The following is a 54,462-nucleotide window of genomic DNA, read 5'->3' on the forward strand; positions in this document are numbered from 1 at the left end:
CCTGAGGGCCTGATCATCCGCGCCACCGGCGGCCGCATGATCGTGGCCCCGGCGCTGGTGGCCACGCGCAGCGAACTGGACTAGCTGGTGACCAAAGCCAAGATCGCCCTGGACCGCACGGCTTTTCATGGCCCACATAGTAGGGCGGCCGCGTATGGATAGCCCAAAGCGGGTTGACTTGGATGCTGTCAGCTTGCGCTGTGTGCGGTATCCGACGAAGTAGACTACACCGACAGGCAACCCGTGGCCGTTACACATGCCCTGTCGAGGGCGGGAGGCTATGATGGCCGAAGTCATTACACCGCAACAGAATCACCTGCTGGCGGCCCTCTCCGCAGAGGTGCAGCTACGTCTTCTCCCGCACATGGATAAGGTCTTCTTGCCTTTGGGCAAGGTGCTCTACGAGTCCGGCGACACGTTGCGACATGTCTATTTCCCCACCGACGCCATTGTCTCGCTGCTGTATGTGATGGAGAGCGGCGCATCGGCCGAGATTTCCGTGGTCGGCAACGAAGGGCTGGTGGGCGTCGCGCTGTTCATGGGGGGCGAGAGCACTCCAAGCCGAGCCATAGTGCAGAGCGCGGGGCACGCCTACCGACTGCCGGGGCAGCGCCTCAAGGACGAGTTCAACCGCCATGGTGAATTGCTCACGCTGATGTTGCGCTATACCCAGGCGCTGATAACCCAGATGGCCCAGACCGCCGTGTGCAACCGTCACCACCAGATCGACCAGCAGCTGTGTCGTTGGCTTCTGCTATCGCTGGATCGCCTGCCAAACAACCGCCTGACCATGACCCAGGAGCTGATTGCCAACATGCTCGGTGTGCGCCGCGAGGGGGTTACCGAAGCGGCGGGCAAGCTCCAGCGTGCGGGCGTGATCGAGTACAACCGTGGGCATATCACCGTGCTGGATCGGCAAAAGCTCGAAGAGTTGAGCTGCGAGTGCTACGCCGTGGTCAAGCGCGAAACCGACCGGCTGCTGCCATATAGGCTGGAGGGCTCTGGGCAGTAAGCGCTTCAAGCGGGGCCTGCGTGTTCTAACGAACAGAAGCCGGAGAGGCGATTGGTCAGACTTGGCTAACGGGACTGCCCAGTACCACTCCCCCGCCATCCTTGGCACCCCCAGTGCTGCGGGCACCGAGATGCCAAGCGATCACGCACGCGTCATTTCGAACAGGCTCCTCGCCGCTCTGCCGCAGAAGGAGCGCCAGCGCCTGAGGCGGCATTGTCACAGTGTCTGGCTTAGCGCCGGCGACACCCTCTGCGAGCCGAACCAACCGCTGCAACACCCATACTTTCCACTCGACGCGGTTATTGCATTGGTATTCAGCCTGGGACCGTAGCGGCCTCTGGGGCTAGGCGTGATCGGGAGAGAAGGCATGCTCGGCGCTACCCTGGCGCTGGATATTGCCACTGCCCCCTGTCGTGCGGTGGTGCAGAGTGGCGGCTGGGCCCTGCGCATAAGCCCCCGTCAGTTGCGCCTGGAGTTGAACCACTGTCCGCGCCTGCGGCAAACGCTCAAACGCTATCTCTACCTGCTGCTGACCCAGTGGGCCCAGGCTGCTGTCTGTGGGCGCTTCCATGAGGTCGAACCACGCCTCGCGCGCTGGTTGCTGATGACGGCGGATTGCAGCCATGCCGACAGCTTCTACCTGACCCATGCCTACCTGGCCGACCTGCTCGGCGTGCGCCGCAGTGGCGTGACCATCGCCGCGGGGGCACTGCAAGCGCGCGGGTTGATCCAATACCGTCGCGGCCACATCACCATCCTTGACCACGCGGGTCTGCAGCGGGCTGCCTGCGAGTGTTACGCGGCGATGCGCGAAAGCTATGCCCGCCTGTTCACTGCAGCTACCCAGGGCTGATCCAGGCACACCAGGGGATCGAACCCTGTTGTGCTGCTTAACCCGCAACCAGCCGCCTGGTGAAGGCGAGGGCAGAGAGCGCCTTGCCGAACAGTAGGCCTTGAGCTTCGGCGCAGCGCTCCGCCTTGAGCAGATCCAGCTGCACCTGGGTTTCCACGCCATCGGCGATGACCTGGAGGTTGAGTCGGGCGGCCAGGGCCATCAGGGCGCCCGGGATGGAGCTCTTGCTGTCGCCTTTGCCTATGAGCTGGGTGAGCGACCTGTTGATCCTCAACGCATCGAAAGGCAGCTCCAGCAGCTCGTGCAGACTACAGCCGCCTATGCCGAAGCCGGTCAGTTCCAATCGCACGCCCAGTACCTTGAGTTGCCACAAGGCCATGGCGCAGGTCGCGAAATCGTGCATCAGCTCGGTCTCGCTGATGGCCAGCTGCAGACGCTTCGGGGGCAATCTGGTCGCGTGCAAGCTGGTGCTTACCCCTGGAACGGTGTTGGGGTGGCAGAGTTCGCTGGCAGTCAGGTTGACTGTCACGCTGGCGAGACCTTGCTGCTGCCAGGCTCGGGCCTGCGCGCAGGCTTCGCGTAGGCGCCATTTGCCAATCGGTACGATGAGCCCCGATGCTTCGGCCAGGGATACGAAGCTGTTGGCCATGAGCAGGCCATGATCGGAGTGCCGCCAACCCAGCATGGCTTCCGCGCCGACAGTGCCGCCGGTTGCCAAATCGACCCTGGGCCGGTAGTAGAGCACCCGCTCGTGCCGCTGCTGGGCGGGCTCCAGGTTTTGTTCTGCAGGTTGCTGCTCTAGCGTTTGCTCGTTCATGCCCTCGTGAAAGAACTGATAGTTGTTCCGCCCCGCCTGCTTGGCGTGATACATGGCCAGATCGGCATGCTTTAACAGGCTCTTGGCATCTGTGGCATCAGCCGGATAGACACTGATGCCGATGCTGCTAGTGACCTGAACCTCTTGCTGGCCAATCTGGTGTGGCTGGGCCAGGGCGGCGAGGATCTTCTGCGCGGCAACGCTGGCGTCGTGCTGGCTATGCCCCTCTGCCAGGAGGACGACAAACTCATCGCCGCCATTGCGGCAGACCGTATCCGATCCGCGAACGCAGTCTGAAAGACGCTGCGCCACCGCCTGCAGCAACTGGTCGCCACTGGCATGGCCAAAGGAGTCGTTGATCAGCTTGAAGTTGTCCAGGTCGAGGAACATCAGGGTGGTCGAGTGCCCGTTGCGCTGCGCCAGGCTGATAGCCTGGGAAATACGGTCATTGAGCAGTACCCGGTTGGGCAGACGCGTGAGGAAATCATGTTGGGCCAGATAGGCCAGGTGCACGGATCTTGAACGCGCCTCGGTAACATCGTGGAACACCACTACCGCGCCACTGATGTGGCCGCCAAGGCCGATGATCGGTGCCACGGAATCCTCGATCGCCACTTGCGTGCCATCACGCCGAACCAGCAGCATGCCGACGTCCATGCCCTGGGGACGACCCTGCTGCAGTGCGCGCAAGACCAGGTTAGGTACATCGCCCTCGGTGCTGCTGCCAAGCAGCGGCATGACGCGCTCGATGGGCTGCCCCATGGCCTCTCCGCGCGACCAGCCGGTCATGGCCTCGGCGGCGCAGTTGAGATAGTCGACGGATCCCAGCATATCCGTGGTAATGACGGCATCGCCAATCGATTCGAGCGTGGCCTCCGCCCGTCTCCGTAACTTCTGCTGGTGCCCCAGGCGGATACAGCCACCCAGCACCTGAGCCAACAGATGGTCGGCATTCTGGTCCTTGCGCAGATAGCCCTGCGCATTCCGCTGCAGGGCTTGCCGTGCCAGGTGCTCGCTGTTTGCCGTGCAGAGCAACACCACCGGAAGTCGCGGGGCCGCTGCGCGTACAAGCTGCAGGCCCGCTAAACCCGCGCTGCCGGGCAGCTCCAGATCGAGCAGTATGGCGTCCACCGGCCCTTGTTTAAGCCGCGCAACAGTCGCGCCTAGAGAGCCAACGCGTTCGTCGGATAAAACACGTCCCTCCTCCCGGTCGAGCATTCCATGCAGTCGGCGATAAGTAGGCTCATCCGCCGTGGCAATCAGAATGTGTTCACTCATCGGGCATTCCTCAGTACAACCCGGAAAGACGCATCGAACCGATCACTTGCGGCGAATCAGCTCCCCGTCACTGCTCTGGAGATGCTGCGAGATAACGACCTGCTCCTGGCGTAGGGTTACCTCGGCCTGGTGTGGCAGCGTCAGGGCTGTCATCAGTGTGGTGACTGCAAGCATCGCCATGGCAAGGCCAAAGGCGAGCACTAGCGCTCGGGATGACGCGGCCATTGGCCCGCTGCGGCTGGGTGCGCTCCGTTGTTCTCCATTAAGGTTTGCCAGGCAGATCATGCGCGTTCCCAGAGCACTGGCCCCTGCTTCACCGCCCTTCTCGCCCGATAACGCGAAGTGCTCCTGCGACTGGTCACCGATGCACCGTCCAGCATCCTTCCCGGCCCTTTTCAGGGCCACGGCCTGGCCTCGACTGGGCCTCTTGGCGTTGCCGGTCTGCGGGCGCTGGAGCCTCATGGCGTGGCTCCCGGATCGTCCAGGGCGGGGCGCAGGTCATCGCGCAGAGCGTTCCACGGATTGGCGGTGTCAGGCGCCTCCCGCATATCGTCTTCGGTGTCTGGCGGTGGCAGGTGGGTGACCTTGTCGCCACTCGGCTCGGTGAAATCAGGCTCTGCAGGTTGCGGGTGCACAACTGACTCAGCCGGCCTATCTGTTCTATTGGGCTTGTGCATATGGGCCTCCTCTTGGGGGCGATGGGCAGGCTGGTGGCTTGCCAGTAGACCTGACCATGACAGCGGCGCCCCTTCCTGTCGGTACGCTGCCACGCATAGGCACAGGCACTGTGCCACCCCTTAAGGCAGGTCGTGCATAGCCGGCGTGGATCAGCGTTCGCCTGCGTACAGACCGCACCAACGTCCTGGCGCCAGACTGAAACACACCACAGCGGTAGTTGCCGCAGCAGGCCACCCCATGAATGGCTCAGTCGAATACACCTCCGCCCTGCACATTGATGCGCAATACCAGCCTCTGCGGCTGTACCTGAACAGGCTGAATGGCGTGCACTACGCAAGCCTCTTCGAGTCGACCCGCCGCTGCGAGCTGACCCCGCTGCATGGCAAGTCGCTGCATGTCAGCCTCGAAGAGCTGGACAATGCCGAAATCTGGCAACTGCTTTTCTGAATGCCATGCTCAGCCCGCCAGTTTCCGTGGCAGCGGCCGATGCAGCGCCTGCAGCCAGTGCTTGAGATTGCTGGATACGCGTTGTGGCTGCTCCATCGGCGTCAGATGTCCCGACTCCTCGATTTGCGCCAGTTGCGCTCCCTCGATGGACGCCTGCATCTCCACATGCAGCGCGGGCGGCGTCACCAGGTCTTGGAGCCCACACAGCAATAGGGTAGGGCACGCGATCTTCCCGAGACTCGCGCGGCTGTCCAAACGCCCAAGCATGGCCCGTTGCTGGCGTATGAAGACTGCCGCGCCGAGGTGCTCGGCCATCGCCATGACCTCATTCACCAAAGCCCTGTCCTGAAGATGCCTGGGGTGTAGCAAGCCGAACGGCAGGGCGGCGACCACGGAAGGAAAGTCATGCCCGGCCTGGCTTATCAGCTCTAATCGTGCCTGCTTATCCTCGGCGCTGTCAGCATGCGCACTGGTATCCAGCAGCGCTAGCGCGAACACGCGATGGGGGGCCTGGCGCATGATTTCCAGCGCCACATAGCCGCCCAGGGAAAATCCCGCCAGGGCAAAGCTCTGCTCTGGCGCTTGCGCCAGCACCTGGCTCGCCAATTCGGCAATGGAGTCGGACTTTGTCAGATCGGCGTGCGTGATATGTGCTCGCCCGGCAAGCGCCTCGACCTGGTGCCGCCACAGCCGCCCATCGCAGAGCAGCCCCGGTAGAAACAGTAGATGCGGCGTGTTCATGGAATTGCCTCCTCAGTCGATGACGCATCAACGCACGCCACCTGCGGGCGCTGACCTCCACCTTGGCCCCACAGGGCTGCCACCACCGTTCGCTAGCGCACGCAGCGTTGGCGAGCGCACAGACCGCCAAGCCGGGGCGGCCTAGGCTGGAGCCACCACCGTCTTGTACGGTTATTCGATCGGGAGCGGCACCATGCACAGTTATCAGCACCATGTCTCGGGCTTCTACCTGCGGCGCGCCCGCGCCGAAGCCGGTCTGGCACAATTGTTAAGGAGCGGCCTGCGCCGCGAGCAACTGCAGATCATCGCTGCCAACAGCAACGGCCCGGCGACTTCCCGGCCAGCGGGCAGCGGCCCGGCACGACTGGGCAACATACTCACCTACGGCATCAGCGGAATGGCCATTGGTGCCGTTCTTGGCCTATTGCTGGAGGTAGTGCTGCTTGGCGAAGGCGGCCCGTGGAGTGCCTGGCTGCTGCCGCTCGGCCCTGTCATGCGGCTCGGCGGGCTCATCCTTGCCGGGGCGGTTCTTGGCTGCATGACGGGCGCGGCCACTCTTTGGCAATCCACCTGGGCCAGTGACGAAGATGATGTGCTACTGGTGGCGCAGACCCATAGCGCATCCGAAACGGCCATAGCCCATGAAGTAATGAAAGCCTCGGCGGAGTTGTGCAGCGACACCGATATGCGGAGCGAACGGCACGCATAGAGGCAATGGCCAATATAACTGGGGCGGCCCATGTGCACCGCCGCAGGCTCAGATTAGCCCGAGCAGTAGCAGGATCAGGACGATGACCGTCACCAGCCCCAGGCCGCTGGTGGGCCAGTAACCCCAGCTGCGGCTGTGTGGCCAGGAGGGGTAGGCGCCGACCATCGACAGGATCAGCACGATCAGCAGTAGGGTGCCCAGGCTCATGGCAGTCTCCTTGTGCGCGAGTGAGTGGCGGGTTCGGCAGGGGCGGTCCATGACCGTCGCTCTGCATGCCTCCAGCATGGGCGCACAAGCACAGTTGCTCTGTACGCAGGCGCACATACTTCACCTTTGCGCTGTACACGGGCCGTGGCAGGCAGGTGACCCAAACAGCAGGGTGCTTCGGGCCCTCGCGTATGTGGCGGCCTGCTATGGCTCGCCTGGGCACGCTAAAACCGCACCGCCGCCCATCGGACGACGGCTTGGCTGACATCACAGTTGGTTTCTTTCCAGGAAGCTCTTGACCTGCTTTTCTGCTTCGTCGCGGGTCATGGCATAGCGCTGTTGCAGCAGGCCGGCCAGCTTTTGCGCCTGCCCTTCGGACTGCAACAGTTCATCCTCGGTCAGCTTGCCCCAGGTGATTTTGGCGGCGCCGACCTGCTGCCGCCACAGGCCCTTGAGGGTACCGGTGCTAGGCAGACTCATGACTTGTTGCGCTCCTGCCTGGCGGCCTGGGCTTCACCCTGGGCGAGCTTCTGCTGCGGCTGGCCGTCCTTATTGAGCGCCTGGGCCTCACCCGGCCTCTGCGGATTCGGGGTGGCCTTGCTGAGCGGCGGATTATGGCTGGCCGTGCCTTTGGGGGGCTGCTGGGCCTGCTTGGTCGGCGTCTTGGAGACCTGTGAATCGATAGGCTTGTTCATGGTGACCTCTTGCTGGGTGCGGTGCCGGCGAGATGGCGCGACACCGAGGGCCGACGATGACAGCCCGGCTGCAAGGCGTCTGTGCGCCAGCACGCTTAGGTCCAGGCAAGCGGCGCAGCCCGTCCATGCCTAGGTGGGGTAACGCACCGACAGGGTGAGCTGCAGCCACGAGACTGGTGGCATCCATCCGCACCAGTGGCCGCACCGGCACACAGGACTCCAGCACATGAGCAATACACTGGCTGACATCATCCACCGGAAGTGGCGCCACCTGGCCGGCCTGGCGCTGATTGCCTGGGACGAACTGACCCTGGAGGAGCTGATTCGAACCCAGGGCGATGCCCAGCAGCTGACTGACCTGGTGCAGCAGCGCTACGACATGCCGCGTGAGGATGCGCAGAAGCAGGTCATGAGCTTCTTCGAGCGGCACCGCACCACCTGACCACTCGTGCTGCGCCGGACACGCCGGCCAGGAGGCAGTTCCATGCTCTTCTCCTATTTCGCCGTCTCATGCGAATCAGGCAACATCATCAACATTACCCTGCGCAGCAGTCCGCCAACCGACACCGCCACTGTGCACTACCACTATGCTTCCCTCTTCAACATCAATCGCTACCACGCGCTGCACAACGCCGGCCAGGATCTGATCAATCTCCGACACGTATCCTGAGAGATGCCCAGGCATCAGGTGCAGCTATGGCCGAAAGTGGCGGCCTCCCCAGGATGATCGCCCTTGTGGGTAGTGATCCCGGTGTCAGACGGCGTAGCGGGACTATGAGCACTGGCGGACAGGCGCACGATCAGCAGTTTTCTTCGGCACAGTGGCGCCGGCGCGTTACAAGGAGCCGACCGCCTTCCTACATCTACGCCGGTCTGGGCAGCAAAAGAAACATGCCTAGGCGCTAATCGACATCCTTGCCATGAACGAAGATCGTCAACTCATGCAGCTTCCCAGGGTGCTGACGGACCGGCTGGCCAAGCCATTCGTGCGCTTCCTGCAAGTCGAGACGGCTGTTGCCGGTGTTCTGCTGCTGGCCACGCTGATCGCACTGGTAGCGTCCAACTCGCCGTGGGCGCCTGCTTACCTGGAACTCTGGGAAATCGAGGGCGGTTTGCGGATCGGCTCGCTGGAATATGCGCGATCCTTGAAAGACTGGATCAACGACGCCGCGATGACGCTGTTCTTCTTCCTGGTCGCCCTGGAGCTGAAGCGCGAGCTGGTGCTCGGTGAGCTGAGCAGTCCGCGCCGGGCCGCCCTGTCGATTGCCGCTGCGCTAGGCGGCATGATGATGCCCGCCATGATCTATTGGACACTGCAGCATGACCAGCCTGGAGCACAGGGCTGGGGAACGGTCATGGCGACTGACACGGCCTTCGTCATAGGTTGCCTGGCTCTTCTCGGATCACGCATTCCACACAGCCTGCGCGTGTTCATGCTGTCGCTGGCGATCATCGATGATATCGGCGCCATTCTTGTCGTCGCCATCGGCTACAACGCCCATATCTCCTGGGCCATGCTGGCGCTGGCGGCGTTCGGCCTGGCCACGGTGCGCGGTATGTCCCTGGCGGGCTTCCGGAGTTTTCCGCTGTACTTCCTGATGGGGGGACTGATCTGGGTCGTGATAGATGCGTCTGGAGTACACGCAACCATCACTGGCGTGATCCTCGGCCTGATGACGCCGGCGCGCCGCTGGGTCAGCGATAAGCGCCTCTATGCCATCCTCAGTCAGGTCATTGCCCACCCCGGCGCCCAAGGCAGTGGGGTCACCCAGGATCGCAAGTCATTACTGGCCGCCGAGATTGCCACGCGGGAATCGCTGTCACCGGTGGAGCGCTTGGAGCTTGGCCTGCACCCCTGGGTCGGCTTCGTCATCATGCCCCTGTTTGCCCTGGCTAACGCGGGGCTGCCGCTGTCCCTAGTGGGTATCGGCAACTCCATCACCCTCGCGGTGTTTTCCGGTTTCGTCCTGGGCAAACCCCTCGGTGTTCTGGCCTTGAGTTGGCTGGCGCTGCGCTTGGGCATCGCCACTCGTCCTCCCGAGCTCCACTGGGGGCTGCTGACCGGCGGTGGGCTGCTGGCGGGTATCGGCTTCACCATGGCGTTGTTCATCGCCAACCTGGCATATCCCGCCAGCCTGATCGACAGCGCCAAACTGGGAATTGTCGGCGCCTCCATCTTCGCCGCCCTGGCCGGCATTTCATTGCTGCTGGTCATTTCCGGGCCAGGCTCTCGGCATCATCGCTGATAGGGTGCGAGCCGCTAGTCTTCAGGCGGCGTACATTACCAAAGCGACGACCGAGGCACCGTCTAAAGCCCCCGCGCATCTAACCGCAGCAGATTTGGTGCCGCAGGTGGAAGCGGGACTGGCGGGATGCTTGGCGGGAAAACATGGGGGTATCGCAGTGCTAGGGGGCCCGGGACCGCTTCTGGCCTGTAGCGACCAGCAGCCAAGGATCGCTCATGCCCCGAGCGGACTATTGCCTAGGCATCCGCCTCAAACCTAAGCACCACCGCCACACTCCCCGCCGCCAGCACCAGCAGCGGCGATGTGGCCACCAGCAGCCCGCCCACTCCGGCACCCGCCGCCAGCAGTTGGCCCGCCATCAGCGGGCCGCTCATCGAGCCCAGCCGGCCGACCGCCACGGCCACGCCGACCCCAGTGGCGCGCACATCGTCCGGGTAGAGGCGCGGGGCCAGCGCGTAGAGGATCAGTTGCCCGCCCACCGCGCAGGCGCCGGCCAGGATGCCGGCGGCATAGAGCAGTTGCACCTGTTCGACGTAGCCCAGCGCCGCAAGCGCCAGCAGCATGCCGGGGTAGACCAGCGCCACCGCCAGCAGCGAGCGCTGCCGATCCATCAGGCGGCCGGCCAGCAGCACGCCGAAGACGCCGCCGAGGTTGAACAGCACCTGGATAAAGGCGCTGTCCAGGCGGCTCAGCCCGCGACCGGCCAGTAGCGTGGGCAGCCAGTTGAGCAGCATGTAGAGGATCATCAGCGTGCAGAAGCAGCTGCACCAGAGCAGCAGGGTGCTGCGGCCACGCGGGCGCCCGAACAGGGCGTTGGCGCTCTGCGCCAGGCTCAGTGGGTGACTGCCCGCCGGGCGCGATTCCGGTAGCCAGAGCACCAGCAGCCCGGCGATCAGCAGCGGTGCCACGCCGCCGACATAGAACACCAGGCGCCACTCGCCCATCACCGAGAACATGCCGATCAGCGCCGCGCAGGCCCCACCCAGGGGCACGCCGCAGTAGGTCAGGCTTACCGCCATGTTGCGCAGCTCGCGGCTGGCCACTTCCGACGACAGGGCGATCAGAATCGGCAGCGCCGCGCCCATGCCCAGGCCGGTAATCAGGCGCGCCGCCAGCAGTTGCGCATAGCTGGCGCTGTGGGCGGTCAGCAGGGAGAACAGGCCGAACAGCCCGACCGCGGCGATCAGCACGCGCTTGCGCCCCAGGCGGTCGGCCAGCCAGCCGCCGGCCACGGCCCCCGGCAGCAGGCCCACCAGGCCGGCGGTGAACACCCAGCCCAGCGCGGCGGGGCTCAGGTCGAACTCACGGATCAGGTGCGGTGCCGCCACACCCGTGGCCTGTAGATCCAGGCCTTCGAGCAGGGCGACGACGAAACAGAGCGCGATGGTGCGCAGGGAACTGCGCGGGGTGATCGCAGAGCTGGACATGTGAACCTCGTTGTTATTCTTGTGCGAGTGCGTGCGGGAGAGTGGCGGCCGTGGCCGTCGATTAGAGGCCGTCGACCTTGTAAACCTCGATCAGCACCTCGTCCTCGCTGACGTCATCGATGGTGCCGACGAAGATGTAGTCGTTCAGCCAGGCGTGCCGCCCTGGCTGGGTCTTGAACTGCGGCGTCGTGCGGGCGTAGTAGTCGTTCTGGGCCAGTTCGAGCCCCTTGGCCTGCTTGACCAGGCCCGTCTCGTTGGGGCGCCAGATGCCGGCGTTGTCGATGATGATGATCTGGCCGTCATCGGTCTTCAGGCGATACAGGGCATGAATCATCGTCACCCCGTCGTCGCGCTCCACGGACATGTCGGCACCGCCCGGCACGACCCGGCCCTTGACTCCCTTGCCGACGAAAGTGCCGCCAACGATCGGGTAATTGATGCGGTGCCCGTCGGGGCCCCGGCCCATGTCCTCGTCCGGCCCCAGCCTGACCCTGATCTGCATGACCAGTTCGTTGCTGATGCGGTTCGGCTTGGTCTCCTCGAGCGCCGCTGCGAGTGCGACATCGGCGCCGCCGAGCAGCAGCATCGCACTCAGGGCGCCCGTCAGACGGAGGCGGCTCGAACGCTTTCGTGGAAGGCGATTACGCGGGTGCATGGCATGTACCTCTTATTGACGTTTCTGGGTCTGGACGGCCGCCGGACAGTGTCGACGGGCGGCCCGCTTTACGGCTCGCGACGACGGGTCGCCCCCTCAGGAGGAGTCGGGGTTCTCCAGCAACAGCGCCATGCCCTGCCCGCCGCCGATGCAGGCGGCGGCGATGCCGTAGCGGGCGCCGCGGGCACGCAGCTGGCGGGCGACGCTATGCGCCAGGCGCAAGCCGGTGGCCGCCAGCGGATGGCCCAGGGCGATGGCGCCGCCATGGCGGTTGAGCCGCGCGGGGTCCAGCTCCAGCTCGCGCTGCACGGCCACTATCTGCGCGCCCTGCGCCTCGTTGATTTCCAGGCTGTCGATGGCCTCCAGCCGCAGGCCCGCGCCATCCAGCAGCAGGCGAATGGCCGGCGCCGGGCCGATGCCCATGATCTCCGGCGGCACGCCGACCACCGCGCTGGCACGCAGCAGCGCCAGGGGCCTGTCGACCTCGCGGGCATCGGCCACCAGCGCGGCGGCGGCGCCGTCGACCAGCGCACAGCTGTTGCCGGCGGTCTGCAGCGAGCCCGGCGAGACGGAGGCCAGGGCGGCCAGCGCCGCCAGGCTGGTCTCGCGCGGATGGCTGTCGCGCTCGAGCCGTGCAACCTGGCGCGGCAGTCGCAGCTCGCGCGGCTGATAACCGGGCAGCTCGAAGCGAGCGCTGACCACCGGCACGATTTCCTCGTCGAACCAGCCGCCAGTCTGAGCCGCCAGCGCCTTGTGGAAGCTGCCGAGGGCGAAGCCATCCACCTCCTCGCGGCGCAGGCCGTAGCGCCGGGCCAGGTTCTGCGCCGTGCCGAGCATGGTCTGGCCGATGGCCGGGTCGAGCAGCGCTTCCCAGAGGAAATCCTTGAAGCCCACCGGCGCGCCGAGGCGAAAACCGCCCCTGTGCTCGTAGCTGGCGATGGGGTTGCGCGACATGGATTCGGCGGCCACGCACAGCGCCAAACGGCTGCTGCCGCGCTGCACCTGGTTGCCGGCCTGGCGCAGCAGCTCCAGGCCGGTGCCGCAGATGCGCTGCACGGCCAATGCCGGCACGTGCAGCGGCACACCGGCATAGAGGCCGATATGGCGCGGCAGCATGTAGGCATCGAAGCTGGCCTGGGCCATGCTGCCGGCCAGCATGCTGTCCACCCCTGCGGCGTCGATGCCGGCGCGCGCCAGCACGCCGCGCGCCGCGTGAATGCCCAAATCGATGGGCGATACCTGCGCCAGCGCCCCGCCATAGTCGATCCAGGGCGTGCGCGCCGCCGCCAGCAGGGCGACCCGCTCGAAAGCCTCGAACTGCCCCTTCATGCCCCCTCCCCGGCCACCACGCAGTAGGCATCGGGGTCGGCGTACAAGGCGTCGATCAGCGCGGCGCGGCGGGTCAGCACGGCGCGCTGGTTGAGCGAGCCCTTGTCGGTGATCTCGCCGGCATCCAGGCTGGGCGCCTCGCTCATCGGGCACAGCCAGGCGATGCGCGAGGCCAGCCCGGTGGCGTCGCGGTTCAGCTCGGCCAGCAGGCTCGCCAGCCATTCGCGCATCGGCACCGCGGCCAACACCCGGTCGACACTGGCATCCTCCGGCAGGCCGGCCAGCGCCCGGCAGGCCGGCAAATAGGGGAACAGCAACAGGCCGAGACGCTGGCGATCCGGCCCGGTGACCACCACGTCCTGCACATAGGGCGCGCCCTGCAGGATCACCCGGGTGCGCAGCGGGCCGACGCTGACGAACACGCCGGTGGACAGCTTGAAGTCCTCGGCGATGCGCCCGTCGAACATCAGCCCCAGCTGCGGCCGCGCGGGGTCGGCGAACCTCAGCGCGTCGCCGGAACGGTAGAAGCCCTCTTCGTCGAAGGCCTCGCGCGTCTGCTGGGGCGAGCGCCAGTAGCCCGGCATGATGTGCGGGCCGCGAAAACGCGCCTCCAGCTTGCCCTCGACCGGCACCAGCTTGACCTCGCAACCCGGCGCCGGCAGGCCGACGTAGCCGGCCATGGCCAGGGGCCCGGTGGTGAAGGTGCAGGACGGCGAGGCCTCGGTCATGCCGAGGCCGGCCATCATGCGGATGCGCTCGCCACAGTGCTGCTCGGCCACCCGGTCGAGACGATCCCAGACGCTCTGCGACAGCCCGGCGGCGGCGAAGAACAGCAGTTTGATGCGCGCGAAGAAGCTGTCGCGCAGCGCGCCGTCGCACTCCAGTGCGCCGACCAGCTCCTCCCAGCCCTTGGGCACGGTGAGGTAGGCGGTGGGCGAAATCTCCTTGAGGTTGCGCAGGGTCTCGGCCATGCCCTGGGGGGTCGGCTTGCCGCCGTCGATATACAGGCTGCCGCCGTTGTACAGCACGATGCCGACGTTGTGGCTGCCGCCGAAGGTGTGGTTCCACGGCAGCCAGTCGACCAGCACCGGCGGTTCGACGGCGAACTCGGGGAGGGTCTGCAGCAGCATCTGCTGGTTGGCGCAGAGCATGCGCTGGGTGGTCGGCACGGCCTTGGGCAGCTTGGTCGAACCGGAGGTGAAGAGGAACTTGGCGATGCTGTCGGGCCCGGTCGCGGCGAACGCCAGGTCTGCCTGGGTGCAATCGTCCTGCTGCAGCAGGCTGGCGAAACTGCGGCAAGCGCGCCCTGGGATATCGCCACGGGTGAAGACAAGCGGCGTTGCCGGCGGGCTCAGCGCCTCGATGGCGCGCTGGAACTGCGCGGCATCGGCGGCGAAGATCAACCCCGGCCGCAGCACCTCGAAGATATGCCGCAGCTTGGCCAGGTCCTGCGACAGCAAGGCGTAGGCCGGCGACACCGGGCAGTAGGGAATCCCCGCATACATCGCGGCGAAGGCCAGTTGCAGGTGCTGCAGATCGTTGCCGGAGAGGATCACCAGCGGCCGCTCGGCGGACAGGCCGTAGCCCAGCAGTGCCTGGGCCAGGGCCCGCACGTTGCCGAGCATCTGCCGGTAGCCGATGCGCTGCCATTGGCCATCGCCGCCGCGCTGGGCCACCAGGGTCGCCTCCGGCTTCAGCTCGGCCCAGTGCAGCAGGCGCTCCAGCAGGCGTTGCGGATAGGGCCCCAGGGGCTCCTCGGCGCGCAGATGAACCTCGCCATTGCCGCCGCTGGCGATGGCCACCGCGGGCTGGCCGATGGCGACCTGGCGATAGCGCACCGGCCCTGGGCCTTGCGCTGCGGATTCGACACTCACTTCGCCTTCCTCTATTGCGGCGCCTGCGGCGAACCTCGCCGGGCGCACGGATTGTTCTTGTTCTCGCACGCGGGGCGGCACCGGCCGGCGCGCCCCTCGACAGCCGCGGAATCAGATCGGGTAGTGGCGCGGCCCGTTCTGCACCGTCACCCAGCGCAACTGGGTGAAGTGATCGATCGAGGCGCGGCTGCCGAAGCTGCCGTAGCCGCTGGACTTCACCCCGCCGAAGGGCATCTGCGCCTCGTCGTGCACGGTCGGCCCGTTGATATGGCAGATGCCCGATTCGAGCCGCTGCGCCAGCGCCAGGGCCCGCGACACATCGCGGCTGAAGATCGCCGCCGACAGGCCGAACTCGGAATCGTTGGCCAGGCGCAGCAGCGCCTCGTCACCCTCGCCGCGCAGCACCACGGCCACCGGGCCGAAGGACTCCTCGCGATACAGGCGCATGTCCGCCGTGACCTCATCGAGCAGCACCGGCTGCATGATGCTGCCCTGCACGCCGCCACCGGCGACCAGGCAGGCGCCCTTGGCCACGGCGTCGTCGACGAGCGCCTGGATGCGCTGGCCGGCGGCCGCATCGATCAGCGAACCCAGTACCGCCTCATCGTCCGCGGGACTGCCGGCGCGCAACTTGGCGACCCGGAACGCCAGCTTGAGCACGAAGGCATCGGCCACCTTGGCATCGACGATCAGCCGTTCGGTGGACATGCAGATCTGCCCCTGGTTGAAGTAGGCTCCGAACACCGCCGCATCCACTGCCGCGTCCAGGTCGGCGTCGTCCAGCACCAGCAGCGGCGCCTTGCCGCCCAGTTCCAGCAGCGCCGGTTTCAGATGGCGTGCCGACAGCTCGCCAACGATGCGCCCGACATGGGTGGAACCGGTGAAGTTGACCCGCCGCACCGCCGGATTGGCGATCAGCCGCTCGACGATGGCCGGCGCGTCTTCCGGCGCGTTGCTGATGACATTGACCACGCCCTCGCCCAGCCCGGCCTCGTGCAGCACCTGGCCGATCAGCCGGTGGGTGGTCGGGCTCAGCTCGGAGGCCTTGAGCACCACCGTATTGCCGCAGGCCAGCGGCATGGCCAGGGCGCGCACGCCGAGGATCACCGGAGCGTTCCACGGCGCGATGCCCAACACCACGCCGCACGGCTGGCGCAGCCCCATGGCGAAGCTGCCGGGCACATTGGACGGGATGACCTCGCCGAGAATCTGCGTGGTCATCGCCGCCGCCTCGCGCAGCATGCCGGCCGCCAGCTGCACGTTGAAGCCGTACCAGTTGGCCGCCGCGCCAGTCTCACTGGCCACGGCCATGAACTCGGGCGCACGGGCCTCCATCAGTTCGGCGGCCTTCGACAGGCGCGCCCGGCGCTCGCCGGGTGGCAGCGCGGCCCAGGCGGGAAACGCCGCCTGCGCGGCCGCCACGGCGGCATCGGCATCTTCCAGGGTGGCGGCGGCCACTCGCGCCAGCACCTCGCCGGTCAGCGGGCTGCGGCGTTCGAAGGTACGGCCATTGGCGGCCGGGCGCGCCTGGCCGGCGATCAGCAGGGACACATCGTTCATGGGCAATCTCTAGTTCGGCAGAGGGTGGAAGCAGGCTCAGCGCTTGTAGGCTTCGAGGCCCGGCTTGATGCTCTTGTCGTCGAGGAACTGCTTCATGCCCTGCTCGCGGCCGCCTTCCGGATCGAGCAGGCGTGACTGGTCGAGCTTGGCGTACAGGTAGTCCTCGTTCTGCTCCCAGGTCAGCTCGCGGCAGCGCTTGAAGCCGATCTTGGCCGCGCGCAGCACCACCGGATTCTTCTCCAGCAGGTTCTCGGCCAGCTCGCGGGTGGTCTCGCGCAGCTGCGCCAGCGGCACGCTCTGGTTGACCAGGCCCATGGCGGCAGCCTTCTGCCCGCCGAAGGTCTTGCCGGTCATGATGTAGTACAGCGCCTCGCGGTGGCCGCAGGTGTCGGCCATGGCCTTGCTCACCAGGTTGCCCGGCGGAATGCCCCAGTTGATTTCCGACAGGCCGAAGGTCGCCTCGTCGGCGCAGATGGCCAGGTCGCAGGCCACCAGCGGGCTGAAGCCGCCACCGAAGCACCAGCCGTTGACCATGGCGATGGTCGGCTTGGCGTACATGCGCAGCAGCTTCCACTGCCATTGCGAGGCCTCGCGGCGAATCTTCTCCTGGAGGATCTCGGGACCTGCGTCGATTTCGCGGAAGTATTCCTTGAGGTCCATGCCGGCGGTCCAGGACTCGCCGGCACCGGTCAGCACCAGCACGCGCGCCTCGGCGTTCTGCTCCAGGGTCTCCAGCACCTCGACCATCTCGCGGTTGAGCGTCGGGCTCATGGCGTTGCGCTTCTCCGGGCGATTGAGGGTCACCCAGGCGATGCCCGACTCCAGTTCGACCTTCACCGTCTGCCAGCGGCCTGCATAGCTGCTCATGTCACACACCTTTTGTTCTGTTTGGGTGGTGCAAAGCTATGCCGGCAAATTAGTTATGTCAATTAACTATTTCTCGGAGAACAAACCGACATTAGCTCCACGAGCATCTGAAAAAAATGCATGAGACAGCTCACTTGCTGGGCATCAAATATGAAAATCATTAAAATGATTAACAAATTCCAGAAACGGAGCGCTCCATGCCGCGCAAGCCCAAGGACTCACCCGCCCCTCTCGCTCAGGAGCCCCTCGATAGCGCGCTCGACAACCTGGTCGGCTACGTGATGCGCCGCGCGCAGATGAAGCTCATGCAGCACCTGACCACCCGCCTGGAAGCCCATGACATTCGCCCGGCCCAGTTCACCGCGCTGAGCATCATCGAGCAGTCACCCGGGCTGATGCAGGCCGACCTGGCCAAGGCCCTGGCCATCGAGCCGCCCCAGGCCGTGCTGATGATCAACAAGCTGGAAAGCCGAGGGCTGGCCATGCGCGTGCGCAGCAATCCGGACAAGCGCTCCTACGGCCTGTTCCTCAGCAAGGCCGGTGAACAGCTGTTGAAACAGCTCAAGGAGGTCGCGGCGCAGAGCGATCTCGACAGCACCGCGGCGCTGAGCGACGCCGAGCGGGAGCAGCTGCTGGGCCTGCTGCACAAGCTGTATCGCGGGTAACCATGGCTCCGCGGCCAGCCACAGGCCGCCGCGCTAGAACAGCTCTACGCCAATTCGCCTGACCAGGAAGGCGAACAGGACAAACGAGGCCGCCGAGAGGGTTACGGACGCCAGCAGCGTCGGCCAGAAACCGATGCGCGGCAACAGGTAGGGGAAGGCGAGGAACATCGGCAGGGTCGGCAGCACATACCAGAAGGTGTACCAGGCGTGGTTGGCGATCTTGCCCTGGGCCTGCCCCTCGACATGCAGCCAGATCAGGGCCAGCACCGTCACCAATGGCAGGGCCGCGATCAGCGCCCCCAGCTTGTCGCTGCGCTTGGCGACCTCGGAGACCAGCACCACGACGGCCGCCGTTATCAGGTACTTGGTGATCAGCCACGCCATCGATGCCCCGACCGTCGTTCGACACATTCTCGACAGTCTAGCCGGCCAAAAAGCAAAAGCCCCCGAAACTCAATGAATTTCAGGGGCTTAGGCTTTGGATATGGCGGGAAGATAGGGATTTGAACCCTAGGTGCCATTGCTGACACAACGGATTTCGAATCCGTCCCGTTCGACCACTCCGGCATCTTCCCAAAGCGGTGCGCATGATACCAGCAGCTGGCCGTTAGTCCAGCGATTTTTCTTTGCGATCAGGCGCTTGCGCCGCGCGCATGAAAAAGGGAGCCGCGACTCCCCTTCTCATGGCCATCGCGAGCCTCACTGAGTCAGCCGGGTCAGCGCCTCGCGGTATTTGTCGGCGGTCTTCTGCGCCACCTCGGCCGGCACGGCCGGGGCCGGCGGCTGCTTGTTCCAGCCGGTGGACTCCAGCCAGTCGCGCACGAACTGCTTGTCGAAGCTCGGCGGGTTGCTGCCCTCGGCGTAGCTGTCGGCCGGCCAGAAGCGGCTGGAGTCGGGAGTCAGCGCCTCGTCCATCAGGGTCAGGGTGCCGTCCTCGTCCAGGCCGAACTCGAACTTGGTATCGGCGATGATGATGCCGCGGGTCGCCGCGTACTCCACCGCCGCGCTGTACAGGGCGATGGCGGTGTCGCGCACCTGGGCCGCCAGCTCGGCGCCGATGATCGCCTCGCACTGCTCGAAGCTGATGTTCTCGTCGTGATCGCCGACGGCGGCCTTGGTCGAGGGGGTGAAGATAGGTTGCGGCAGCTTGGCCGCTTCGCGCAGCCCGGCCGGCAGCTGGATGCCGCAGACGGTGCCGCTCTTCTGGTATTCCTTCCAGCCGGAGCCGACGATGTAGCCGCGCACTATGGCCTCCACGGCGACCGGCTTGAGGCGCTTGGCGACCACGGCGCGGCCCGCCACCAGCGGCAGCTCGGCGGCCGCCACCACGTCCTCGACCTTGTCGCCGGTGAAGTGGTTGGGCACCAGGTGCTTGAGCTTGTCGAACCAGAAGTTGGAGATGGCGGTGAGGATCTTGCCCTTCTCCGGGATCGGCTCGTCGAGTATCACGTCGAAGGCCGACAGGCGGTCGCTGGCGACCATCAGCATGCGCTTGTCGTCGATCTCGTAGAGGTCGCGAACCTTGCCGGAGTAGAGCTTCTTCAGGCTCAGGGTGGTGGGTGTGGTCATGTCGAATTTCCGCCTGGTTGAAACGAAACAGGCGAAACCCGGGGGTTTCGCCTATCCATGCGCTGCGCGGCCGGCCGCAGCCGGCCAGGGTCAGCCGAGGTTTTCCTGGATCAGGGTCAGCACGCGACGGGATACCTCCTCCGGCGCCACGGTGTTGATGTCCTTCTCCACGCTGACCTGCACTTCGCCGTTGGCGCCGCTGGTCAGGCGAACCTGATAGCGCTCGGCGCGGGCGTCGATCTCTTCCTTGCTCGGCTCGCCGCCGAACAGGCCGCTGAGGAAGCCCTTCTCCTCTTCCGGCTTCTTCGCGCCCTCGGCCAGGTTGACGTAGTACACGCCGAGGCTGCGGTTGATGTCGTCGATGCGCACGTCGGCCAGTTCCAGGGCGCGGCCGACGCTGGACCAGGCGCGGTCGAAGTCGGTGCTGAGGTTGAGCACCGGGTTGCCGGCGCCGTCCTGGGTCAGGCTGACACGGCTCGGCGCGTCGAAGTTGCGCGCGGCCAGCAGGGACACCGAGCCGTGCTCGGCGGAGCTGCTCAGGTCGTCGAGCATGCCGTCGAGCAGCGAGGCTTCCAGGCTGGCGATGCCGGTGCGGGCCGGGAAGGCCACATCGGCGCTGCTGCCCTCTTCGCGCTCGACGCTGGCGACGAACACTTCGCTGGTGCCGCGCACCACGCCGGGCTCGATGCGCACGCGCACTCGCACCTGGCTGTCGTCGTCGGACAGCAGGCTGCCGACGCGACGGCTCATGGAGGGGGCCAGCTCGGCGGGCGTCTGCCACTCGGTGACGAACTCGCCGGTCTGCGGGCGCTCCTCGGCGACGCGGAAGCCGTTGTTCTCGAAATAGGAGCGTGCCACCGGCCAGACTTCGGCCGGCGTGCGCTGGGCCACCAGCCAGCGCGAGTCGCCGCTCTTCTGCAGGCTGAACTCGCTGGCCTGGCCACTCACGCCGACCGGCTGCGGGCGCGGCACCTCGAACTCCTGGGGCGTGGCGGTGCTGGTGGCGACATGCGCCGGCACCGGCAGCAGGGGGTCGATGCGCTTGGCGTCGACATTCGCCGGCATCTGCATGGGCGCGGTCTGCCGTGCCTCCAGGTAGTCGGTGGAACGGTCACGGAAATAGCCTTCGTCGCCCCACAGCCAGCCGCAGCCACTGGTGCTGGAGATGATCAGGGCGAGAGTGGACAGACCAGCCAGTCGCTTCATGCGTAATGCTTCCTCGGTTAAGCCAGGACGCCGGACTGGCGCATGGCCTGCCGCAGCGGTTCGTGACAGCGCGGGCTGAGCCAGGTCAGCGGCAGGCGAATGCCGTCCTGCATCAGGCCCATCTCGTGCAGAGCCCACTTCACCGGAATCGGGTTGGACTCGATGAACAGATTCTTGTGCAGCGGCATCAGGCGCTCGTTGATCGCCCGGGCGGTGGCGGCATCGCCACGCATGGCGGCGGCGCAGAGTTCGGCCATGGCGCGCGGGGCGACGTTGGCGGTCACCGAGATATTGCCCTTGCCGCCCATCAGCATCAGCTCGACGGCGGTGGCGTCGTCGCCGGAGTAGACCAGGAAGTCGGCGCTCACGCGGTCGAGGATTTCCTGGCCGCGCTGCAGGTCGCCGGTGGCTTCCTTGATGCCGATGATGTTGGCGATCTTGGACAGGCGCTCGACGGTCTCCGGCAGCATGTCGCAGACGGTGCGGCCCGGCACGTTGTAAAGGATCTGCGGGATGGCCACCGCCTCGGCGATATGGCGAAAGTGCTGGTACAGGCCTTCCTGGGTCGGCTTGTTGTAGTAGGGGGTGACCAGCAGGCAGGCGTCGGCGCCGACGCTCTTGGCGTTCTCGGTCAGCTCCACCGCCTCGCGGGTGCTGTTGGCACCGGTACCGGCGATCACCGGAATACGCCCGGCGACCTGATCGACCACGCGACGGATGACTTCGACGTGCTCACCCACATCCAGGGTGGCGGATTCGCCGGTGGTGCCGACCGCAACGATGGCGTTGGTGCCTTCCTGCAGGTGGAAGTCGACCAGTTTGCTCAGGCCATCCCAGTCCAGACCGCCTTGTGCGTCCATGGGGGTGACCAGTGCCACCATGCTGCCCGAAATCATGCAACCGCTCCTGCCGGAAAAAGAGAGCCGTAATGGTACTGACGGCTCAGGTGTTGCACAACAGCCGCGGCATTCCCCTGAGCGGCGCTTTTCGCTACCCTTCTCCCTTTGTTCGGCGCCGCCTTCGCGCCGCCCCTCAGTTTCAGGAAAGCTGCATGTCCACCCCTCCGGTTCGCGAACAATTCCTTGTCATCAGCGCCCTCGGCGCCAACCCCATGGAGCTCACCAGCGTGCTCTGCCGGGCCAGCCAGGAAAGCCGCTGCGGCGTGGTCAGCAGCCGCCTCACCCGCCACGGCGAATACAGCGCGCTGATCCTGCAGATCAGCGGCAGCTGGGATGCCCTGGCCCGCCTGGAAAGCACCCTGCCGGCGCTGGCCAAGCGCCATGACTTCAGCGTCAACACGGTGCGCAGCGGTGCCCTCGACGTGCGCCCCAACGCCCTGCCCTACGTGGCCTACGTCAGCTGCGCCTACCGCCCGGACATCCTCAACGAGCTGTGCCAGTTCTTCAGCGACCACCGCGTGGAGCTGGAGAACATCACCTGCGACACCTACCAGGCGCCGCAGACCGGCGGCACCCTGCTCAACGCCACGCTGACCGTGACCCTGCCGCCGGGCACCCAGATCAGCTGGCTGCGCGACCAGTTCCTCGACTTCGCCGACGCGCTGAACCTGGATGCGCTGATCGAGCCCTGGCGCCCGCAGAACCCCTAAGGAGCCCGCGATGACCGTCGCCCTCGACCAACAGGTTGCCGACTTCACCGCCGCCGCCACCAGCGGCCAGCAGGTTTCCCTGAGCGCGCTCAGGGGCAAGCAGGTGGTGATCTACTTCTATCCCAAGGACAGCACCCCGGGCTGCACCACCGAGGGCCAGGGCTTCCGCGACCAGTACCCGGCCTTCCAGGCGGCCAATACCCTGGTGTTCGGCGTGTCGCGCGACGGCCTGAAGTCCCATGAGAACTTCAAGTGCAAGCAGGAATTCCCCTTCGAGCTGATCAGCGACAAGGACGAGGCGCTGTGCCAGCTGTTCGACGTGATCAAGCCGAAGAAGCTCTACGGCAAGGAGTACCTGGGCATCGACCGCAGCACTTTCCTGATCGACGCCCAGGGCGTGCTGCGCCAGGAGTGGCGCGGGGTGAAGGTGCCGGGGCATGTCGATGCCGTGCTGGCCGCGGCGCAGGCCCTGCACAAGGGCTGAGCCGGGCAGACGAAAAAAAGGCCGCGACTGCGGTAATGCTGTTCACTTAGCGGCATCACGGCCACGGCCGGATTTTTCTTGGTTCAGGTCTGCGGCTGTTGTTCTCCCTCTCCCGGCGGGAGAGGGGAGCACTTAGGACACCTTTTACCGGGAGAATATCCAAGCTAGGGCATTGCGCAGTGTGCCCTCAGGCAGACACAAGCCAGAAAAACGCCGTGACTCTGTAAAGAGGTCGCGGCGTTTTCTTAAGTGAACAGCATTACGCGACTGCGGCCTTTTTGCTGCGAAGGGAATTCAGGCCTTCTTCAGCCAATAGCGAAACACCCCGCCCTCTTCCTCCTCGCGCAACAGCTGGTGCCCGGCCAGACGGGCGAAGGCGCGGAAGTCGCGCTGCGAACCGGCATCGGTGGCGGTCACCTTGAGCACCGCGCCGCTGGCCAGGCGGTTGAGCTCGAGCTTGGCCTTGAGCAGCGGCAGCGGGCAGCTGAGGCCACTGGCATCCAGTTCGGCGTCGCAGGCGGGAATATCGGTCATGGGCATCTCCTCGAAGGCGGCCAAGGATACCGCACAAGCCTGGCCAGCGCCCGGCCCGGCCGGCTAGAGTAGCGGCTTCGCCCAAGCCTGAGCCTCGTGCATGAAATTCCTGCGCCCCACCCTGCTCGCCCTCGCCTGCCTCGCCCCACATGTCGGCGCCAGCGACCTGCCTTCGCTGGGCGACGCCAGCTCCTCGATCTTCTCGCCCGAACAGGAACACCGCCTCGGCCGCGCCTGGCTGAGCATACTGCGCGGGCAGATCGACCAGCTGTCCGACCCGCAGCTCAAGGACTACGTGGAGACCAGCGTCTACCGCCTGGCCGAGACCAGCCAGCTGGAAGACAAGCGCCTGGAGTTCGTCCTGCTCAACAGCCCGCAGATCAACGCCTTCGCCGCCCCCGGCGGCATAGTCGGGGTCAACGGCGGCCTGCTGCTGCACGCCCGCACCGAGGCCGAGTACGCCTCGGTGATGGCCCACGAACTGGCGCACCTGTCGCAGCGCCACTTCGCCCGCGGCGTCGAGGCGCGGCAGCGCATGCAGGTGCCGGTGATGGCGGCCATGCTGGCCGGCATAGTGGCCGCCGCGGCCGGCGCCGGCGATGCCGGCATGGCCACCATCATGGGCGCCCAGGCCGCGGCCATCCAGGAACAACGGCGCTTCTCCCGACAGAACGAGCAGGAGGCCGACCGCATCGGCCTGCTCAACCTCGAACGCGCCGGCTACGATCCGCGCGCCATGCCGAGCATGTTCGAACGCCTGATGCGCCAGTACCGCTACGACTCCAGGCCGCCGGAGTTCCTCCTCACCCACCCGGTGACCGAATCGCGCGTGGCCGACACCCGCAACCGCGCCGAGCAGTATCCGCCCAAGGGCCGGGAAGACAGCCTGCACTACCAGCTGATGCGCGCCCGCCTGCAACTGCTGTTCGAGGAGACCCCGGGCATGGCCGCCAAGCGCTTCCGCGCCATGCTCGACGGCAACCCGAACCTGGACGCCGCCCATTACGGCCTGGCCCTGGCCCAGATCAAGGCCGGCCGCCTCGACGAGGCGCGCAAGGAGCTCGACCTGCTGCTGGGCAAGACGCCCGACGACCTCAGCTACAACCTGGCCATGATCGAGCTGGACAGCAACGCCAACCGCCTGGCCGCCGCCGACCAGCGCCTGCAGCGCATGCGCGGCCTGTACCCCAACAGCTATCCGCTGGAACAGGCGCGCATCGACCTGCTGCTCAAGCAGAACCGCGCCAAGGAAGCCGAACAGGCCCTGGACGAACTGCTCAAGCAGCGCGGCAAGGACCCGGACATCTGGTACCAGGTGGCCGAGGTGCGCGGCCTGACCGGCAACATCATCGCCCTGCACCAGGCCCGCGCCGAGTTCTTCGCCCTGGTCGGCGACTACGACCAGGCCCTGGAGCAGCTCGACCTGGCCAAGCGCCGCGCCAGCAGCAACTTCCCGCTGGCCTCGCGCATCGACGCCCGCCAGCAGGAGCTCATGCAGGAGAAACGCGACCTGGACAAGATGATGCGCTGAGCCTGTCGACGGGCAATAAAAAACCGATGCCGGTTACCGGCATCGGCTTTTTCATGCGCCCCGCCCGACCGCGCGGGGCGTTGAAGCCTGTCAGGCCGTGGCGGCCAGCTTCTTCAGCTCCTGATCGCGCAGCTCGCGACGCAGGATCTTGCCGACGTTGGTGGTCGGCAGGCTGTCGCGGAACTCGACGAAGCGCGGCACCTTGTAGCCGGTGAGGTTGGCGCGCATGTGCTCCATCACCTGCTCCTTGGACAGGCTGGCGCCCGGCTTGACCACCACGAAGACCTTGATCGCCTCGCCCGACTTCTCGTCCGGCACGCCGATGGCGGCGCACTGCAGCACGTCCGGCAGGGTAGCCAGCACGTCTTCCAGCTCGTTCGGGTAAACGTTGAAGCCGGACACCAGAATCATGTCCTTCTTACGGTCGACGATGCGCAGGTAGCCGTCGTCCTGGATCACCGCGACGTCGCCGGTACGCAGCCAGCCATCTTTGAGGATCTCGTCGGTGGCCTCCTGGCGCTGCCAGTAGCCTTTCATCACCTGCGGTCCCTTGACGCACAACTCGCCACGCTCGCCGAGCGGCAGGTCGTTGCCGTCGTCGTCGATCACCTTGCACAGGGTCGAGGGCAGCGGGATGCCGATGGTGCCGATCTGGATGTTCTGGTAGGGGTTCACGGTGGCCACCGGGCTGGTCTCGGTCATGCCGTAGCCCTCGCAGATCGGGCAGCCGGTGACTTCCTTCCAACGCTCGGCGGTGGCCAGTTGCAGGGCCATGCCACCGGACAGGGTCAGCTTCAGGCTGGACAGGTCCAGCTTGCGGAAGTCCTCGTTGTTGCACAGGGCGACGAACAGGGTGTTGAGGCCGACGAAGGTGGTGAACTTCCACTTGGCCAGCTCGGCCACGGTGCCCGGCAGGTCGCGCGGGTTGGTGATGAGGATGTTGTGGTTGCCGGTCAGCATCATCGCCATGCAATGGAAGGTGAAGGCGTAGATGTGGTACAGCGGCAGCGGGCAGATCACCACCTCGCAACCCTCGCCGAGGTTGGCCCCCATCAAGGCCTTGGACTGCAGCATGTTGGCCACCAGGTTGCGATGGGTCAGCATGGCGCCCTTGGCCACCCCGGTGGTGCCACCGGTGTACTGCAGCACGGCGATATCGTCGTTGCTCGGACTGGCCTCCGTGAAGGACCTGCCGCGCCCCATGGCCAGGGCCTTGTTGAGCTTGACGGCCTGCGGCAGGTTGAACGCCGGGACCATCTTCTTCACGTGCTTGACCACGGTGTTGACCAACAGGCGCTTGAGCGGCGGCAGCAGGTCGCCCACCTCGGTGACCACGACGTGCTTGACGCCGGTCTTGGGCAGCACTTCCTCGGCCAGGTGGGCCATGTTGGCCAGGCAGACCAGGGCCTTGGCACCGGAGTCGTTGAACTGGTGTTCCATCTCCCGCGCGGTGTATAGCGGGTTGGTGTTGACCACTATCATGCCGGCGCGCATGGCACCGAATACCACCACGGGGTATTGCAGGACATTGGGCAACTGCACGGCGATGCGGTCGCCGGGCTTGAGGTCGGTGTGATTCTGCAGATAGGCGGCGAAGATGCCGGAGAGTTCGTACAGCTCGCCATAGGTCAGGGTCTTGCCCATGTTGCTGAAGGCAGGCTTGTCGGCGAAGCGTTGGCAGGACTCTTTCAGTACGGCCTGGATATTGGGGTACTGGTCGGGATCGATCTCGGCAGCGACTCCGACAGGGTATTTGTCCTTCCAGAAGTTATCGGTCATGGAAGCCTACTCCTGTGCAACAGCTGATCTACACCGCGCGTGGGCGGTTGTTTGTTGTGATGATTGCGCCTGGATGCGCGGCGGGGCCTGGCGCAAGGCGGTGCCGAGAGTAGCAGCTTTGCCGGAGAGCGCCTAGCACCAAAGGGGGCCCAGGCGGTCAGAAAAGTGACCGATCAGTAACGACCGGTCACTTCCTGATACGGCGGGCAGAATGCCCGAAAAACAAGGCTTCAGGCGATATCACGCAGCTCGCGGCGGAGAATCTTGCCGACCGGCGTCATCGGCAGGGCATCCTTCAGCACGATGTGCTTGGGTACCTTGTAGCCGGTGAAATTCTCCTTGCAGTAGGCCTTGATCTCCTCGACCGTGACGCCACCCTCGCGCGCCACCACGAACAGCTTGACCGCCTCGCCGGACTTCTCGTCCGGCACGCCGATGGCCGCGCAGCTGGCCACCTTGGGGTGGGCCATGACCACTTCCTCGATCTCGTTGGGGTACACGTTGAAGCCGGAGACGATGATCATGTCCTTCTTGCGGTCGACGATGCGCACATAACCGTCCGGGTCGATCACGGCGATATCGCCGGTCTTGAACCAGCCCTCCTCGTCCAGCACCTCGGCGGTGGCCTCGGGGCGCTGCCAGTAGCCCTTCATCACCTGCGGGCCCTTGATGCACAGCTCGCCGCGCTCGCCCAACGGCTGCTCGACGCCGTTATCGTCGATCACCTTGAGCGCGGTGCCGGCCATGGGAATACCCACAGTGCCCAGGCGTGCCAACCGGCCATAGAAGTTGCCGGTGGCCACCGGCGAGGTCTCGGTCAGGCCGTAGCCCTCGACGATGCTGCAGCCGGTCATCTGCTGCCAGCGCTCGGCGGTGGCCTTGACCAGCGCGGTGCCGCCGGAATTGGTGACCTTCAACCGGGAGAAGTCGAGGCTCTTGAACTCCGGATGATCCATCAGCGCGACGAACAGGGTGTTCAACCCGGCCAGCGCGGAGAAGCGCCACTTCTTCAACTCCTTGACGAAGCCGGGGATGTCACGCGGGTTGGTGATCAGCACGTTGTGGTTGCCGCTGACCAGCATGCATAGGCAATTAATGGTGAAGGCATAGATGTGATAGAGCGGCAGCGGCGCGATCATCACCTCGCCGCCCTCCTTCATCAGCGGCTGGCCGTCGTCGCCGGCCTGCTGCAGGCAGTTGTAGACCTGCTGCATGTTGGCCACCAGGTTGCCGTGGGTGAGCATGGCACCCTTGGCCACCCCGGTGGTGCCGCCGGTGTACTGCAGCACGGCGATGTCGTCCAGGCTCAGCTTGGCCGGCTGGAAGGCATGGCCACGGCCCTCGCGCAGCACCTGTTTGAAGGGCAGCGCCTGGGGCAGCTGATAGTCCGGCACCATCTTCTTCAGGTGCTTGACCGCGGCATTGACCAGCAGGCCCTTGAGCGGCGGCAGCATGTCGCCCAGGCGCGCCTCGATCAGGTACTCGATCTGGGTGTCGGGCAGCACTTCCTGCACCGACTTGCCGAAGGTGTTGAGGTACACCAGGGCACGCGCGCCGGAGTCGTTGAACTGGTGGCGCATCTCGCGCACGGTGTACAGCGGATTGGTGTTGACCACGATCAGCCCGGCGCGCATGGCGCCAAACACGGCGATGGGGTATTGCAGCACATTGGGCATCTGCACGGCGATGCGCTCGCCGGGCTTGAGGTCGGTGTTCTTCTGCAGCCAGGCGGCGAAGGCCGCGGAGTGACGCTCCAACTCGGCGTAGGTCAGGTTGACGCCGAGGTTGGTGAAGGCCGGGCGATCGGCGAACTTCTTGCAGGAGCGCTCGAAGACCTCGACCACCGAGCGGTACTGGTTGAAGTCGAGGTGATTGGCGACGCCGGCCGGGCGCTTGTCGTCCCAGAAATCAGGTTGCATTGTTGTCATTCTCCTTGACCTGAGTGTGCGGGCCGGGCACCTGCGAGCACGCCCGGGTTGTGCCGGAACTTAGCAGCTCGGTCGTCGCAGGCATATACCGGGGGGCGCTCATTGACCGCGTGAATCTTTGCCATGCTTTTCGGCGATTCGACGCCGCCTGGACTATAGCTAGGGTCTGCCCTCGCTCCGTTCGCGCGCCGCGAATGGGACGCCAGCAGCCACCGAAGTGCACCTGACAGTTGACGGACCATGCCCCGACGCCTCTATCCCATACTCCTCGCCCTGTACTGCCTGACGCCGATGGCCGCGCCGCGACTGGCCACCCTGGAGTACCCGCCCTACAGCACAGAGACGATGCCGGGTGGCGGCAGCATAGTCGAGCTGACCGAGCGGGCCTTCGCCACCCAGGGCCACCGCCCGCGCATCGACTTCCTGCCCTGGGCGCGGGTACGCGCCGAGCTGCGCCAGGGCACCTACCAGGGCGCCCTGGCACTGTGGCCGCAGGAAATAGTGGAGGAAAAGCTGATCGCCTCGCGGCCGCTGTTCTACAGCCAACTCGGCCTGTTCGCGCGGCGCGGCGACCCGGTGCGCTTCCGCAGCCTGGACGATCTGCGCGGCCGCCGCATCGGCATAGTGCGCGGCTACGGTTACCCGCTGCGCATACTCAAGTCCGGCATAGTGGCCGAGGAAGCGGTGGACGATATCAGCAACCTGCGCAAGCTGAAGGCCGGTCGCTTCGACCTGGTGCTGCTGGAGCGCATCGTCGGCGAATACCTGATCGCCGGCGACTCCAGGCTACGCGGACGTCTGGCATGGCAGGAGCCAGCCCTGGAGCGCATTCCCCTGGTGGTCGGCTTCGTGCCGCCGCGCCCGGGCGAGCACGACTGGGCCGCGGTGTTCGAGCGCGGCCTACGCGAACTGCATGCCCGCGGCGAGTACATGCGCATCCTGCGGCGCTACCAACCACGCTAACGACCCTTTGCGTGGCCGGCCTGGGCATGCACAATGCCGGCTCCTTCTGGGCACAAGGACCCGCCATGCAGCACGAAGCACTCTGGATCGACGCCAGCGACGGCAGCCAACTGTTCGTCCACCGCTGGCACAACGCGGTGGCACCGCGCGCCGCGCTGATGATCGCCCACGGCATGGCCGAACACGGCGCCCGCTATGCACGCCTGGCCGAGGCGCTGGTGGCGGACGGCATCGAGGTCTACGCCCTCGACCAGCGCGGCCACGGCCGCACCGCCGAGCGCGGGCTGCTCGGCCACTACGCCGACGCGAACGGCTGGAGCAAGGTGGTCGGCGACCTGGCCTCGCTCAATCACCTTATTCGCCGCCAGCATCCGCAGGCGCCGATCTTCCTGCTCGCTCACAGCATGGGCAGCTATATCGGCCAGGCCTATCTGATGCAGCACAGCTGCAGCCTACAGGGCGCCATCCTGTCCGGCTCCAACTACCAGTCGCCGGCCCTGTACAAGGCGGCCGAGCTGGTCGCCCGCTTCGAGCGCTGGCGCCTGGGCCCGAGCGGACGCAGCAAGCTGATCGACTTCCTCTCCTTCGGTTCCTTCAACAAGGCCTTCAAGCCCAACCGCACCGCCTTCGACTGGCTCAGCCGCGACCCGGCCGAGGTGGACAAGTACGTCAACGACCCGCTGTGCGGCTTCGTCTGCACCACCCAGCTGTGGTGCGACCTGACCCAGGGCCTGCAACAGATCAGCCCGCTGCACAACCTGGCGCAGATCGACAGCGAGCTGCCGCTGCTGGTGATCGGCGGCGAGCGGGATCCGGTCAGCCAGGGCAAGCGCCTGGCCGACCTGGCCGCGGCCCTGCGCGGCGCCGGGCTCAAGGACGTCGAACTGAAGCTCTATCCCGAGGCCCGTCACGAGCTGCTCAACGAGAGCAACCGCGACGAGGTCACCACCCACCTGCGTGGCTGGCTGCAGCGGGCCCTGGCCCGCGGCCGCCGCGCCCCAGCACTCAGGAGTCCCCATGAGCCAGCTCACCAATATCCCCTATGACAAGCTGGAAGTCGGCCAGCAGGCCAGCCTCGACAGGAAGGTCGAGGAACGCGATGTGCAGCTGTTCGCCGCCGTTTCCGGCGACAACAATCCGGTGCACCTGGACGCCGACTTCGCCGCCGAAACGCTGTTCAAGGAGCGCATCGCCCACGGCATGTTCAGCGGCGCCCTGATCAGCGCCGCCATCGCCTGCCGCCTGCCGGGCCCGGGCACCATCTACCTGAGCCAGCAACTCAAGTTCAGCCGCCCGGTGAAGCTCGGCGACACCCTCACGGTGAAACTGGAAGTGCTGGAGAAACTGCCCAAGGGCCGCGTGCGCCTGGCCACCCGCGTGTTCAACCAGAACCACGAGCAGGTGGTGGACGGCGAGGCCGAGGTGCTGGCCCCGCGCACCGAGCAGACCCTGAACATGCCGGAGATGCCCAAGGTCAGCGTGGGCTGAGTCCGGCCAACGCTCACCCGCCACAACGCCGCGCCCGCTGCTCTTGCGGGCACGGCGTTTTTCTATGCACGCACCGATGCGTGCGCGCCAGCCCGGATGCAATCCGCGAGCGGACTCACCCGCCGCGCCCCGCACCACGCCCGTGATGCCGCTCACTTAGCACGCACAGGCTCAGCCCCCTCTCCCTAGTCCTCTCTCCCTAGTCCTCTCTCCAGCGGGCGAGGAGACCGATCGCCCCCTTCCTATGTGAACGGCAGTGCGCAGCACGCCCGCACTGCTTTCCGGGACAAACGGCGCTTGCAATTAATTAATTGATTATTTAATTTTAAATCCATGAACACACCTCGCAAACCGCCACGCGCCCCCGGGCGCCCCGCCGCCGACGCCACGGTGCAGCGCGAGCTGCTGCTGAACACGGCCGTCGATCTGTTCTCCCACCAGGGCATCCAGGCCACCAGCCTGCGCGCCATCGCCGAGCGCGCCGGCGTCACCCCGGCCCTGCTCAACTACTACTTCGGCGGCAAGGACGGCCTGGTCGATGCACTGGTCGAGGAGCGCTTCCTGCCGTTGCTGATGCGCACCGCCGAGGGTCTGCAGAAGGCCGGCGACGACCCGCAGGAGCTGGCCGGCGCCTTCGTCCGCGAGATGAGCCGCAATGTCGCCGAACAGCCCTGGCTGCCTGGGCTGTGGGTGCGCGAGATCCTCTGCGAGGGCGGCCTGCTGCGCGAGCGCCTGATTGGCCGCGCGGGCCCGCTGGTGCCGCTGCTGCTGGCCCAGCGCTTCGCCGCCGCCCAGGCGCGCGGCGCCCTCAACCCGGGGCTCGACCCGCGCCTGCTGGTGGTCTCGCTGATCGGCCTCACCCTCCTGCCCTATGCCGCCGCGCCGATCTGGCGCGGCGTGTTCGCCAACCCGCAGATCGGCGACGACGCGCTGGTCGCCCATACCCTCGCCCTGCTCAAGGGCGGGATGGAGCCCTGAGATGTACCGCCTGCTACTTTCCTGGCTGCTGCTTGCCGGCCTGACCGGCTGCAATTCCGATGGCGAACGACTGCTGGGTACCCTGGAATGGGATCGCATCGCCCTGCCCGCCGAGGCCTCGGAGACCGTGCTCGCCTGGAAGGTGACCGAGGGCGAGCGGGTCGAGGCCGGCCAGTTGCTGCTGGAGCTGGACCCACGGCGCCAGGATGCACGCATCGCCCAGGCCCGCGGCGAGGTGGCGCAGGCCACCGCGCGCCTGGCCGAGCTGAGCAACGGCGCGCGCAGCGAGACCATCGACGCGGCCCGCGCCGACCTGGCGCGCAACCGCGCCGAGCTGACCGATGCCGAGCGCAACTTCCGCCGCATCGCCGCGCTGTACCAACGCAAACAGGTGGCCATCGCCGAACTGGACCGTGCCCGTGCCGCCCGCGACCAGGCCAACGCCGCCACCCGCAGCGCCGAGGCGCAGCTGCGCGAGCTGACCAACGGCACCCGCCCGGAGCGGCTGGAACAGGCCGCCGCCGTGCTGGACGCCGCCCGCGCCAACCTGGCCCGGCTCGAGGTCGACCGCGCACGCCTGAGCCTGCGCGCACCGCGCGCCGGCCTGGTCGATGCCCTGCCGTTCAAGGTCGGCGACCAGCCGCCGGCCGGCGCCGAGCTGGTCAGCCTGCTGGTCGGCGAGGCGCCCTACGCGCGGGTCTTCATCCCCGCCAGCAGCAGGGCCGAAATCGAGGTCGGCGACGCCATGCGGGTGTTCGTCGAGGGCATCGAGCAACCCTTCGCGGCCCGCGTGCGCAGCATCCGCAGCGAGGCCAGCTTCACCCCCTACTACGCCCTCACCGGCGACGACGCCAGCCGCCTGACGTACCGCGCCGAACTGCTGCTGGAAGGCGAGACCGCGCGCCGGCTGCCGGCCGGCCTGCCGCTCTATGCGGAGCGCATCGATGAACGGCAATGAGCTGGTGATCCGCGCCCGCGGCCTGAGCAAGCGCTTCGGCCAGCTCAGCGCAGTCGATCATCTCGACCTCTCGGTGCCGCGCGCCGAGGTGTTCGGTTTCCTCGGCCCCAACGGCTGCGGCAAGTCCACCACCATCCGCATGCTCTGCGGCCTGCTGCTGCCCAGCGAGGGCGAGGTGGAAGTGCTCGGTTACCAGATTCCGCGCGACGCCGAGGCACTGAAGCGGCGCATCGGCTACATGACCCAGAAGTTCTCGCTCTACGAAGACCTCACCGTGCAGGAGAATCTGGAGTTCCTCGCCGCCGTGCAGGGCATCGGCCGCCACGAGACACGCCAGCGCATCGATGAACTACTGCAGCGCTACTGGCTCGCCGACCGCCGCAAGCAGATGGCCGGCACCATGAGCGGCGGGCAGAAGCAGCGCCTGGCGCTGGCCGGCGCCGTGCTGCACAAGCCCGACCTGCTGCTGCTCGACGAACCGACCAGCGCCGTCGACCCGCAGTCGCGCCGCGAATTCTGGGACTCGCTGTTCGAGCTGGCCGAGGCCGGCACCACCCTGCTGGTGTCCACCCACTACATGGACGAGGCCGAGCGCTGCACGCGCCTGGGGATTCTCGATGCCGGCCGGCTGGTCGCCGACGGCAGCCCGCGCGAGCTGATGAACGCCCTGCCCGGCCAGCCACTGCTGATCGAGTGCGCCCAGCCGCGCCAGGCCCAGCGCGCCCTGCAGGGCCACCCGGCGGTGCTGGCCATGGCCCAGATCGGCGCCACCCTGCGCGTGCTCTGCGAAGACCAGGGTGCCCGTGACGAGATCGCGGCCAGCCTGCGCCGCGCCGGCGTCGCGGCCGAACTGCATGAGGGCGAGGCCAACCTCGAGGACGTGTTCGTCGCCGTCACCCGCAAGCCGCTGCAGGCCCGGCCATGAACCTGCGCCGCCTAAGCGCCATCGTCCTCAAGGAGCTGCGCCAGCTGCGCCGCGACAAACTGACCTTCGCCATGATCGCCGGCATTCCCCTGCTGCAACTGGTGCTGTTCGGCTACGCCATCAACATGGACGTGCGCGGCATCGAAACCGCCGTGCTGGACCAGGCGGGCACCGCGCAATCGCGCGAGGTGGTGGCCGAGATCGCCTCCAGCCAGGTGCTCGACATCCGCTACCACCTGGACAGTCCGCAGGACATCGACCACCTGTTGCGCCAGGGCAAGATCAGCGCCGCGCTGGTGGTGCCGCGCGACTTCGAGGCGCGCCTGCAGCGCCGCGACCGCCCGCCGCAGGATCGCCTGCCGCTACAGCTAGTGGTGGACGGCTCCGACCAGAGCGTGCAGGCCTCGGCACGTCAGCTCGCCGCCTACCCCCTGCCCGGCTGGGAGAGTCGCCCGGGCGTGGAGGTGGTCAACTTCTACAACCCCGAGCGCCTGGCGCCGCTCAACACGGTGCCCGGCCTGCTCGGGGTGATCCTGACCATGACCATGGTGATGTTCACCGCCGTGGCCCTGGTGCGCGAGCGTGAACACGGCAATCTGGAGCTGCTGATCGCCACCCCGGTGTCGCCCTGGGAACTGACCATCGGCAAGGTGCTGCCCTTCATCGGCATCGGCCTGATCCAGGTGACGGTGATTCTGCTGGTCGGCCACTGGCTGTTCGCGGTGCCGGTACGCGGTGCGCTGCTCGACCTGTACGGCGCCTCGCTGCTGTTCGTCGTCGCCAGCCTGGCCCTCGGCGTGTTCCTCTCGACCCTGGCCGGCACCCAGTTCCAGGCCATGCAGATGGCCTTCTTCACCTTCCTGCCGCAGATACTGCTGTCCGGCTTCATGTTCCCCTTCGCCGGCATGCCCAAGGCGGCCCAGTGGATCGCCGAGCTGATGCCGCTGACCCACTACCTGCGCCTGTCGCGCGGCATCATGCTGCGCCAGGCCGGCCTGGCCGAGCTGTGGCAGGAGATCGTGGTGCTGCTGCTGTTCTGCGCGGTGCTGCTGAGCCTGGCGGTGGCGCGCATCCACAAGCGCCTGGACTGAGGCCGCGCGCCGCCGGGCTCAGAGCTCGGGAAGGCGCCAGTCGATCGGCGTGAGCCCGCACTGCTGCAGGTACTGGTTGGCGCGACTGAAGTGGCCGTTGCCGAGGAAGCCGCGGTAGGCCGACAGCGGCGACGGATGCGCCGACTTGAGGATCAGATGGCGGGTCGGGTCGATCAGCTTCTGCTTGCTCTGCGCGTGCGCGCCCCAGAGCAGGAACACCAGGTTGCCCGGCCGCGCATTGACCACCTCGATCACCTTGTCGGTGAACGGCTGCCAGCCCTTGTCGGCGTGCGAGCCGGCGCTGGCCTGCTGCACGGTGAGCGAGGTGTTGAGCAGCAGCACGCCCTGCTCGGCCCAGCTCTGCAGGCAGCCATGCGCGGGAATGTCGATGTTCAGGTCGCGCTTGAGTTCCTTGAAGATGTTCACCAGCGAGGGCGGCGCCGGCACCCCGGGCTGCACCGAGAAGCACAGGCCATGGGCCTGGCCCGGGCCGTGATAGGGGTCCTGGCCGATGATCACCACCTTGACCCGCGCAAGCGGCGTGGAGTTGAGCGCATTGAAGATCAGCGGACCCGGCGGATAGATCACCTTGCCGGCGGCCTTCTCGGCGCGCAGGAACTCGCCCAGCGCCTGCATGTAGGGCTTGTCGAATTCCTCGCGCAGGGCCTCCTTCCAGCCCGGTTCGAGTCTGATGCGGTCGTCGGCGCTCATGCGGTGTTCCTGCTGAAAAAACGAAAGCGGCACGCTAGGCAAGCCGTCTGGCGAGGTCAAGCAAAAGCGGTTCAACGTGCCCCATTCTCGTCTTCGGGTGTAGCCTGCTCCAGACTTTGCAAACGCTCGCGCAGCGCCTCCAACCGCAGCATGAGCGACTCGCGCGTGGCGTCCTCGGCCGCCTTCAGCTCGGCCTCCAGCGCCTCGATCTCGGCGCGCAGGCCCTTGCGCTCGATGGACATGCGCTCGGCCTGCTCGGCCTTGTCGAACACCAGCTCCTCGGCGTCCACCTTGTCCGTGGCGCGCACCCGCCCCGGTTCGGGCGGGATCACCTGGGTACCCGCCGGCTGCGGGCGCTGGACCATGTGCGTCGGCGAGAGAATCTCGATCCGTGCGCCGTGCAGCACGTCCAGCACCGCCCGGCACAGGTCGGAGCGGGCGCTGATCAGCCGCCGGCTCTCGTCGAGGAAGCCCGACACGCGGTACTGCACGGAGAAATCGCCGATCTCCAGCACATGCACGAAGGGCTCGTGCAGGCCGCTCTGGGTGGCGGCCTGCAGCAGCAGCGGCTCGATAGTCGCGTGGTGCACGTCGAAGCCCAGCGACAGAGTGGTGAAGACGATGGTGCCGGAGCTCTGCGTGGTGATCACCGGCTGGCTGACCAGCAGGGTATTGGGCAGGGCGATCAGCTCGCGGTTCTCGGTCTGGATCTCGGTGTCGAACAGGCCGCGCTCGGAGACCCGGCCGAAGTGCTCGCCCACGCGGATGAAATCGCCGATGCGGAACGGCCGGGTCATGCGCAGCAGCACCCCGGCCATCAGGTTGGCCAGGATGTTCGAGGAGGAGAAGGCCACCGCCGCCGACACCAGCAGGCCGAGCAGGCCGAGAATCTGGTTGCGCGCCCCCGCCTCGATGGGCAGCACCAGGATCAGGATCACCAGCGCCAGCAGGCTCAGGCCGAGCAGCACCAGTTGGCGCGGGAAGCGCCGCTCGTTGCCCAGGTCCGGGTGGCGCCCCAGCAGCAGCCAGTGGGCGGTGCCCAGCAGCAGCAGGGTCACCAGCAACGTGAGCAGCAGCGGCAGGAAGGAGCGTATGGGGTCGAGCCATTCGAGCATCGCGGACATGAGTCAGGTTCCCTTCATCCAAGCAGGCGCGTCTGCTGCGCCTGGGCCGACTCGCGCAGGTAGTCCCAGGTCGCCTTCATGCGCGCGATATCTTTCAGCTCCGCCGGCATGAGCATCCAGAAGGTGCGAGTAAACACCACCTGGTCGCCCAGCACACGCACCAGGCGCGGATCGCTGTCCGCCGAGAAGGCCGGCAGTATACCCAGCCCCACCCCGGCGGCGACCGCCTGCTGCTGGGCCAGGATGCTGGTGCTGCGCAGCGGGATATGCGCCGGTTTACCCAGCTCGTCCAGATACTGCAACTCCTTGCTGTACAGCAGATCGTCCACATAGCTGACGAAGGCCAGTTCGCGCAGGTCCTCCGCCGAGCGGATCGGCGGGCGGCCGCTCAGATACTGCGGCGAGGCGTACAGGCACAACTGGTAATCGGTCAGCCGCGTCACCAGGTAGGGGCCGCGCACCGGGCGCTCCAGGGTGATGACGATGTCCGCCTCGCGCCTGGACAGCTGCAGCATGCGCGGCGCCGCCAGCAGGTCGAAGCACAGGTTGGGATGCTGGCGATTGAACAGGGCCAGCTGGCTGGCCAGCACGTTCACCCCATAGCCCTCCGGCACGCCGATGCGCACTACCCCGGACAGGCCCTCGCCGGGGCCCTCGCGCACCCGGTCGATATCGATGCAGGCGCTCTCCATGGCCTCGGCCCGCGGCAGCAGGTTGCGCCCCGCCTCGGTCAGGCTGAAGCCACTCGCGCCGCGCAGGAACAGCTGCTGACCGAGGCTGTTCTCCAGCGCCTGGATGCGCCGCGATACTGTGCTGTGGTCGACCTCGAGGCGGCGCGCCGCCACCGCCAGCTTGCCGGCCCGTGACAGTTCGAGAAAGAAGCGCAGGTTGTCCCAATCCATCGCATCGCCCACCTTTGCAAATTTGCACAATACACTTGCAAATACCCCAGTTGCCACATGCAAAAATGCATTGCTAGGATCGAGACAGGCCCCCGGCTCAAGCCCTTCGCCCATCGACCCACTAGCAGGTACGCTCCATGACAGCCCAAGCAAGCGCAGTCCCCACGGTCAAACTGCTGATCAACGGCGAATTCGTCGAATCCAGGTCCAGCGAGTGGCGCGACATCGTCAACCCGGCCACCCAGCAGGTGCTGGCGCGCGTGCCCTTCGCCACCGCCGAGGAGATGAACGCCGCGGTGGCCGCGGCCAAGAACGCCTTCAAGACCTGGCGCAAGACGCCGATCGGCGCCCGCGCGCGAATCTTCCTCAAGTACCAGCAGCTGATCCGCGACAACATGAAGGAGCTGGCCGCCATCCTCACCGCCGAGCAGGGCAAGACCCTGGCCGATGCCGAGGGCGACGTGTTCCGCGGCCTGGAGGTGGTCGAGCACGCCGCCAATATCGGCAACCTGCAGATGGGCGAGCTGGCCAACAACGTGGCCAGCGGCGTCGACACCTATACCCTGCAGCAGCCGCTGGGCGTGTGCGCCGGCATCACCCCATTCAACTTCCCGGCGATGATCCCGCTGTGGATGTTCCCCATGGCCATCGCCTGCGGCAACACCTTCGTCCTCAAGCCCTCCGAGCAGGACCCGATGGTGACCATGCGCCTGGTCGAGCTGGCCCTGGAGGCCGGCATCCCGGCCGGCGTGCTCAACGTGGTGCACGGCGGCGCCGAGGCGGTGAACCTGCTGTGCGACCACCCGGACATCAAGGCCATCTCCTTCGTCGGCTCGTCCCGGGTCGGCAGCCATGTGTACAAGCGCGCCACCGCCAACGGCAAGCGCGCCCAGTGCATGATGGGGGCGAAGAACCACGCCATCGTCATGCCCGATGCGCCGCGCCAGCAGACCCTCAACAACCTAGTCGGCGCCGCCTTCGGCGCGGCCGGCCAGCGCTGCATGGCGCTGTCGGTGGTGATCCTGGTCGGCGAGGCGCAGCAGTGGCTGCCCGAGCTGGTGGAGAAGGCCAAGACCCTGAAGATCGGCGCAGGCGCCGAGGCCGGCACCGATGTCGGCCCGCTGGTGTCCTGCGCCGCCCTCGACCGCGTCGGCGGGCTGATCGCCCGCGGCGTCGAGGAAGGCGCCAGGCTCGAGCTGGACGGGCGCAACCCGCAGGTTCCGGGCTTTGAAAAGGGCAACTTCGTCGGCCCGACCATCTTCTCCGGCGTGACCGCGGCGATGAGCGTGTACCAGGAGGAAATCTTCGGCCCGGCGCTGTGCGTGATGCACGCCGCCACCCTGGACGAGGCCATCGAGATCATCAACGCCAACCCGAACGGCAACGGCACCGCCATCTTCACCCGTTCCGGCGCCGCCGCGCGGCACTTCCAGGAGGAAATCGACGTCGGCCAGGTCGGCATCAACGTGCCGATCCCGGTGCCGGTGCCGCTGTTCTCCTTCACCGGCTCGCGCGGCTCCAAGCTCGGCGACCTGGGGCCCTACGGCAAGCAGGTGGTGCTGTTCTACACCCAGACCAAGACCGTGACCGAGCGCTGGCTGGACGAGGACGAGGTCGGCCACGTCAACACAACCATCACCCTCAAATGAAAGCAGCAAGCCGCAGGCAGGGACCACTTGCTTGCGGCCTGAAGCTTGAAGCTGCTCAGTAGGAGCCGTAATGGATTTCGAACTCGACGAGGAACAACGCCTGCTGGTCGACAGCGCCCGCGCCTTCGCCGGCTCCGAGCTGGCGCCACACGCGGCGGACTGGGACCGCGATCATCACTTCCCGGTCGAGGTGATTCGCCGCGCCGCCGAGCAGGGTTACCTGGGCCTGTATATCAAGGAAGAGGACGGCGGCCTGGGCCTGTCGCGCCTGTCCAGCGCGCTGATATTCGAGCAGCTGGCCGCCGGCTGCGTGGCCACCACGGCCTATATCAGCATCCACAATATGGCCACCTGGATGCTCGCCTCCTTCGCCGATGCCCCGCTCAAGGAGCAATGGCTGGCCCGGCTGATCTCCGGCGAGGCGCTGGCCTCCTACTGCCTGACCGAGCCCGATGCCGGCTCCGACGCCGCCCACCTGCGCACCCGCGCCCGCCGCGACGGCGACGACTACGTGCTGGACGGCAGCAAGTGCTTTATCTCCGGCGCGGGATCGACCGATGTGCTGATCGTCATGGCGCGCACCGGCGAGGACGGCGCCAAGGGCATCTCCTGCTTCCTGGTACCGGGCGATGCGTCCGGGGTGAAGTACGGACGCAACGAGGACAAGATGGGCTGGCGCGCACAGCCGACCCGCACCATCGCCTTCGAGGGCGTGCGCATCCCGGCGGGCAACCGCATCGGCCCCGAGGGCCAGGGCTTCGTCTACGCCATGAAGGGCCTGGACGGCGGCCGCCTGAATATCGCCAGCTGCTCGCTGGGCGCCGCCCAGGCGGCGCTGGAGCAGAGCCTGCGCTACGCCTGCGAACGCAAGCAGTTCGGCAAGCCGCTGGCCGAGTTCCAGGCCCTGCAGTTCAAGCTGGCCGATATGCTCACCGACCTCACCGCCAGCCGGCAGATGGTGCGCCTGGCAGCGCACAAGCTGGACAACCGCCACGCCGAGGCCAGCCTGTACTGCGCCATGGCCAAGCGCTTCGCCACCGACCACTGCTTCACGCTGTGCAACGAGGCCCTGCAGCTGCACGGCGGCTACGGTTATCTGAACGACTACCCGCTGGAACGCTGGGTGCGCGACAGCCGCGTGCATCAGATACTGGAGGGGACCAACGAGATCATGCGGGTGATCATCGCCCGCCGCCTGCTGGACCAGGGCGGCATGCTCGATCGCCTGCTGTAGCTTTGGCTTTCAATCCCCTCTCCCCTCGGGGAGAGGGCTAGGGAGAGGGGGCCGAGCAGCTTCCCTCTCCCCCGCCCCCTCTCCCATCAATGGGAGAGGGGAGTCAACCGACGAGGACCGTTATGACCACCGCCATCGAAGCCTACAAACCCGGGGTCTTCGACCTGACCCACAAGCTCACCGTGGAGAAGCACGGCCACACCGCGCTGATCACCATCAACCACCCGCCGGCCAACACCTGGGACCGCGACTCGCTGATCGGCCTCAAGCAGGTGGTCGAGCACCTCAACCACGACGACGACGTCTATGCCCTGGTGGTGACCGGCCAGGGCAGCAAGTTCTTCAGCGCCGGTGCCGACCTCAACCTGTTCGCCGACGGCGACAAGGCCCGCGCCCGCGAGATGGCGCGACGCTTCGGCGAAGCCTTCGAGACCCTGCGCGACTTCCGTGGCGTGTCGATCGCCGCGATCAACGGCTACGCCATGGGCGGCGGCCTGGAATGCGCCCTGGCCTGCGACATCCGCATCGCCGAGCGGCAGGCGCAGATGGCCCTGCCGGAGGCCACGGTCGGCCTGCTGCCCTGCGCCGGTGGCACCCAGGCCCTGCCCTGGCTGGTCGGCGAGGGCTGGGCCAAGCGCATGATCCTCTGCGGCGAACGCATCGACGCCGAGACGGCGCTGCGCATCGGCCTGATCGAGCAGGTGGTGGACAGCGGCGAGGCCCGCGGCACCGCCCTGCTGCTGGCGGCCAAGGTGGCGCGGCAGAGCCCGGTGGCGGTACGCACCATCAAGCCGCTGATCCAGGGCGCCCGGGAACGCGGGCCGAACGCCTGGCTGCCGGAGGAGCGCGAGCGCTTCGTCGACCTGTTCGACGCCGACGACACCCGCGAGGGGGTCAACGCCTTTCTGGAGAAACGCGACCCGCAGTGGCGCAACAAGTAAACCGCAGCTGCAAGCTGCAAGCTGCAAGCATGCAGTCGGATCGAATGCCATAGCGCTTCTACTTGAAGCTTGTGGCTTACGGCTCGAAGCCCAACCTAAGGTTGCCCCATGAACATGCATTTCGAAGAACGCCCCGGCCTGCACGGCTACCGCATCGGCATCGCCAGCCTGGATGCGGAGAAGAGCCTCAACGCCCTGACCCTGCCGATGATCGAGGCGCTCGACGCCAAGTTGCGCGAGTGGCAGGACGACCCGGCCATCGCCTGCGTGCTGCTGCGCGGCAACGGGCCCAAGGCCTTCTGCGCCGGCGGCGACGTGGTGCAGCTGGTGCAGCAGTGCCGCGAGCATCCCGGCGAGGTGCCGCCGCTGGCGCGGCGCTTCTTCGCCGACGAATACCGCCTCGACCACCGCATCCATACCTATCCCAAGCCGCTGATCTGCTGGGCCCACGGCCATGTGCTGGGCGGCGGCATGGGCCTGATGCAGGGCGCGGCGATCCGCATCGTCACCCCGAGCAGCCGGCTGGGCATGCCGGAGATCAATATCGGTCTGTATCCGGACGTCGGCGGCAGCTGGTTCCTCGCCCGCCTGCCGGGCCGGCTCGGCCTGTTCCTCGGCCTCACCGCCAGCGGCATCAACGCCCGCGACGCCCTCGACCTGGACCTGGCCGACCGCTTCCTGCGCGACGACCAGCAGGAGGCGCTGCTCGAAGGCCTGGTGCAGCTCAACTGGCAGCAGCAGGCGCCCGAGCAACTCAACAGCCTGCTGCGCGCCCTGGAGCAGGAGGCCCGCGCCGAGCTGCCGCAGGCCCAGTGGTTGCCGCGCCGCGAGCGCATCGACGCGCTGCTCGACGTGGCCGACCTGCCCGCCGCCTGGCAGGCACTCACCGCCCTGCACGCGGACGAGGACCTGCCCCTGGCGCGCGCCGCCAAGACCCTGGCCGCCGGCTGCCCGCTCACCGCCCACCTGGTCTGGGAGCAGATCCGCCGCGCCCGCCACCTGTCGCTGGCCGAGGTGTTCCGCATGGAATACGCCATGAGCCTGAACTGCTGCCGCCACCCGGAATTCCCCGAGGGCGTGCGCGCCCGCCTGATCGACAAGGACCAGGCGCCCAAGTGGCACTGGCCGGACCCGGCCGGCATACCGCCGGCGGCGATCGAGGCGCACTTCGCGCCGCTGTGGGAAGGCGAGCATCCGCTGGCGGATCTGTAACTCCCCCTCTCCCCCTGGGAGAGGGTCGGGGTGAGGGAACGACCACGAGTCGCCCCGCAGCCCCTCACCCCCGGCCCCTCTCCCACAGGGAGAGGGGTGCTACCTGCCACTCGAGGAGAACAACAACAATGCCCCAGATCGCCTTTATCGGCCTCGGCCACATGGGCCTGCCCATGGCCCGCAACCTGCTCAAGAACGGTTACTCGGTGACCGCCTTCGACCTGGTCACCGAGGCCGTGACCAGCCTCGCCGGCGAGGGCGCCAAGGCCGCGACCAGCGCCGCCGAGGCGGTGCGCGACGCCAGCGTGGTGATCAGCATGCTGCCCGCCAGCCGTCATGTGGAGGGGCTGTACCTGGGCGAAGGCGGCCTGCTGGAGAAGATCACCCCCGGCAGCCTGGTGCTGGAGTGCTCGACCATCGCCCCCGACTCCGCGCGCAAGGTGCACGGCGCCGCCGCCGCGCGCGGCATCGCCCTGCTCGACGCGCCGGTGTCCGGCGGCACCGCCGGCGCCGCGGCCGGCACCCTGACCTTCATGGTCGGCGGCAAGGCGGAAACCCTGGAGAAGGCCCGGCCGATCCTCGCCGCCATGGGCAAGAACATCTTTCACGCCGGCCCGGACGGCGCCGGCCAGGTAGCCAAGGTGTGCAACAACCAGCTGCTCGCCGTGCACATGATCGGCACCGCCGAGTCCATGGCCCTGGGCGTGGCCAACGGCCTGGATCCGGCCGTGCTGGCCGAGATCATGCGCCAGAGCTCGGGCGGCAACTGGAGCCTGGAGAAGTATAACCCCTGGCCGGGAGTGATGGAGAATGCGCCGGCGTCCAAGGGCTACAGCGGCGGCTTCATGGCCGAGTTGATGGCCAAGGACCTGGGCCTGGCCCAGGAGGCCGCCCAGGTCACCGGCAACAGCACGCCGATGGGCGCCCTGGCGCTGCAGCTGTACCGCATGCTGCTCAAGCAGGGCGACGGCAAGCTGGACTTCTCGGCGGTGCAGAAGCTGTTTGTCGAGAAGCCTCAGGGTTAGTCGGAGATGCCCCAGCGCCAGCCACTGTCGCGCCGGTTCCACTCGGCACTGCCCTGGATTTTCGGTTCACGATCCCGCTGGCGTTCATGGCGCTGGTCCCTGCGCGGGTAGCCGTCGTAGCGCTGCCCACCGTGACGCTGCCAGTAGGACTGCTCGCGATGGCGCTGGTCCCAGCCCTGGCGCGGCGGCTGGTAGCCCTGCAGGCGCGGGCGATCCCGCTCATGGCGATGGTCGCGGCGACGCTCGTCGTGCCACTGGTAACGGCCGTCGTAGCCGGGGGCGTAGTGGGAGTGGCGACGCTCCTGGTAGCGGTCGCGGTGCCAGCGATAGCGGTGGCGGTCATAGTCGTCGTAGTAATAGCGGTAGACCGGGTAGCTCTCGTAGTACTGCACGCTGTAGCCGGGACGGGAATAGCCGTAATCGCCGCCGTAGGCGACACAGCCACTGAGACTCAAGACAAGCACCGCAAGGGCAAGGGCTAGACGGGACATGGCGGCCTCCTTCGACCGCTGGGAAGGCGCCGGCGTATGCCGGCTCCGGGACTGCTCCCATCCCATCAGACCGCCCGCCGGCCACTCCTGTGCGAAGTGGCCGGGATGCTTTCCTGTTGCAAGTTGTTACGGCGCCGGCAGCTCGATGTCGTCCCGGTAGGGCGACTGCAGGTCGCGCTCGGGAATCTCCCAGATCAGCAGCTGCGGCGGCGTCTCGCGGAAGGCGGGGCTGGCGAAGTAGTCCCTGGCGGCACCGGAGAACTCGCCGCCGTCCTTGGCGAAGTTGCCCAGGCTGGCGCCCAGTGCCTGTTCGAGGAACGGCACGAAGTTGGAGTTGCGCGAGAAGGAGGTGCCGATCAGCGCCACGTTGGGCAACTGGCTGTCGCCGAACAGGTCGTCCTCGCTCATGGCCTCGGCCTGCTCGACCTTGCTGAAACGCGACTCGGCCACCCGATCGCCGGCCGGCTGCAGGCCCTGCGGCAGCCAGTCGAGACCGGCCAGGCGCACCAGATCGCCGGGGCGCGGCGCCTCCGGCAGCACCTCGCGCGTCAGCTGCTGGGCCGGTGCCGGGCTCACGCCCAGCGCCGTGACCCGCGCGGCCAGGGCCTCGGCCGCCGCCTCGGCGCCGAGCTCGCTCCAGTGGGTGTCGCTGCGCAGGTAGGCGTCGGCGCCCAGCGGCTGCAGCACCGGCGCCAGGTCGACGGCCGTCACCCCGGCGGCCTGCAACGCGGCCTGCCAGCGCACGGCCCGCTCGGCCAGCTGCGGCGAACGGGCGACCCCACAGAGCTGCCCGGCGGCGATGCGGCTCTTGTCCGGCACCAGCGCCACCAGCAGGCGGATGTCGCGCGCCGCCAGCCAGTCGCGCACCGCCGCGACCTTCTCCGCGCGGGCCTGGGCGTTGGCCTCGGCCCGCGGGTGGATGCGGTTCTCGTCGGCGAGGAACAGCCAGCCGGGGCAGCCCTGGCGCACGCGCGGGCCGGTATCGCCCAGCGCCAGCCAACTGGCGGCACGCTCGAGGTCCGCCGCCCACTGGGCAACCGACACACTGGCCAGCTCGCCGGCGATGTGATGGGTCAGCGCGCCCTCGGACACCTGCTGCCAGCTCAGTGCCTGCGCCGGCTGCACCGTCACCTTGTGGCTCACCAGCACGGCCCACAGCACCGAGGACAGACCCGCGACCAGGAACGCCAGCATCACCATGCCGGCGAGGGGGCTTAGCTTCGCGGTCGAGGTCTCGGCGGCTGCAGAGTGGTTATCAGTCATCACATCAGGCCTTAGAACTGGAAGTACAGGAAGGGCACCGTTTCACGGCTGGCGATCAACGCGAACGACAGCATGAAGCCCAATACCGGCCACAGCGAACCTGCGAGATAGAACAGGACATTCTGGCTGAAGCGCGCCACGAACCGCTGCTGATAGATCGGCGCGATCACGCACAGCACGCCCAACAGGGCGGCGATGCCATGGGTCGGGCGCAGGGTGGCCGCCAGGGCATCGCCCAGGGCAAAGGCATTCAGGCCGAACTGGCCGGCGTACATGGTCAGTGCCGTGGCGAAATCGGGGGCGCGGAACAGTGTCCAGGCCAGCGCGACGAACAACAGCGTCAGCACGTGCGAGAGCGCCCTCGGCATGCTGAACCAACCGGCGCCGCTCCAGATGCGCGCCACGCACAGGGCAACCCCGTGCGCCAGGCCCCAGAGCAGGAAGTTCCAGCTGTCACCGCCATGCCACAGGCCGGCGATGGCCATGGTCAGCAACAGGTTGCGATAGATCAGCCAGCGGCTGCCGCGGTTGCCGCCGAAGGGAATGTACAGGTAGTCGCGAATCCAGCTGGACAGCGACAGGTGCCAGCGCCGCCAGAAGTCCTGAATGCTGCTCGCCAGATAGGGGCGATTGAAGTTCTCCGGAAAGTGGAAGCCGAGCATCAGGCCGATACCGATGGCCATCGCGCTGTAGCCGGCGAAATCGAAGAACAGCTGCAGTGAATACGCCAGGCAGCCTATCCAGGCATCGACGAAGCTGGGCTCGGGCAAGGCGAAGGCCGCATCGACCACCGGCGCCAGGCTGTCGGCGATCAGCACCTTCATGCTCATGCCGATCATGAAACGCCGGGCGCCGAGGCCGAAGTTGCTCCAGCTCAGGCCGCGCTGGTGGAGGTCTTCGTTCACCCAGCTGTAGCGAATGATCGGCCCGGCGATGGACTGGCCGAACATCAGCAGATAGGTCGCGTAGTCGACGAAGCTGCGCTCGACCTTGACCGTGCGCCGATACACGTCGACCAGATAGGAGATGGCCTGCAGCACGATGAACGACAGGCCCGCCGGCAAGGCCACCTTCTGCCACTCCAGCGGCAGCGCGCCCTGCGACATCAGCACCTCGTTGAGGGTCGCTGCCAGGATGTTGGCGTACTTGTACCAGCACAGGACCAGCACGTTGATCACGATCATGGCCGCCAACCAACGCCCCCGGCTCTTCGAGCCGAATGGCGCCCGATCGATCAGCAGCCCCCCTACCCAGGTGATCAGGGTCAGCGTCGTGTGCAGCAGCATGAACATCGGGCTGAGCCAGGCGAAGAACACCCAGCTGCCGACCAGCAGCACGCCGTTGCGCAGCTGAGTCGGCGCGAGCACGTAGATCAATAGAACGACAGGTAGAAAGAGCGTCAGAAACTCGAGTGAGGTGAAGACCATGGTTGAGGCATCAGTTCGCTAGATTGTCCTGGGCCTGGAACAGGCGCGGCCCCAGGGCGGACGGCACCAGGAACAGGGTATAGCGCTGGCCGGCGGCCAGTTGCCCGAGGTCCAGCGGCTCGCCCACGGCGGCGCCGCCGCAACGCAGCTGCACGGACAGCTTCAGCGGGTTGATCGAGCGGCGCTGCAGGCTGCCCTCGGCGACATCCTTGAAGATGTCGACATTGCGCCCGGCGGCCTGCAGGCCGGCATTGGCGCAACCGCCGTCGAGGCTGTAGAAGGCCAGCGAGGCCTTGAGCGCGTTGAAGTCGTCCGGCTGCTCGCGCAGGGTCAACAGGCGCAGTTCCTTGCCGTTACCGAGGCCGACCACGGTGGCGAACTCGCCCGGCTCGACGCTGACGTCCAGCGCCTGCTGCCCGTCGCCCTGCTTCAGGCTGCCCTGAATCGGCTTGCCGGCCGGCACGGTGAGAAAATCGGAGGCGCGCTGCTCGCCTTCCAGGCGCAGGCTGGCGCCGTTGGCGGCGCTCAGCTCAAGCGCCGTCTCGCCGGCATTGAAGAAGCGCAGGAAGGCCGAGTCCTCGCTGGGCCCGGTGGGATACAACGGAATCTCCGCCGCCAGGGCCTGACCCAGCGGCAGCGTGGCGAACAGGCCGAGCAGTGCGCGCTTCATCATTTGCCTCCTTTCAGGCTGGCGGCCGGCAGCTTGCTCATCGCCTCGGCGATGGCGTTGCCCCAGGCCTTGTAGCCGGCCACGGTGAAGTGCTGGCCGTCGGTGGTGACCCACTGGCCAGGCTTGGACATCTTCAGCGAGTCGACATAGGTACAGGGCGCCACGTTGGCGGCGAGGAACTGCGACATCAGCTGGGTGCGCGGGTCGTTCTTCTTGTACTTGCCGCCGGCCTTGCCCCAGGCCGGGCCGACCCACACGCACTTGGTGCCGGTGGCGGCGATGGCCTTGGTCAGGTTGGTCACGCTCTGCCAAGCCCAGGCCTTGGGAAAGGCCGGCTTGTCGTAGGAAGCCATGGTGTCGCCGATCACCAGCACCACCACATCGGGTTTCTTCTGCGCGATGAGATCCTTGATCGGCGTGGTGGTGGCGCCGCTGCCCTTGAGCACGAGCTTGCCGTTGCCGTCCTGCACGGCACCGCAGTCGACCTTCTTCGTCACCAGCCAGTCGGCCGCGCTGGCGCCACAGGCGCCGATGGAATGCACATTGGCGCCCTTGGCCACCAGCGCGGCGTTGAGCGGCTCGGTCAGGTGGTTCTGCAGGCTCATGTGGCTCTCGCCGAGCACCAGAAGGGTCAGGCCGGCCAGTACGGAAGAAGACATCGGAAACTCCTCGAATCGTTCACTGCATAAAGAGAAAAATCGGGCTTACTGGGCGGCGCCCTTGCGCACCTTCTCCAGCTCGGCGCTGATGGCGGCGCCCCACTTCTGGTAGCCCTGCACGTTGAGGTGCTGGCCGTCGGTGGTGGCCCACTCGCCCGGCTTGGAGAACTTCAGCGAGTCGACATAGCTGCACGGCGCCACGTTGGCAGCGAGAAAGGCCGACATCTGCTTGACCTTGGTGTAGGTCTTGCCGTACTTGCCGCCTTCAGTGCCCCAGTTCGGCCCGACCCAGGCGCACTGGGTGCCGGTGGCGCCGATGGCCTTGGTCAGGCTGGTGGTCTGCTGCCAGATCCAGGCCTTGGGGAAGGACGGCTTGTCGTAGCCGGCCATGGTGTCGCCGATCACGATCAGCACCAGGTCCGGCTTGTCCTTGGCGATCAGCTCCTTGATCGGCGTGGTGCCGGCCTTGCCACGCAGCACCTGGGCCGGCGCCTTGCCGCGCCGTTCGGCCGCGCCACAGGAGCCGCCCGGGGACGCCTTCAGCCAGTCGCCGGCGTTGGCGCCGCAAATACCGATGGAGTGGACATTGGCGCCCTTGCGGATGAGGTCATCGTGCAGGCCACCGATCAGGTAGTTGGGAGTGGCCATGTGGCTGTCGCCAATGATCAGGATCGACAGACCGGCGAGCAGGGAGGAAGCCATCGGAAATCCTTATTTCGCGTAGGGGGATTGATAGGGCGAGACCGGCAGAGCCATCGGGCCGGTCATGCGCTCGAGCATGTAGCGCAGGTACAGGCCGCCATTCCACTGGCGATAGTCCTGGGCGTTGTCGACGCCGACCTGGCCGCCGAGGAACAGGTGATCGCCCAGCTGGTATTCGGCGACACCGGACAGGTTGTAGCCGATGCCGGTGCTGCTATCGCTGCCGTAGACCGCCTCGTAGCCCAGCGCGCGGCTGGCGGCGGCCTGCATGGCGCCATCGCCGGGGAAGAAGTCGGCCTCGTCCTGGCTGATCGACTGCACACCGACCGAACCGCGCAGCTGGAAGCTCAGGCGCTCGTAGCGACGCGCCCAGCTGACCGGCACGCCCAGGGCGAAGAAACGTTGCGGGCTGAAGTAGCCGCCGTGGCCGTAAGTGAAGTAGCCGAGGTTCTCGCGATAGCCGATGCCGAGCAGGTCGAGACCGATGGTGGCCTGGCTCTGCTCGTCGTTCTGCAGGTACCAGTAGACGCCGGTGCCCAACTCGACCCGGTCGTTGTCCTCGACGTTGTTGCCGAGCAGGCGATGCCAGCCGGCATAGGCGTAGGCGCCCATCTCACGGTCGTCGAAGGCCAGTTGGGCGCGAGCGCCGTTGGCGGTGACGCCGCCCCACTTCTGCCCGCTGCGCTTGTCCTCGGCACCGGCGAAGGACAGCAGGCTGTCGGTGACCGCACGCCGCGACGCATTGACACTCCAGTGCAGATCCGGGCTGCCGGGCACCGCCCGTTCGATGCTGACACCGCCAACCGCCGTGCTGTAGAGGAAGCCCTGCGGCGTGGTGCCGATATCGGCCTTGACGCCCGCCCCCGGATTCTCGAAGGCCACGGCCAGGCCGACGCCGGAATCCTGCTGCGAGCCTGGCGACATGCCGGGATTGTCCAGGGTCGCCTGCGGGCCACCGCCGAAACGGTCGCGGGCGCTCGCATCCAGGCTGCCGGCATCCAGCGACACCGGGGTGACGCGCACCGCCAGGCGGTTGTCGCCCAGCGGCATGCTGACCTCGAAGGGCGCCTGCACGTCGGTGATCTTGCTCAGGCCCGACTCGCTGTCGTTGCTGCGATACGTCACACCCTGTGCCAGGTAGGGGCTGCGCTGCTGGAGGATGTCGTCCAGCGCGCGGGCCGCCTCGCTCATGCCGGCACGCGGGTCCGGCTCATCTTCGACACCCGGCAGGAAGGGGTTGGCCGCAGCGGGTTCGGCGGCAGCTGGGCTGGTCACCGCTGCAGGCTCCGGTCGCAGGGCCAGCAGGCTGTCGCGCGATGAAGTCGCGGGGAATTCGCTGCGGGCGGGTACGGCCTGCCTGCTGCCGGCCGGTGCCGGGATACTGTCCAGAGCCAGGGCGGAACGCTCGACGGGCGACGGCAGCGTCGACACCGGATCGGGAATTTCGGCGGGCGCGGCGGCCAGGCCGCCAACGCCGGCGAAGGGGTTGGCCGGCGCGCTGGCCGGACGGGTACTGGCGGCGAAGCTCGGGGTCTGCTCGCGCTTCTCCCGGGCAACCACCTTGCCGAGCAGCTCGGCGGCGGTGCCGGTACGGCCCAGATAGCGGTACACGCGCGCCGCAGTAGTGAGAATATCGACATCGTTGGGCGCCAGCTTCAGCGCCTGCTCCAGGCGCTCCTCGGCATAGGCGTTCTCGGCCTGCTGCGCGGCCATGTCAGCGGCACCGACCTGCAGGTTGGCATCGTCGGGGTGTCGCTTTACCAGTGGCTTGAACAGTTCCAGAGCCTTGGCCGTATTGCCGTGGGCGCCGTACATGCGCGCCAGCGCGGAGACCGCCAGGCGGTCCTGCGGACGCTGCGCCAGCGCCGGGGCCAGGGTGTCGTAGGCGGCGGCCAGTTCGCCGCGCAGGCGCAACTGCTCGGCCTGGCGAACGCGATAGTGGAACAGCAGATCGTCGTACTGCTTGCGCTGCTCCAGGGTCATGCTGCGCCCCTGCAGATCACGCAGGATGGCGGCCACCTCACTGTCCTGTTCGGCGCGCAGCAACACGCCGGCATAGCTCAGGGTCAGGCTCAGATCGCTGCGCGGGCTGCGCGCCAGCAGATCACGCATGATGCGCATGGCGCGCTGCGGGTCTTCGGCATCGGCATAGGCGGCCGCCAGGATGGCCTGGCGCGATGCGCTGCCCTCGGCCAGCGGCTCGATGCGGCCGAGGAAGGCGCGTGCCTCGGCATGCCGGCCGCTGCGGTTGAGGTCGTCGATCTCCTGCATCTGCAGGTTGAAATCGACCTCGGCCACCAGCCGATTGACATCGGCGTTGCGTGCCTCGCGGGGAATACGCGCCAGCGTGACCTGGGCCTTGCGCCAATCGCCCAGCTCCATCGACAACAGGGCACTGGTGTACAGCGCATCCTTATCGTCGGGTCGCTCCTGCAGTAGCCCATCGACCAGGCTGCGCGCCTCCTCGACGGCGCCCAGGTCGACATACAGGCGCGCCAGGGCGAACCGCGCCCAGGCGTTGTTCGGGTCGTCACGCAGGGCGTTTTCCAGCTCCCGGCGCATGCCGGCACTGTCGCCACGCTGCTCGGCGGCGCGAGCGCGTTGCAACGACTGTTCGGCGCGCAGCTGATCGAGGCTGCCGATTTTCTCGCGCTCGGACTGCGGCAGCTTCTCCAGTTCACGCAGCGCCTGGTCGACTTTGCCCTGCCCGCCCAGCACCTGCACCAGGCCGCGCAACGCACGCGCCTGCTGCTGGCCCAGCGGCAGGGCCTGACGATAGCCGTCCTCGGCGGCGGCCAGTTCACCCTGACGCGCCTGCAGGTCGGCCAGGGTCAGCAGCGCCTCGACATCCTTGGGCTTGAGCCGGCGCGCCTGCTCCAGTTGCTGGCGGGCGTCGACACTGCGGTCCTTGGCCAGGCTGTCGCGGGCACGCTGCAGCAGAGACCAGTAGCGCACATCGTCCAGGGCACTGCGCCAGGCACGGCCACCGCCGTTGTTCACGGCGCGGGTGAGCAGCAACTCGGCATCGTCGTAACGCTCCTGGCGTTGACGCAGGATGCCCAGCCCGCCGAGGGCGTCGGGGTCCTTGGGGTTCTTCTTCAGGTAGGCACTCAGCTCGCGCTCGGCCAGCTGAAACTCGCCCTTGTCCAATGCCTTGAGGCCCCGGTCGAGCTGCGGGTCGCGGCGCCAGGCCGCCGCTCCGCTGGCGGGCTGACTACGCCCCTTGACCAGCAGCGCACGGATTTCCTCATCGTCCGGGTGGCTCTCGAGGAATTGCTCGAACAGCGGTTGCTGCGCCGGCTTGGGCGGGCCGATCCAGGTCAGTGCCAGACGCCAGCTCTCGTCGGCGTCACCGCCGATATCCTCGCGCTGGGCCAGCTTGGCCAGGGCGCGAATGCCCTCCTCGCGCGCCCCCTGGTTGCGCGCTAGATGTTTGCCCAGGAACAGCGCCGCGTAAGGGTCGTCCGGGTACTCGCGCTGGATGCGCTCCATACCACTGCGCGCCTCGGCCCAGTGTGCATCGACGTATCCCAGGTTGTTGTAGAACTCCAGGCCGATCTGCCCCTGCGCCGGCTTGCCGCCCAGCGCCCGGCGATAGACCTCGGCGGCTTCGCCGCGCTGGTCGCTCTCGACCAGCAGGCGTGCCTCGTCGAGCAGCTGCTGGTTGGCCGGATCGGCCAGGCGCATGTCCTGCTCCAGGAGCAATGCCTGGCGCGGCAGCGGCTGCAGCGCCTGCAGCCGCTGCAGGTAGCCGGCGGCACTGCTCAGATCGCCGTCCTTGACCGCGATCAGGCCCAGACCATAGAGCGCATCAGGCTGCGCCGCATCGATCAGCAACAGCTTGTTCCACACCTCGCCGGCGCGCTTGGGCTTATCCTGCGCCTGCCAGAAGTGGCCCTGTTCGACCAGCAGGCGGCTGGCTTCGTCGCCCTCGGCCAGGGCGCTGCCCTGGGCCAGGACGGCAAGCAGGGCCAGAGTCAGGGGGCAGTAGCGGAACATGGGGTCTCCCAGCGTGGTTGCAGGCGGCCATCGGCGGCGAAGCGGTAATAGCCGTCGGCCCAGCCGAGGCCGAACAGGCTAAGCATGTAGTCGTAATAGAAAGGCGCCTGGGCGCTGCCGGCGATCCACTGGCCGATGGCCGCGCGCGCGCGCTGATCCTGCAACTCCTCCAGCCAGGGCTGGCCCTTGGCCCGGAAGTACGGCACCAGGGCGCCGGAGAAGCCGCTCGGGCTCTGGCCAGACGTGGCCCCGCTATGTACATCGACCTGTTCCGGCGGCAGCCCGGTGGTGGCCGTGGCGCGCGCCATGCCGAACAGGCTATCGAGCAACGGCTTGGCCAGCGGATCGTCGGGATGGGTCATGCCCGCCCAGAGGTAAACGCGGATGGCGTCGTAGCTACCGCTATTGCCCTTCATCGGGTCGCTGGCGAACAGCCCGGCGTGCTCCGATACCGCGCGGTAGCCGATCCAGTCGGCGGCGAAGCCATGTGACCCGGCCTGCTCCTGCAGCACCGCGGCATGCGCGGCGATGGCATCCCAGGGCCCCTTGGGGTCGACGACCGCCAGACGGCGCATGAGTGGCAACGGCTGGTAGCTGGGGTTGAGGCGCCACAGGTGGCCGATATGCGAGAAGCCGATCGGGCCGGGCAACAGCACCGGGCCGAGCCCCGGCAGCTCGGTGGTCTCGCGGGCCTCGATCTGCGCCAGCAAGGCTAGCGCATCGGCACGGTACTCGGGCTTGCGCCACAGACGATCGGCTTCCAGCAGGGCGTAGACGAACCACAGGTCGGCGTCGGAGGCAGAGTTGGGGTCCTGAACCTGCCACTTGCCGTCCTTGCCCTGCCCCCACAGCCAGGCCGGCAGGATGTTCTGCGGGTCGTTGCCGGCGAGGTTCTCGCGGCTCCAGCGCCAGATGCGCTCGAAGCGCGCCTGATCGTTGGCCACCAGGGCGAAGAACAACGCGTAGGACTGCCCTTCGGAGGTGCTGTGATTCTTCTCCAGACTGGATTCCAGCACGCGGCCGTCGGGCTGGATCCAGCGCTCGGCAAAGCGCTGCCAGTGCGGCCAGTCGGCCGTGCAGGCGGCCTGCACCGTACCCGCCAGCAACAGACTCAGCACCCCGGCACAGAGGTGCACGACGACGCGCGGCTTCATCCGTTCAACCGGGCGCGGGCCCGCGCGCGCAGGCTGTAGAACAGCAGCAGGCTGCACAGGCCTATGCCGAGCGCGGTGAGCAGCAGCATCCAGCTCAGATTGTTCGACAGCAGCCATTGCAGGTAGCGGAACCAGCCCAGGTCGCCGACGTGATAGTGCTCATCGGCCACCAGCGAATTGATCCGCGTACCGTTGA

55 protein-coding genes and 1 tRNA gene (1 of these 56 cut by a window edge) are annotated in these 54,462 nt (G+C 67.1%); 23 read left to right on the forward strand and 33 right to left on the reverse strand.

Features of this window, described 5'->3' with window-relative positions:
• Positions 1 to 283: 283 nt before the first annotated feature.
• The gene (locus AAFN46_RS02280; RefSeq protein ID WP_347807071.1) at positions 284 to 1,012 is read left to right on the forward strand and encodes a Crp/Fnr family transcriptional regulator; all 729 of its coding nucleotides are present in this window, start codon (positions 284 to 286) and stop codon (positions 1,010 to 1,012) included.
• 367 nt (positions 1,013 to 1,379) lie between these two features.
• A complete protein-coding gene (locus tag AAFN46_RS02285; RefSeq protein WP_347807072.1) occupies positions 1,380 to 1,865 on the forward strand; it encodes a helix-turn-helix domain-containing protein in 486 nt (161 codons plus the stop codon).
• 37 nt (positions 1,866 to 1,902) lie between these two features.
• Here the strand turns inward: AAFN46_RS02285 and AAFN46_RS02290 are convergent, their stop codons facing one another.
• From AAFN46_RS02290 to AAFN46_RS02300, 3 genes are read right to left on the reverse strand one after another with little or no spacing between them, the layout of a single operon-like run.
• Positions 1,903 to 3,960, reverse strand: coding sequence for a diguanylate cyclase (locus tag AAFN46_RS02290; RefSeq protein ID WP_347807073.1), 2,058 nt, complete (start codon positions 3,958 to 3,960; stop codon positions 1,903 to 1,905).
• Positions 3,961 to 4,002: 42 nt separating this feature from the next.
• The gene (locus AAFN46_RS02295) at positions 4,003 to 4,422 is read right to left on the reverse strand and encodes a hypothetical protein (protein WP_347807074.1); all 420 of its coding nucleotides are present in this window, start codon (positions 4,420 to 4,422) and stop codon (positions 4,003 to 4,005) included.
• Positions 4,419 to 4,637 (reverse strand): hypothetical protein, encoded by a 219-nt coding sequence (locus AAFN46_RS02300; RefSeq protein WP_347807075.1) that lies wholly within the window; start codon positions 4,635 to 4,637, stop codon positions 4,419 to 4,421. Before AAFN46_RS02300 ends, AAFN46_RS02295 begins: the two co-directional genes overlap by 4 nt.
• A 238-nt stretch (positions 4,638 to 4,875) precedes the next feature.
• On the opposite strand from AAFN46_RS02300, the gene AAFN46_RS02305 reads away from it, so the two are divergent.
• Positions 4,876 to 5,085, forward strand: a complete 210-nt coding sequence (locus AAFN46_RS02305; protein WP_347807076.1) for a hypothetical protein — start codon at positions 4,876 to 4,878, stop codon at positions 5,083 to 5,085.
• Between the two features lie 9 nt (positions 5,086 to 5,094).
• On the opposite strand, the gene AAFN46_RS02310 is transcribed toward AAFN46_RS02305, so the two are convergent.
• Positions 5,095 to 5,826: an alpha/beta fold hydrolase gene (locus AAFN46_RS02310; RefSeq protein ID WP_347807077.1), complete on the reverse strand. Its 732-nt coding sequence runs from the start codon at positions 5,824 to 5,826 to the stop codon at positions 5,095 to 5,097.
• 193 nt (positions 5,827 to 6,019) lie between these two features.
• Here AAFN46_RS02310 and AAFN46_RS02315 point away from each other — a divergent pair, with 193 nt between their 5' ends.
• Positions 6,020 to 6,535 (forward strand): hypothetical protein, encoded by a 516-nt coding sequence (locus tag AAFN46_RS02315; protein WP_347807078.1) that lies wholly within the window; start codon positions 6,020 to 6,022, stop codon positions 6,533 to 6,535.
• Between the two features lie 48 nt (positions 6,536 to 6,583).
• Here AAFN46_RS02315 and AAFN46_RS02320 read toward each other — a convergent pair whose 3' ends face one another.
• The 3 genes from AAFN46_RS02320 to AAFN46_RS02330 all read right to left on the reverse strand — a co-directional run bounded on the left by AAFN46_RS02320 (position 6,584) and on the right by AAFN46_RS02330 (position 7,437).
• Positions 6,584 to 6,742, reverse strand: coding sequence for a DUF3309 domain-containing protein (locus AAFN46_RS02320; RefSeq protein ID WP_347807079.1), 159 nt, complete (start codon positions 6,740 to 6,742; stop codon positions 6,584 to 6,586).
• A 267-nt stretch (positions 6,743 to 7,009) separates the two neighbouring features.
• Positions 7,010 to 7,222, reverse strand: coding sequence for a CsbD family protein (locus AAFN46_RS02325; protein ID WP_347807080.1), 213 nt, complete (start codon positions 7,220 to 7,222; stop codon positions 7,010 to 7,012).
• Positions 7,219 to 7,437: a hypothetical protein gene (locus AAFN46_RS02330; RefSeq protein WP_347807081.1), complete on the reverse strand. Its 219-nt coding sequence runs from the start codon at positions 7,435 to 7,437 to the stop codon at positions 7,219 to 7,221. The genes AAFN46_RS02325 and AAFN46_RS02330 overlap by 4 nt, the downstream gene beginning before the upstream one ends.
• A 226-nt stretch (positions 7,438 to 7,663) precedes the next feature.
• Here AAFN46_RS02330 and AAFN46_RS02335 point away from each other — a divergent pair, with 226 nt between their 5' ends.
• The 3 genes from AAFN46_RS02335 to nhaA all read left to right on the forward strand — a co-directional run bounded on the left by AAFN46_RS02335 (position 7,664) and on the right by nhaA (position 9,683).
• Positions 7,664 to 7,879 (forward strand): general stress protein CsbD, encoded by a 216-nt coding sequence (locus AAFN46_RS02335; RefSeq protein WP_347807082.1) that lies wholly within the window; start codon positions 7,664 to 7,666, stop codon positions 7,877 to 7,879.
• Between the two features lie 42 nt (positions 7,880 to 7,921).
• Positions 7,922 to 8,107, forward strand: coding sequence for a hypothetical protein (locus AAFN46_RS02340; RefSeq protein ID WP_347807083.1), 186 nt, complete (start codon positions 7,922 to 7,924; stop codon positions 8,105 to 8,107).
• A gap of 250 nt (positions 8,108 to 8,357) precedes the next feature.
• Entirely contained in the window at positions 8,358 to 9,683 is a 1,326-nt protein-coding gene (gene nhaA, locus AAFN46_RS02345; protein WP_347807084.1) for a Na+/H+ antiporter NhaA, read from the forward strand.
• Between the two features lie 236 nt (positions 9,684 to 9,919).
• On the opposite strand, the gene mhpT is transcribed toward nhaA, so the two are convergent.
• The 6 genes from mhpT to AAFN46_RS02375 all read right to left on the reverse strand — a co-directional run bounded on the left by mhpT (position 9,920) and on the right by AAFN46_RS02375 (position 17,395).
• The gene (gene mhpT / locus AAFN46_RS02350; protein ID WP_347807085.1) at positions 9,920 to 11,110 is read right to left on the reverse strand and encodes a 3-(3-hydroxy-phenyl)propionate transporter MhpT; all 1,191 of its coding nucleotides are present in this window, start codon (positions 11,108 to 11,110) and stop codon (positions 9,920 to 9,922) included.
• Between the two features lie 61 nt (positions 11,111 to 11,171).
• A complete protein-coding gene (locus tag AAFN46_RS02355; RefSeq protein WP_347807086.1) occupies positions 11,172 to 11,765 on the reverse strand; it encodes a DUF3237 domain-containing protein in 594 nt (197 codons plus the stop codon).
• A gap of 96 nt (positions 11,766 to 11,861) precedes the next feature.
• Complete coding sequence (locus tag AAFN46_RS02360) at positions 11,862 to 13,094, reverse strand: thiolase family protein (protein ID WP_347807087.1); 1,233 nt, start codon at positions 13,092 to 13,094, stop codon at positions 11,862 to 11,864.
• Positions 13,091 to 14,968 carry a feruloyl-CoA synthase gene (locus AAFN46_RS02365; RefSeq protein ID WP_347807088.1) on the reverse strand — a complete coding sequence of 626 codons (1,878 nt, stop codon included), beginning with the start codon at positions 14,966 to 14,968 and terminating at the stop codon, positions 13,091 to 13,093. The genes AAFN46_RS02360 and AAFN46_RS02365 overlap by 4 nt, the downstream gene beginning before the upstream one ends.
• 111 nt (positions 14,969 to 15,079) lie before the next feature.
• A complete protein-coding gene (locus AAFN46_RS02370; protein ID WP_347807089.1) occupies positions 15,080 to 16,528 on the reverse strand; it encodes an aldehyde dehydrogenase in 1,449 nt (482 codons plus the stop codon).
• 36 nt (positions 16,529 to 16,564) lie between these two features.
• The gene (locus AAFN46_RS02375) at positions 16,565 to 17,395 is read right to left on the reverse strand and encodes a p-hydroxycinnamoyl CoA hydratase/lyase (RefSeq protein WP_347807090.1); all 831 of its coding nucleotides are present in this window, start codon (positions 17,393 to 17,395) and stop codon (positions 16,565 to 16,567) included.
• Positions 17,396 to 17,592: 197 nt separating this feature from the next.
• Here AAFN46_RS02375 and AAFN46_RS02380 point away from each other — a divergent pair, with 197 nt between their 5' ends.
• The gene (locus AAFN46_RS02380) at positions 17,593 to 18,060 is read left to right on the forward strand and encodes a MarR family transcriptional regulator (protein WP_347807091.1); all 468 of its coding nucleotides are present in this window, start codon (positions 17,593 to 17,595) and stop codon (positions 18,058 to 18,060) included.
• A gap of 33 nt (positions 18,061 to 18,093) precedes the next feature.
• Here the strand turns inward: AAFN46_RS02380 and AAFN46_RS02385 are convergent, their stop codons facing one another.
• The 5 genes from AAFN46_RS02385 to dapA form a co-directional block, all read right to left on the reverse strand.
• Complete coding sequence (locus AAFN46_RS02385; RefSeq protein WP_347807092.1) at positions 18,094 to 18,444, reverse strand: DUF3147 family protein; 351 nt, start codon at positions 18,442 to 18,444, stop codon at positions 18,094 to 18,096.
• A gap of 101 nt (positions 18,445 to 18,545) precedes the next feature.
• Positions 18,546 to 18,635, reverse strand: a tRNA-Ser gene (locus tag AAFN46_RS02390).
• 124 nt (positions 18,636 to 18,759) lie between these two features.
• Positions 18,760 to 19,629, reverse strand: a complete 870-nt coding sequence (locus AAFN46_RS02395) for a phosphoribosylaminoimidazolesuccinocarboxamide synthase (protein ID WP_347807093.1) — start codon at positions 19,627 to 19,629, stop codon at positions 18,760 to 18,762.
• Between the two features lie 90 nt (positions 19,630 to 19,719).
• A complete protein-coding gene (gene bamC, locus AAFN46_RS02400; RefSeq protein WP_347807094.1) occupies positions 19,720 to 20,835 on the reverse strand; it encodes an outer membrane protein assembly factor BamC in 1,116 nt (371 codons plus the stop codon).
• A gap of 17 nt (positions 20,836 to 20,852) precedes the next feature.
• A complete protein-coding gene (dapA, locus tag AAFN46_RS02405) occupies positions 20,853 to 21,731 on the reverse strand; it encodes a 4-hydroxy-tetrahydrodipicolinate synthase (RefSeq protein ID WP_347807095.1) in 879 nt (292 codons plus the stop codon).
• 155 nt (positions 21,732 to 21,886) lie between these two features.
• Here dapA and AAFN46_RS02410 point away from each other — a divergent pair, with 155 nt between their 5' ends.
• Together AAFN46_RS02410 and AAFN46_RS02415 are read left to right on the forward strand one after the other, a co-directional pair.
• Complete coding sequence (locus AAFN46_RS02410) at positions 21,887 to 22,444, forward strand: glycine cleavage system protein R (protein WP_347807096.1); 558 nt, start codon at positions 21,887 to 21,889, stop codon at positions 22,442 to 22,444.
• Positions 22,445 to 22,454: 10 nt separating this feature from the next.
• Entirely contained in the window at positions 22,455 to 22,928 is a 474-nt protein-coding gene (locus AAFN46_RS02415; RefSeq protein ID WP_347807097.1) for a peroxiredoxin, read from the forward strand.
• A gap of 294 nt (positions 22,929 to 23,222) precedes the next feature.
• On the opposite strand, the gene AAFN46_RS02420 is transcribed toward AAFN46_RS02415, so the two are convergent.
• A complete protein-coding gene (locus AAFN46_RS02420) occupies positions 23,223 to 23,462 on the reverse strand; it encodes a sulfurtransferase TusA family protein (RefSeq protein WP_347807098.1) in 240 nt (79 codons plus the stop codon).
• Positions 23,463 to 23,562: 100 nt separating this feature from the next.
• Here AAFN46_RS02420 and AAFN46_RS02425 point away from each other — a divergent pair, with 100 nt between their 5' ends.
• Positions 23,563 to 24,993 carry a M48 family metalloprotease gene (locus AAFN46_RS02425; RefSeq protein WP_347807099.1) on the forward strand — a complete coding sequence of 477 codons (1,431 nt, stop codon included), beginning with the start codon at positions 23,563 to 23,565 and terminating at the stop codon, positions 24,991 to 24,993.
• A 90-nt stretch (positions 24,994 to 25,083) separates the two neighbouring features.
• On the opposite strand, the gene fadD1 is transcribed toward AAFN46_RS02425, so the two are convergent.
• On the reverse strand, positions 25,084 to 26,772 hold the full coding sequence (fadD1, locus tag AAFN46_RS02430; protein ID WP_347807100.1) for a long-chain-fatty-acid--CoA ligase FadD1: 1,689 nt from the start codon (positions 26,770 to 26,772) through the stop codon (positions 25,084 to 25,086).
• 230 nt (positions 26,773 to 27,002) lie between these two features.
• Positions 27,003 to 28,691 (reverse strand): long-chain-fatty-acid--CoA ligase FadD2, encoded by a 1,689-nt coding sequence (gene fadD2, locus AAFN46_RS02435; protein WP_347807101.1) that lies wholly within the window; start codon positions 28,689 to 28,691, stop codon positions 27,003 to 27,005.
• 249 nt (positions 28,692 to 28,940) lie between these two features.
• Here fadD2 and AAFN46_RS02440 point away from each other — a divergent pair, with 249 nt between their 5' ends.
• The 7 genes from AAFN46_RS02440 to AAFN46_RS02470 all read left to right on the forward strand — a co-directional run bounded on the left by AAFN46_RS02440 (position 28,941) and on the right by AAFN46_RS02470 (position 35,103).
• Positions 28,941 to 29,663: a transporter substrate-binding domain-containing protein gene (locus AAFN46_RS02440; protein ID WP_347807102.1), complete on the forward strand. Its 723-nt coding sequence runs from the start codon at positions 28,941 to 28,943 to the stop codon at positions 29,661 to 29,663.
• A 65-nt stretch (positions 29,664 to 29,728) separates the two neighbouring features.
• Positions 29,729 to 30,709, forward strand: coding sequence for a lysophospholipase (locus AAFN46_RS02445; protein WP_347807103.1), 981 nt, complete (start codon positions 29,729 to 29,731; stop codon positions 30,707 to 30,709).
• Positions 30,681 to 31,151, forward strand: a complete 471-nt coding sequence (locus tag AAFN46_RS02450; protein ID WP_347807104.1) for a MaoC family dehydratase — start codon at positions 30,681 to 30,683, stop codon at positions 31,149 to 31,151. The genes AAFN46_RS02445 and AAFN46_RS02450 overlap by 29 nt, the downstream gene beginning before the upstream one ends.
• A gap of 333 nt (positions 31,152 to 31,484) precedes the next feature.
• Positions 31,485 to 32,129, forward strand: a complete 645-nt coding sequence (locus AAFN46_RS02455) for a TetR/AcrR family transcriptional regulator (RefSeq protein ID WP_347807105.1) — start codon at positions 31,485 to 31,487, stop codon at positions 32,127 to 32,129.
• Position 32,130: 1 nt separating this feature from the next.
• Positions 32,131 to 33,087 (forward strand): HlyD family efflux transporter periplasmic adaptor subunit, encoded by a 957-nt coding sequence (locus tag AAFN46_RS02460; RefSeq protein WP_347807106.1) that lies wholly within the window; start codon positions 32,131 to 32,133, stop codon positions 33,085 to 33,087.
• Positions 33,074 to 34,012 carry an ABC transporter ATP-binding protein gene (locus AAFN46_RS02465; protein WP_347807107.1) on the forward strand — a complete coding sequence of 313 codons (939 nt, stop codon included), beginning with the start codon at positions 33,074 to 33,076 and terminating at the stop codon, positions 34,010 to 34,012. The genes AAFN46_RS02460 and AAFN46_RS02465 overlap by 14 nt, the downstream gene beginning before the upstream one ends.
• Positions 34,009 to 35,103, forward strand: coding sequence for an ABC transporter permease (locus AAFN46_RS02470; protein WP_347807108.1), 1,095 nt, complete (start codon positions 34,009 to 34,011; stop codon positions 35,101 to 35,103). The genes AAFN46_RS02465 and AAFN46_RS02470 overlap by 4 nt, the downstream gene beginning before the upstream one ends.
• A gap of 18 nt (positions 35,104 to 35,121) precedes the next feature.
• On the opposite strand, the gene ung is transcribed toward AAFN46_RS02470, so the two are convergent.
• The 3 genes from ung to AAFN46_RS02485 all read right to left on the reverse strand — a co-directional run bounded on the left by ung (position 35,122) and on the right by AAFN46_RS02485 (position 37,840).
• Positions 35,122 to 35,814, reverse strand: coding sequence for a uracil-DNA glycosylase (gene ung, locus AAFN46_RS02475; RefSeq protein WP_347807109.1), 693 nt, complete (start codon positions 35,812 to 35,814; stop codon positions 35,122 to 35,124).
• Positions 35,815 to 35,885: 71 nt separating this feature from the next.
• Positions 35,886 to 36,938, reverse strand: a complete 1,053-nt coding sequence (locus tag AAFN46_RS02480; protein WP_347807110.1) for a mechanosensitive ion channel domain-containing protein — start codon at positions 36,936 to 36,938, stop codon at positions 35,886 to 35,888.
• 14 nt (positions 36,939 to 36,952) lie between these two features.
• Positions 36,953 to 37,840, reverse strand: coding sequence for a LysR family transcriptional regulator (locus tag AAFN46_RS02485; protein ID WP_347807111.1), 888 nt, complete (start codon positions 37,838 to 37,840; stop codon positions 36,953 to 36,955).
• Between the two features lie 137 nt (positions 37,841 to 37,977).
• Here AAFN46_RS02485 and AAFN46_RS02490 point away from each other — a divergent pair, with 137 nt between their 5' ends.
• From AAFN46_RS02490 to mmsB, 5 genes are all read left to right on the forward strand, one after another.
• On the forward strand, positions 37,978 to 39,489 hold the full coding sequence (locus AAFN46_RS02490) for a CoA-acylating methylmalonate-semialdehyde dehydrogenase (RefSeq protein ID WP_347807112.1): 1,512 nt from the start codon (positions 37,978 to 37,980) through the stop codon (positions 39,487 to 39,489).
• 70 nt (positions 39,490 to 39,559) lie between these two features.
• Positions 39,560 to 40,723: an isobutyryl-CoA dehydrogenase gene (locus tag AAFN46_RS02495; RefSeq protein ID WP_347807113.1), complete on the forward strand. Its 1,164-nt coding sequence runs from the start codon at positions 39,560 to 39,562 to the stop codon at positions 40,721 to 40,723.
• A gap of 122 nt (positions 40,724 to 40,845) precedes the next feature.
• A complete protein-coding gene (locus AAFN46_RS02500; protein WP_347807114.1) occupies positions 40,846 to 41,664 on the forward strand; it encodes an enoyl-CoA hydratase in 819 nt (272 codons plus the stop codon).
• A gap of 108 nt (positions 41,665 to 41,772) precedes the next feature.
• Entirely contained in the window at positions 41,773 to 42,876 is a 1,104-nt protein-coding gene (locus AAFN46_RS02505) for an enoyl-CoA hydratase/isomerase family protein (RefSeq protein ID WP_347807115.1), read from the forward strand.
• Between the two features lie 128 nt (positions 42,877 to 43,004).
• Entirely contained in the window at positions 43,005 to 43,901 is an 897-nt protein-coding gene (gene mmsB, locus AAFN46_RS02510; protein ID WP_347807116.1) for a 3-hydroxyisobutyrate dehydrogenase, read from the forward strand.
• Here mmsB and AAFN46_RS02515 read toward each other — a convergent pair.
• The 9 genes from AAFN46_RS02515 to bcsB form a co-directional block, all read right to left on the reverse strand.
• Positions 43,898 to 44,392, reverse strand: coding sequence for a hypothetical protein (locus tag AAFN46_RS02515; protein ID WP_347807117.1), 495 nt, complete (start codon positions 44,390 to 44,392; stop codon positions 43,898 to 43,900). The genes mmsB and AAFN46_RS02515 overlap by 4 nt on opposite strands.
• Before the next feature lie 126 nt (positions 44,393 to 44,518).
• Positions 44,519 to 45,655, reverse strand: coding sequence for a cell division protein FtsQ (locus AAFN46_RS02520; RefSeq protein ID WP_347807118.1), 1,137 nt, complete (start codon positions 45,653 to 45,655; stop codon positions 44,519 to 44,521).
• A gap of 11 nt (positions 45,656 to 45,666) precedes the next feature.
• Positions 45,667 to 47,082: an MBOAT family O-acyltransferase gene (locus AAFN46_RS02525; protein ID WP_347807119.1), complete on the reverse strand. Its 1,416-nt coding sequence runs from the start codon at positions 47,080 to 47,082 to the stop codon at positions 45,667 to 45,669.
• 10 nt (positions 47,083 to 47,092) lie between these two features.
• Complete coding sequence (locus tag AAFN46_RS02530) at positions 47,093 to 47,752, reverse strand: alginate O-acetyltransferase AlgF (RefSeq protein WP_347807120.1); 660 nt, start codon at positions 47,750 to 47,752, stop codon at positions 47,093 to 47,095.
• A complete protein-coding gene (locus AAFN46_RS02535) occupies positions 47,752 to 48,411 on the reverse strand; it encodes an SGNH/GDSL hydrolase family protein (RefSeq protein WP_347807121.1) in 660 nt (219 codons plus the stop codon). The genes AAFN46_RS02530 and AAFN46_RS02535 overlap by 1 nt, the downstream gene beginning before the upstream one ends.
• Before the next feature lie 45 nt (positions 48,412 to 48,456).
• Positions 48,457 to 49,113, reverse strand: coding sequence for an SGNH/GDSL hydrolase family protein (locus AAFN46_RS02540; RefSeq protein WP_347807122.1), 657 nt, complete (start codon positions 49,111 to 49,113; stop codon positions 48,457 to 48,459).
• 9 nt (positions 49,114 to 49,122) lie between these two features.
• Positions 49,123 to 53,112 carry a cellulose synthase subunit BcsC-related outer membrane protein gene (locus AAFN46_RS02545; RefSeq protein WP_347807123.1) on the reverse strand — a complete coding sequence of 1,330 codons (3,990 nt, stop codon included), beginning with the start codon at positions 53,110 to 53,112 and terminating at the stop codon, positions 49,123 to 49,125.
• Entirely contained in the window at positions 53,091 to 54,266 is a 1,176-nt protein-coding gene (gene bcsZ, locus AAFN46_RS02550) for a cellulose synthase complex periplasmic endoglucanase BcsZ (protein ID WP_347807124.1), read from the reverse strand. Before bcsZ ends, AAFN46_RS02545 begins: the two co-directional genes overlap by 22 nt.
• Positions 54,263 to 54,462, reverse strand: the final stretch of a protein-coding gene (bcsB, locus tag AAFN46_RS02555) for a cellulose biosynthesis cyclic di-GMP-binding regulatory protein BcsB (protein WP_347807125.1). It continues 2,074 nt past the right edge of the window; the window shows 200 of its 2,274 coding nt (coding positions 2,075–2,274); the start codon falls outside the window, past its right edge — the gene reads right to left on this strand; its stop codon occupies positions 54,263 to 54,265. Before bcsB ends, bcsZ begins: the two co-directional genes overlap by 4 nt.

The sequence above is a fragment of the Pseudomonas sp. CAU 1711 genome, from assembly GCF_039888625.1.
In the GTDB taxonomy this organism is placed as follows: domain Bacteria; phylum Pseudomonadota; class Gammaproteobacteria; order Pseudomonadales; family Pseudomonadaceae; genus Aquipseudomonas.

Bases quoted from the DNA above. Each gene is read 5' to 3' on its own strand.
- AAFN46_RS02450 (WP_347807104.1), top strand. From the start codon at position 30,681: ATGAGCCAGCTCACCAATATCCCCTATGACAAGCTGGAAGTCGGCCAG.
- AAFN46_RS02455 (WP_347807105.1), top strand. From the start codon at position 31,485: ATGAACACACCTCGCAAACCGCCACGCGCCCCCGGGCGCCCCGCCGCC.
- bamC (WP_347807094.1), bottom strand. From the start codon at position 20,835: ATGAAGCGACTGGCTGGTCTGTCCACTCTCGCCCTGATCATCTCCAGC.
- dapA (WP_347807095.1), bottom strand. From the start codon at position 21,731: ATGATTTCGGGCAGCATGGTGGCACTGGTCACCCCCATGGACGCACAA.
- AAFN46_RS02500 (WP_347807114.1), top strand. From the start codon at position 40,846: ATGACCACCGCCATCGAAGCCTACAAACCCGGGGTCTTCGACCTGACC.
- AAFN46_RS02465 (WP_347807107.1), top strand. From the start codon at position 33,074: ATGAACGGCAATGAGCTGGTGATCCGCGCCCGCGGCCTGAGCAAGCGC.
- AAFN46_RS02285 (WP_347807072.1), top strand. From the start codon at position 1,380: ATGCTCGGCGCTACCCTGGCGCTGGATATTGCCACTGCCCCCTGTCGT.
- fadD1 (WP_347807100.1), bottom strand. From the start codon at position 26,772: ATGACCGATAACTTCTGGAAGGACAAATACCCTGTCGGAGTCGCTGCC.
- AAFN46_RS02425 (WP_347807099.1), top strand. From the start codon at position 23,563: ATGAAATTCCTGCGCCCCACCCTGCTCGCCCTCGCCTGCCTCGCCCCA.
- mhpT (WP_347807085.1), bottom strand. From the start codon at position 11,110: ATGTCCAGCTCTGCGATCACCCCGCGCAGTTCCCTGCGCACCATCGCG.
- AAFN46_RS02320 (WP_347807079.1), bottom strand. From the start codon at position 6,742: ATGAGCCTGGGCACCCTACTGCTGATCGTGCTGATCCTGTCGATGGTC.
- AAFN46_RS02480 (WP_347807110.1), bottom strand. From the start codon at position 36,938: ATGTCCGCGATGCTCGAATGGCTCGACCCCATACGCTCCTTCCTGCCG.
- AAFN46_RS02360 (WP_347807087.1), bottom strand. From the start codon at position 13,094: ATGAAGGGGCAGTTCGAGGCTTTCGAGCGGGTCGCCCTGCTGGCGGCG.
- AAFN46_RS02305 (WP_347807076.1), top strand. From the start codon at position 4,876: ATGAATGGCTCAGTCGAATACACCTCCGCCCTGCACATTGATGCGCAA.
- AAFN46_RS02280 (WP_347807071.1), top strand. From the start codon at position 284: ATGGCCGAAGTCATTACACCGCAACAGAATCACCTGCTGGCGGCCCTC.
- AAFN46_RS02420 (WP_347807098.1), bottom strand. From the start codon at position 23,462: ATGACCGATATTCCCGCCTGCGACGCCGAACTGGATGCCAGTGGCCTC.
- AAFN46_RS02355 (WP_347807086.1), bottom strand. From the start codon at position 11,765: ATGCACCCGCGTAATCGCCTTCCACGAAAGCGTTCGAGCCGCCTCCGT.
- AAFN46_RS02545 (WP_347807123.1), bottom strand. From the start codon at position 53,112: ATGTTCCGCTACTGCCCCCTGACTCTGGCCCTGCTTGCCGTCCTGGCC.
- AAFN46_RS02315 (WP_347807078.1), top strand. From the start codon at position 6,020: ATGCACAGTTATCAGCACCATGTCTCGGGCTTCTACCTGCGGCGCGCC.
- AAFN46_RS02495 (WP_347807113.1), top strand. From the start codon at position 39,560: ATGGATTTCGAACTCGACGAGGAACAACGCCTGCTGGTCGACAGCGCC.
- AAFN46_RS02520 (WP_347807118.1), bottom strand. From the start codon at position 45,655: ATGACTGATAACCACTCTGCAGCCGCCGAGACCTCGACCGCGAAGCTA.
- AAFN46_RS02505 (WP_347807115.1), top strand. From the start codon at position 41,773: ATGAACATGCATTTCGAAGAACGCCCCGGCCTGCACGGCTACCGCATC.
- AAFN46_RS02335 (WP_347807082.1), top strand. From the start codon at position 7,664: ATGAGCAATACACTGGCTGACATCATCCACCGGAAGTGGCGCCACCTG.
- ung (WP_347807109.1), bottom strand. From the start codon at position 35,814: ATGAGCGCCGACGACCGCATCAGACTCGAACCGGGCTGGAAGGAGGCC.
- AAFN46_RS02530 (WP_347807120.1), bottom strand. From the start codon at position 47,752: ATGAAGCGCGCACTGCTCGGCCTGTTCGCCACGCTGCCGCTGGGTCAG.
- AAFN46_RS02325 (WP_347807080.1), bottom strand. From the start codon at position 7,222: ATGAGTCTGCCTAGCACCGGTACCCTCAAGGGCCTGTGGCGGCAGCAG.
- AAFN46_RS02535 (WP_347807121.1), bottom strand. From the start codon at position 48,411: ATGTCTTCTTCCGTACTGGCCGGCCTGACCCTTCTGGTGCTCGGCGAG.
- AAFN46_RS02410 (WP_347807096.1), top strand. From the start codon at position 21,887: ATGTCCACCCCTCCGGTTCGCGAACAATTCCTTGTCATCAGCGCCCTC.
- AAFN46_RS02525 (WP_347807119.1), bottom strand. From the start codon at position 47,082: ATGGTCTTCACCTCACTCGAGTTTCTGACGCTCTTTCTACCTGTCGTT.
- AAFN46_RS02300 (WP_347807075.1), bottom strand. From the start codon at position 4,637: ATGCACAAGCCCAATAGAACAGATAGGCCGGCTGAGTCAGTTGTGCAC.
- bcsZ (WP_347807124.1), bottom strand. From the start codon at position 54,266: ATGAAGCCGCGCGTCGTCGTGCACCTCTGTGCCGGGGTGCTGAGTCTG.
- AAFN46_RS02445 (WP_347807103.1), top strand. From the start codon at position 29,729: ATGCAGCACGAAGCACTCTGGATCGACGCCAGCGACGGCAGCCAACTG.
- AAFN46_RS02460 (WP_347807106.1), top strand. From the start codon at position 32,131: ATGTACCGCCTGCTACTTTCCTGGCTGCTGCTTGCCGGCCTGACCGGC.
- AAFN46_RS02490 (WP_347807112.1), top strand. From the start codon at position 37,978: ATGACAGCCCAAGCAAGCGCAGTCCCCACGGTCAAACTGCTGATCAAC.
- AAFN46_RS02515 (WP_347807117.1), bottom strand. From the start codon at position 44,392: ATGTCCCGTCTAGCCCTTGCCCTTGCGGTGCTTGTCTTGAGTCTCAGT.
- AAFN46_RS02395 (WP_347807093.1), bottom strand. From the start codon at position 19,629: ATGACCACACCCACCACCCTGAGCCTGAAGAAGCTCTACTCCGGCAAG.
- AAFN46_RS02290 (WP_347807073.1), bottom strand. From the start codon at position 3,960: ATGAGTGAACACATTCTGATTGCCACGGCGGATGAGCCTACTTATCGC.
- AAFN46_RS02470 (WP_347807108.1), top strand. From the start codon at position 34,009: ATGAACCTGCGCCGCCTAAGCGCCATCGTCCTCAAGGAGCTGCGCCAG.
- AAFN46_RS02415 (WP_347807097.1), top strand. From the start codon at position 22,455: ATGACCGTCGCCCTCGACCAACAGGTTGCCGACTTCACCGCCGCCGCC.
- AAFN46_RS02375 (WP_347807090.1), bottom strand. From the start codon at position 17,395: ATGAGCAGCTATGCAGGCCGCTGGCAGACGGTGAAGGTCGAACTGGAG.
- AAFN46_RS02330 (WP_347807081.1), bottom strand. From the start codon at position 7,437: ATGAACAAGCCTATCGATTCACAGGTCTCCAAGACGCCGACCAAGCAG.
- fadD2 (WP_347807101.1), bottom strand. From the start codon at position 28,691: ATGCAACCTGATTTCTGGGACGACAAGCGCCCGGCCGGCGTCGCCAAT.
- mmsB (WP_347807116.1), top strand. From the start codon at position 43,005: ATGCCCCAGATCGCCTTTATCGGCCTCGGCCACATGGGCCTGCCCATG.
- AAFN46_RS02370 (WP_347807089.1), bottom strand. From the start codon at position 16,528: ATGAACGATGTGTCCCTGCTGATCGCCGGCCAGGCGCGCCCGGCCGCC.
- AAFN46_RS02485 (WP_347807111.1), bottom strand. From the start codon at position 37,840: ATGGATTGGGACAACCTGCGCTTCTTTCTCGAACTGTCACGGGCCGGC.
- AAFN46_RS02310 (WP_347807077.1), bottom strand. From the start codon at position 5,826: ATGAACACGCCGCATCTACTGTTTCTACCGGGGCTGCTCTGCGATGGG.
- AAFN46_RS02340 (WP_347807083.1), top strand. From the start codon at position 7,922: ATGCTCTTCTCCTATTTCGCCGTCTCATGCGAATCAGGCAACATCATC.
- AAFN46_RS02295 (WP_347807074.1), bottom strand. From the start codon at position 4,422: ATGAGGCTCCAGCGCCCGCAGACCGGCAACGCCAAGAGGCCCAGTCGA.
- AAFN46_RS02380 (WP_347807091.1), top strand. From the start codon at position 17,593: ATGCCGCGCAAGCCCAAGGACTCACCCGCCCCTCTCGCTCAGGAGCCC.
- nhaA (WP_347807084.1), top strand. From the start codon at position 8,358: ATGAACGAAGATCGTCAACTCATGCAGCTTCCCAGGGTGCTGACGGAC.
- AAFN46_RS02385 (WP_347807092.1), bottom strand. From the start codon at position 18,444: ATGGCGTGGCTGATCACCAAGTACCTGATAACGGCGGCCGTCGTGGTG.
- AAFN46_RS02540 (WP_347807122.1), bottom strand. From the start codon at position 49,113: ATGGCTTCCTCCCTGCTCGCCGGTCTGTCGATCCTGATCATTGGCGAC.
- AAFN46_RS02440 (WP_347807102.1), top strand. From the start codon at position 28,941: ATGCCCCGACGCCTCTATCCCATACTCCTCGCCCTGTACTGCCTGACG.